At 61.3% G+C, this 57,063-nt stretch carries 51 protein-coding genes and 4 tRNA genes (2 of these 55 running past the window's edge); 12 read left to right on the forward strand and 43 right to left on the reverse strand.

The window, feature by feature from the left end; translation table 11 throughout:
• Positions 1-160, forward strand: partial view of a polyphosphate kinase 1 gene (ppk1, locus tag NCR40_RS09235; RefSeq protein ID WP_244825734.1) — the 3' portion only. 1,904 nt of this gene lie to the left of the window's left edge; the window shows 160 of its 2,064 coding nt (coding positions 1,905-2,064); the start codon falls outside the window, past its left edge; the stop codon is at positions 158-160.
• Positions 161-1,517: 1,357 nt separating this feature from the next.
• Here ppk1 and phoR read toward each other — a convergent pair.
• The 11 genes from phoR to NCR40_RS09290 all read right to left on the reverse strand — a co-directional run bounded on the left by phoR (position 1,518) and on the right by NCR40_RS09290 (position 13,724).
• Positions 1,518-2,831: a phosphate regulon sensor histidine kinase PhoR gene (gene phoR / locus NCR40_RS09240; RefSeq protein ID WP_244825736.1), complete on the reverse strand. Its 1,314-nt coding sequence runs from the start codon at positions 2,829-2,831 to the stop codon at positions 1,518-1,520.
• A gap of 70 nt (positions 2,832-2,901) precedes the next feature.
• Positions 2,902-3,603, reverse strand: coding sequence for a phosphate regulon transcriptional regulator PhoB (gene phoB, locus NCR40_RS09245; protein WP_244825738.1), 702 nt, complete (start codon positions 3,601-3,603; stop codon positions 2,902-2,904).
• A gap of 33 nt (positions 3,604-3,636) precedes the next feature.
• On the reverse strand, positions 3,637-4,341 hold the full coding sequence (phoU, locus tag NCR40_RS09250; RefSeq protein WP_244825740.1) for a phosphate signaling complex protein PhoU: 705 nt from the start codon (positions 4,339-4,341) through the stop codon (positions 3,637-3,639).
• Positions 4,342-4,390: 49 nt separating this feature from the next.
• Complete coding sequence (gene pstB / locus NCR40_RS09255; protein ID WP_370652025.1) at positions 4,391-5,266, reverse strand: phosphate ABC transporter ATP-binding protein PstB; 876 nt, start codon at positions 5,264-5,266, stop codon at positions 4,391-4,393.
• 15 nt (positions 5,267-5,281) lie between these two features.
• Positions 5,282-6,169 (reverse strand): phosphate ABC transporter permease PstA, encoded by an 888-nt coding sequence (gene pstA, locus NCR40_RS09260; RefSeq protein ID WP_244825742.1) that lies wholly within the window; start codon positions 6,167-6,169, stop codon positions 5,282-5,284.
• Positions 6,166-7,149, reverse strand: a complete 984-nt coding sequence (pstC, locus tag NCR40_RS09265) for a phosphate ABC transporter permease PstC (RefSeq protein WP_244825744.1) — start codon at positions 7,147-7,149, stop codon at positions 6,166-6,168. Before pstC ends, pstA begins: the two co-directional genes overlap by 4 nt.
• 126 nt (positions 7,150-7,275) lie before the next feature.
• Positions 7,276-8,307: a phosphate ABC transporter substrate-binding protein PstS gene (gene pstS / locus NCR40_RS09270; RefSeq protein WP_250509283.1), complete on the reverse strand. Its 1,032-nt coding sequence runs from the start codon at positions 8,305-8,307 to the stop codon at positions 7,276-7,278.
• A 204-nt stretch (positions 8,308-8,511) separates the two neighbouring features.
• The gene (glmM, locus tag NCR40_RS09275; protein ID WP_250509284.1) at positions 8,512-9,870 is read right to left on the reverse strand and encodes a phosphoglucosamine mutase; all 1,359 of its coding nucleotides are present in this window, start codon (positions 9,868-9,870) and stop codon (positions 8,512-8,514) included.
• A 93-nt stretch (positions 9,871-9,963) separates the two neighbouring features.
• A complete protein-coding gene (gene folP / locus NCR40_RS09280; RefSeq protein ID WP_250509344.1) occupies positions 9,964-10,764 on the reverse strand; it encodes a dihydropteroate synthase in 801 nt (266 codons plus the stop codon).
• A 225-nt stretch (positions 10,765-10,989) separates the two neighbouring features.
• Positions 10,990-12,876: an ATP-dependent zinc metalloprotease FtsH gene (gene ftsH / locus NCR40_RS09285; protein ID WP_244825747.1), complete on the reverse strand. Its 1,887-nt coding sequence runs from the start codon at positions 12,874-12,876 to the stop codon at positions 10,990-10,992.
• Between the two features lie 173 nt (positions 12,877-13,049).
• Entirely contained in the window at positions 13,050-13,724 is a 675-nt protein-coding gene (locus NCR40_RS09290; RefSeq protein WP_244825748.1) for an RlmE family RNA methyltransferase, read from the reverse strand.
• 323 nt (positions 13,725-14,047) lie between these two features.
• On the opposite strand from NCR40_RS09290, the gene NCR40_RS09295 reads away from it, so the two are divergent.
• Complete coding sequence (locus NCR40_RS09295; protein WP_244825750.1) at positions 14,048-14,590, forward strand: YhbY family RNA-binding protein; 543 nt, start codon at positions 14,048-14,050, stop codon at positions 14,588-14,590.
• A 56-nt stretch (positions 14,591-14,646) separates the two neighbouring features.
• Here NCR40_RS09295 and NCR40_RS09300 read toward each other — a convergent pair whose 3' ends face one another.
• The 7 genes from NCR40_RS09300 to gloB all read right to left on the reverse strand — a co-directional run bounded on the left by NCR40_RS09300 (position 14,647) and on the right by gloB (position 24,542).
• Positions 14,647-15,162 carry a DUF4149 domain-containing protein gene (locus NCR40_RS09300; RefSeq protein WP_250509285.1) on the reverse strand — a complete coding sequence of 172 codons (516 nt, stop codon included), beginning with the start codon at positions 15,160-15,162 and terminating at the stop codon, positions 14,647-14,649.
• Complete coding sequence (gene greA, locus NCR40_RS09305; RefSeq protein ID WP_244825754.1) at positions 15,162-15,638, reverse strand: transcription elongation factor GreA; 477 nt, start codon at positions 15,636-15,638, stop codon at positions 15,162-15,164. The genes NCR40_RS09300 and greA overlap by 1 nt, the downstream gene beginning before the upstream one ends.
• Before the next feature lie 117 nt (positions 15,639-15,755).
• A complete protein-coding gene (carB, locus tag NCR40_RS09310; protein ID WP_250509286.1) occupies positions 15,756-19,010 on the reverse strand; it encodes a carbamoyl-phosphate synthase large subunit in 3,255 nt (1,084 codons plus the stop codon).
• 51 nt (positions 19,011-19,061) lie between these two features.
• Complete coding sequence (carA, locus tag NCR40_RS09315; protein ID WP_244825757.1) at positions 19,062-20,204, reverse strand: glutamine-hydrolyzing carbamoyl-phosphate synthase small subunit; 1,143 nt, start codon at positions 20,202-20,204, stop codon at positions 19,062-19,064.
• 363 nt (positions 20,205-20,567) lie between these two features.
• Positions 20,568-21,800 carry an MFS transporter gene (locus tag NCR40_RS09320; RefSeq protein WP_250509287.1) on the reverse strand — a complete coding sequence of 411 codons (1,233 nt, stop codon included), beginning with the start codon at positions 21,798-21,800 and terminating at the stop codon, positions 20,568-20,570.
• Positions 21,801-21,908: 108 nt separating this feature from the next.
• Positions 21,909-23,555 (reverse strand): transglycosylase SLT domain-containing protein, encoded by a 1,647-nt coding sequence (locus tag NCR40_RS09325; RefSeq protein ID WP_250509288.1) that lies wholly within the window; start codon positions 23,553-23,555, stop codon positions 21,909-21,911.
• Positions 23,556-23,714: 159 nt separating this feature from the next.
• Entirely contained in the window at positions 23,715-24,542 is an 828-nt protein-coding gene (gene gloB / locus NCR40_RS09330; RefSeq protein WP_250509289.1) for a hydroxyacylglutathione hydrolase, read from the reverse strand.
• A gap of 17 nt (positions 24,543-24,559) precedes the next feature.
• Between gloB and NCR40_RS09335 the strand changes: the two genes are divergently transcribed.
• The 4 genes from NCR40_RS09335 to NCR40_RS09350 all read left to right on the forward strand — a co-directional run bounded on the left by NCR40_RS09335 (position 24,560) and on the right by NCR40_RS09350 (position 26,764).
• Complete coding sequence (locus tag NCR40_RS09335) at positions 24,560-25,381, forward strand: class I SAM-dependent methyltransferase (RefSeq protein WP_250509290.1); 822 nt, start codon at positions 24,560-24,562, stop codon at positions 25,379-25,381.
• Complete coding sequence (gene rnhA, locus NCR40_RS09340; protein WP_244825767.1) at positions 25,381-25,854, forward strand: ribonuclease HI; 474 nt, start codon at positions 25,381-25,383, stop codon at positions 25,852-25,854. The genes NCR40_RS09335 and rnhA overlap by 1 nt, the downstream gene beginning before the upstream one ends.
• A gap of 29 nt (positions 25,855-25,883) precedes the next feature.
• Positions 25,884-26,621 (forward strand): DNA polymerase III subunit epsilon, encoded by a 738-nt coding sequence (gene dnaQ / locus NCR40_RS09345; RefSeq protein ID WP_250509291.1) that lies wholly within the window; start codon positions 25,884-25,886, stop codon positions 26,619-26,621.
• A gap of 68 nt (positions 26,622-26,689) precedes the next feature.
• Positions 26,690-26,764 (forward strand) — tRNA-Val (locus NCR40_RS09350).
• A gap of 96 nt (positions 26,765-26,860) precedes the next feature.
• Here the strand turns inward: NCR40_RS09350 and NCR40_RS09355 are convergent.
• The 3 genes from NCR40_RS09355 to NCR40_RS09365 form a co-directional block, all read right to left on the reverse strand.
• Positions 26,861-27,334 carry a DUF2214 family protein gene (locus NCR40_RS09355; protein WP_250509292.1) on the reverse strand — a complete coding sequence of 158 codons (474 nt, stop codon included), beginning with the start codon at positions 27,332-27,334 and terminating at the stop codon, positions 26,861-26,863.
• A gap of 51 nt (positions 27,335-27,385) precedes the next feature.
• Complete coding sequence (locus NCR40_RS09360) at positions 27,386-28,222, reverse strand: hypothetical protein (protein WP_244825772.1); 837 nt, start codon at positions 28,220-28,222, stop codon at positions 27,386-27,388.
• 241 nt (positions 28,223-28,463) lie between these two features.
• Positions 28,464-29,528 carry a glycosyltransferase family 4 protein gene (locus NCR40_RS09365; protein ID WP_250509293.1) on the reverse strand — a complete coding sequence of 355 codons (1,065 nt, stop codon included), beginning with the start codon at positions 29,526-29,528 and terminating at the stop codon, positions 28,464-28,466.
• Positions 29,529-30,394: 866 nt separating this feature from the next.
• Here NCR40_RS09365 and NCR40_RS09370 point away from each other — a divergent pair.
• On the forward strand, positions 30,395-32,218 hold the full coding sequence (locus tag NCR40_RS09370; protein WP_244825774.1) for an ABC transporter ATP-binding protein: 1,824 nt from the start codon (positions 30,395-30,397) through the stop codon (positions 32,216-32,218).
• 88 nt (positions 32,219-32,306) lie between these two features.
• On the opposite strand, the gene otsA is transcribed toward NCR40_RS09370, so the two are convergent.
• Both otsA and otsB read right to left on the reverse strand, forming a co-directional pair.
• Entirely contained in the window at positions 32,307-33,689 is a 1,383-nt protein-coding gene (otsA, locus tag NCR40_RS09375; RefSeq protein ID WP_250509294.1) for an alpha,alpha-trehalose-phosphate synthase (UDP-forming), read from the reverse strand.
• On the reverse strand, positions 33,686-34,438 hold the full coding sequence (otsB, locus tag NCR40_RS09380) for a trehalose-phosphatase (RefSeq protein ID WP_250509295.1): 753 nt from the start codon (positions 34,436-34,438) through the stop codon (positions 33,686-33,688). Before otsB ends, otsA begins: the two co-directional genes overlap by 4 nt.
• Before the next feature lie 241 nt (positions 34,439-34,679).
• Here otsB and NCR40_RS09385 point away from each other — a divergent pair, with 241 nt between their 5' ends.
• A complete protein-coding gene (locus tag NCR40_RS09385; RefSeq protein WP_250509296.1) occupies positions 34,680-35,279 on the forward strand; it encodes an SCO family protein in 600 nt (199 codons plus the stop codon).
• Between the two features lie 17 nt (positions 35,280-35,296).
• On the opposite strand, the gene NCR40_RS09390 is transcribed toward NCR40_RS09385, so the two are convergent.
• From NCR40_RS09390 to uvrC, 6 genes are all read right to left on the reverse strand, one after another.
• Positions 35,297-35,782 (reverse strand): GNAT family N-acetyltransferase, encoded by a 486-nt coding sequence (locus NCR40_RS09390; RefSeq protein WP_244825782.1) that lies wholly within the window; start codon positions 35,780-35,782, stop codon positions 35,297-35,299.
• A gap of 172 nt (positions 35,783-35,954) precedes the next feature.
• Positions 35,955-36,028: transfer RNA gene (locus tag NCR40_RS09395), tRNA-Cys, on the reverse strand.
• A 77-nt stretch (positions 36,029-36,105) separates the two neighbouring features.
• A tRNA-Gly gene (locus NCR40_RS09400) sits at positions 36,106-36,181 on the reverse strand.
• A gap of 102 nt (positions 36,182-36,283) precedes the next feature.
• A tRNA-Gly gene (locus NCR40_RS09405) sits at positions 36,284-36,359 on the reverse strand.
• A 188-nt stretch (positions 36,360-36,547) separates the two neighbouring features.
• Entirely contained in the window at positions 36,548-37,144 is a 597-nt protein-coding gene (gene pgsA / locus NCR40_RS09410) for a CDP-diacylglycerol--glycerol-3-phosphate 3-phosphatidyltransferase (protein ID WP_244828086.1), read from the reverse strand.
• A 119-nt stretch (positions 37,145-37,263) separates the two neighbouring features.
• Positions 37,264-39,519, reverse strand: a complete 2,256-nt coding sequence (uvrC, locus tag NCR40_RS09415; protein ID WP_250509297.1) for an excinuclease ABC subunit UvrC — start codon at positions 39,517-39,519, stop codon at positions 37,264-37,266.
• 133 nt (positions 39,520-39,652) lie between these two features.
• Here uvrC and earP point away from each other — a divergent pair, with 133 nt between their 5' ends.
• From earP to NCR40_RS09435, 4 genes are all read left to right on the forward strand, one after another.
• Complete coding sequence (gene earP / locus NCR40_RS09420) at positions 39,653-40,834, forward strand: elongation factor P maturation arginine rhamnosyltransferase EarP (protein WP_250509298.1); 1,182 nt, start codon at positions 39,653-39,655, stop codon at positions 40,832-40,834.
• A 313-nt stretch (positions 40,835-41,147) separates the two neighbouring features.
• Positions 41,148-41,705: an elongation factor P gene (gene efp / locus NCR40_RS09425; RefSeq protein WP_086966248.1), complete on the forward strand. Its 558-nt coding sequence runs from the start codon at positions 41,148-41,150 to the stop codon at positions 41,703-41,705.
• Between the two features lie 262 nt (positions 41,706-41,967).
• A complete protein-coding gene (locus tag NCR40_RS09430) occupies positions 41,968-42,312 on the forward strand; it encodes a BON domain-containing protein (protein ID WP_250465256.1) in 345 nt (114 codons plus the stop codon).
• A gap of 198 nt (positions 42,313-42,510) precedes the next feature.
• A complete protein-coding gene (locus NCR40_RS09435; protein WP_244825790.1) occupies positions 42,511-43,896 on the forward strand; it encodes a sigma-54-dependent transcriptional regulator in 1,386 nt (461 codons plus the stop codon).
• Between the two features lie 128 nt (positions 43,897-44,024).
• Here the strand turns inward: NCR40_RS09435 and nagZ are convergent, their stop codons facing one another.
• From nagZ to NCR40_RS09505, 14 genes are all read right to left on the reverse strand, one after another.
• On the reverse strand, positions 44,025-45,053 hold the full coding sequence (gene nagZ / locus NCR40_RS09440) for a beta-N-acetylhexosaminidase (protein WP_244825792.1): 1,029 nt from the start codon (positions 45,051-45,053) through the stop codon (positions 44,025-44,027).
• Between the two features lie 72 nt (positions 45,054-45,125).
• The gene (gene acpS, locus NCR40_RS09445) at positions 45,126-45,527 is read right to left on the reverse strand and encodes a holo-ACP synthase (protein WP_250465258.1); all 402 of its coding nucleotides are present in this window, start codon (positions 45,525-45,527) and stop codon (positions 45,126-45,128) included.
• A gap of 7 nt (positions 45,528-45,534) precedes the next feature.
• Complete coding sequence (gene pdxJ, locus NCR40_RS09450) at positions 45,535-46,308, reverse strand: pyridoxine 5'-phosphate synthase (RefSeq protein ID WP_250509299.1); 774 nt, start codon at positions 46,306-46,308, stop codon at positions 45,535-45,537.
• Complete coding sequence (gene recO, locus NCR40_RS09455) at positions 46,305-47,261, reverse strand: DNA repair protein RecO (RefSeq protein WP_244825799.1); 957 nt, start codon at positions 47,259-47,261, stop codon at positions 46,305-46,307. The genes pdxJ and recO overlap by 4 nt, the downstream gene beginning before the upstream one ends.
• 17 nt (positions 47,262-47,278) lie before the next feature.
• Positions 47,279-48,178, reverse strand: a complete 900-nt coding sequence (gene era / locus NCR40_RS09460) for a GTPase Era (RefSeq protein WP_244825801.1) — start codon at positions 48,176-48,178, stop codon at positions 47,279-47,281.
• 48 nt (positions 48,179-48,226) lie between these two features.
• The gene (gene rnc / locus NCR40_RS09465; RefSeq protein WP_250509300.1) at positions 48,227-49,345 is read right to left on the reverse strand and encodes a ribonuclease III; all 1,119 of its coding nucleotides are present in this window, start codon (positions 49,343-49,345) and stop codon (positions 48,227-48,229) included.
• 141 nt (positions 49,346-49,486) lie between these two features.
• On the reverse strand, positions 49,487-50,380 hold the full coding sequence (gene lepB, locus NCR40_RS09470; protein ID WP_244825803.1) for a signal peptidase I: 894 nt from the start codon (positions 50,378-50,380) through the stop codon (positions 49,487-49,489).
• 63 nt (positions 50,381-50,443) lie between these two features.
• On the reverse strand, positions 50,444-52,234 hold the full coding sequence (gene lepA, locus NCR40_RS09475; protein WP_244825804.1) for a translation elongation factor 4: 1,791 nt from the start codon (positions 52,232-52,234) through the stop codon (positions 50,444-50,446).
• A gap of 116 nt (positions 52,235-52,350) precedes the next feature.
• A complete protein-coding gene (locus NCR40_RS09480; RefSeq protein ID WP_244825806.1) occupies positions 52,351-52,605 on the reverse strand; it encodes a glutaredoxin family protein in 255 nt (84 codons plus the stop codon).
• A 5-nt stretch (positions 52,606-52,610) separates the two neighbouring features.
• Positions 52,611-54,176: a DegQ family serine endoprotease gene (locus tag NCR40_RS09485; protein ID WP_250509301.1), complete on the reverse strand. Its 1,566-nt coding sequence runs from the start codon at positions 54,174-54,176 to the stop codon at positions 52,611-52,613.
• Positions 54,177-54,194: 18 nt separating this feature from the next.
• A complete protein-coding gene (locus tag NCR40_RS09490; protein ID WP_250509302.1) occupies positions 54,195-55,238 on the reverse strand; it encodes a MucB/RseB C-terminal domain-containing protein in 1,044 nt (347 codons plus the stop codon).
• Between the two features lie 4 nt (positions 55,239-55,242).
• On the reverse strand, positions 55,243-55,866 hold the full coding sequence (locus NCR40_RS09495) for a sigma-E factor negative regulatory protein (RefSeq protein ID WP_250509303.1): 624 nt from the start codon (positions 55,864-55,866) through the stop codon (positions 55,243-55,245).
• Between the two features lie 82 nt (positions 55,867-55,948).
• Complete coding sequence (rpoE, locus tag NCR40_RS09500) at positions 55,949-56,548, reverse strand: RNA polymerase sigma factor RpoE (protein WP_244825810.1); 600 nt, start codon at positions 56,546-56,548, stop codon at positions 55,949-55,951.
• Between the two features lie 96 nt (positions 56,549-56,644).
• A protein-coding gene (locus NCR40_RS09505) for a protein YgfX (protein ID WP_250509304.1) crosses the window boundary here: on the reverse strand, positions 56,645-57,063 show its 3' portion. The gene runs 46 nt beyond the window's last position; the window shows 419 of its 465 coding nt (coding positions 47-465); the start codon falls outside the window, past its right edge; it ends in the stop codon at positions 56,645-56,647.

Below are 57,063 nucleotides of genomic sequence, written 5' to 3' on the forward strand. Positions count from 1 at the left end.
GCGGCTTAAGCGTCGGGTGATTGCTGAAGGGTTATCCGTCTGTCTTGGGGATAATCAGTCTGCCTGGGTCATGCAGAGCGATGGGCATTATCGTAAGCGGCGGTCGGGGAAGTCTATTCGCAATGCGCAGTTGGGGTTGCTGGCTAAGTTTTGTTCTTAGGGTGTTGGTTTTGTGGTCGGTTTTTTCCTGGGAACTTGAGCCGTTGTCGCGCGGTTTGTTTCAGTAGCCGCCTCCCCGGCGGAGGGGTGACTTTCTTTGCGGCTGCAAAGAAAGTCACCAAAGAAAGCAGCTTTAGAACCGGCTTCTGAAGCACAACTGGTTCCTCGCTATTTACCACGAGCCCTTTGGGCACTTCTCATTGCTCATGCTCGTGGTGAATGCTTTATCTAGCACCGGCGCCTTCTGGGAACTTGGGCCGTTGTCTCGCGGTTTGTTTCAGTAGCCGCCTCCCCGGCGGAGGGGTAACTTTCTTTGCGGCTGCAAAGAAAGTCACCAAAGAAAGCAGCTTTGGAACCGGCTTCTGAAGCACAACTGGTTCCTCGCTATTTACCACAAACCCTTTGGGCACTTCTCATTGCTCATGCTCGTGGTGAATTCTTTATCAAGCACCGGCGTCTTCTGGGAACTTGAGCCGTTGTCTGGCGGTTTGTTTCAGTAGCCGCCTCCCCGGCGGAGGGGTAACTTTCTTTGCGGCTGCAAAGAAAGTCACCAAAGAAAGCAGCTTTAGAACCGCCTTCTGAAGCACAACTGGTTCCCCGCTATTTACCACAAACCCCTTGACCACACCCCCTTGCTGATGCTGGCGGTAAATCTACGTTAAGCACAGACTTGTCAGTAGACAGCGTTAAGGAAGACTATTGTCTCGTTGTTCTTTGCTTGGGGTGCAGGTGAAAAGTTAACCAATAGGACGTCGTAATTTTTTTGCGTTTTGGTCGGCCACCGTATGTGTGTTCTACTCCTGGCACATGTAAAACACGCATGCGCATTTTCGTTAGGCGGCGCGAAGGCTCTACTCGCTTGTGCGTGCTAACGATTTACCACGAGCGTGAGCGACGGGGAGTGCCCAAAGGGCTTGTGGTAAATAGCGAGGAACCAGTTGTGCTTCAGAAGCCGGTCCCTAAGCTGCTTTCTTTGGTGACTTTCTTTGCAGCAGCAAAGAAAGTTATCCCTCCGCCGGGGAGGCGGCTACTGCAACAAACCGCGAGACAACGGCTCAACTTCCTAGCAAGCGCTAAACAAAGATCTCTAAGCGGCCAAAGGCTTCCTCGAAGCAGCCTAAAAGAGAAGCGTGCGCCTGGAAATTGACCTACGACGAACGTTAGCAATGGGAAGTGCCACAAAGGGTTTGTGGTAAATAGCGAGGAACCAGTTGTGCTCCAGAAGCCGGTTCCTAAGCTGCTTTCTTTGGTGACTTTCTTTGCAGCAGGAAAGAAAATTACCCCTCCGCCGGGAAGGCGGCTACTGAAACAAACCGCGAGACAACGGCTCAACTTCCCAGGAAGCTAAACAAAAACCCCTAAGCCGCCAAAGACTTCCTCAAAGCAGTCCTTGAAGAAGGAAACCGAACAACAAACGTACTTCCCTTCCCGACTTCACTTTTGACATCGAGCTCCGCATGATGCCGCTGCAGCACATGCTTGACGATAGCAAGCCCGAGCCCGGTGCCACCCGTATCCCGCGACCGACTCCGATCCACGCGATAAAACCGCTCGGTAAGCCGCGGAATATGCTCTGCGGGAATCCCATACCCGCTATCACGCACCGTGAAAACCGCCCGATCCGCCACACGTTGCCAAGAGACTTCAATCGCCCCGCCATCCGGCGTATAACGCACCGCATTGGTAACGAGATTCCCCAGCGCACTGACGACCTCGGTCTCCGCGCCTGCGATAGTCAACGAATCATCGATATGAAAGGCAATCCGATGACGCCCGCCAGAAAGATTCACCGCGTCGTCTTCGAGATGCCGCATCACCGCGCGCATATCCAGCAACTCGTCGCCAGGCGGACGCACATCGCCTTCCAGATTCGCAAGCACCAAAAGATCACGCACGATGTTCTGCATGCGCGAAGCCTGCTGTTCCATCATGTCCAGATAACGCATGCGGTCCGCCTCGCTGAGCGGCAACTCACGCATGGTCTCAAGAAAGCCCGATAACACCGTCAGCGGCGTCTTCAATTCATGCGAGACGTTGGCGACGAAATCGCGTCGCATCGAATCGGTACGCTCGAGTTCGGTGATGTCCTGCGTGAGTATCAGCTTGCGATGATCGCCATAAGGAAATACCTGCACCGATACCGTGTGCTGCCGGTTCACGCCCATGCCGCGCATCACGAGCATTTCCTCGTAATGATGCGAGTTCAGATAGCGAATGAAGTCCGGGTGCCGCACGAGATGCGTGATGTGCTGGCGCAAATCGCGTTTGGCATCGAGCCCGAAATGCTTCTCGGCGATAGCGTTGCACCACTCGATCTGATCGTGATCGTCGAGCATCGCCACGCCATTGGGCGAAGCCTGGATCGCCTGAATGAAGCGCGAATGCTGTTGCTCGACCTGCCGCACTTGCGCATGCCAGCGCTTCGCCAGCTTGTGCAAGCGGTAATAGATTTCGCCCCAGATGCCGAGCGCGCTAGGCACTTCGCCATACACCGGCGCTTCGAGCAGACGCCAAAGACGCTGCGTGTGATAGGTGGCGAAAAAGCCCTGCAGAACCAGCATGACGACGGCGACAGCCAGCGCCACGCGCACGCCGGCAAACGCGCCGATCGCCGCACAGAGCGCGGCGAGCAGTACGAGGGACACGACTGACCGCGTCCAGATGATATTCATGTTGTCGGCGAGTCCAAGCGACGAACGCGCGGTTCGTCATAAACATGCGGCAGAGACTAGAGCACGCTTATCAGGCGCTCTTCGCGAGCCGATATCCGCTGCCGCGCACCGTTTCGATCATAGCATCGCAGCCCGCGGGCTTGAGCGCGGCGCGCAGGCGCTTGATGTGAACATCGACCGTGCGCTCTTCGACGAATACGTGATCGCCCCACACCTGATCCAGCAACTGCGTGCGGCTATGCACGCGCTCCGGATGCGTCATGAAAAAATGCAGCAAGCGGAATTCGGTCGGGCCGAGATCGAGCTTGATGTCGTTGCCGGAATGGCTCGCCGCCACGCGATGCGTCGCCGGATCGAGCCGCAAACCATTGATGGCAACCACATCTTCCGTCAGCTGCGGGGCACGCCGGCGCAACACCGCCTTGATGCGCGCCATCAGTTCTTTCGGCGAAAACGGCTTGGTGACGTAGTCGTCCGCGCCGATCTCGAGCCCGAGCACCTTGTCCTGCTCGTCGCCGCGCGCGGTCAGCATGATGATCGGAATATGCTTCGTGCGCTCGTTGTTGCGCAAGTCGCGCGCGAACGCAATGCCGGACTTGCCGGGCAGCATCCAGTCGAGCAGCACGAGATCGGGCAGCACGTCGCTGATCAGGTTTTGCGCCTGCTCAGCGTTATACGCGCGAATCGGGCAATGTCCCGCGTGTTGCAGATTCACCGAGATCAGTTCGGAGATCGCGGGTTCGTCTTCGATGACGAGGATACTGCTGGGCATCGGCACCTCTTGACCTTTTGCTTTGAGAGAAGATTAACTGAGCGCTTCGCGTTCGAGCTGGTCGCGCGAGATATGCCGCACGTCCGTACCCTTCACGATGTAGATGATGAACTCGGCGATGTTCTTAGCGTGATCGCCGATACGCTCCACCGCCTTCGCAATGAACAGATAGTCGAGGCCGGCGGAAATGGTGCGCGGGTCTTCCATCATGTAGGTGACGAGCTTGCGCACGAAGGCGCGGAATTCGTCGTCGATGGCTTTGTCGTCGCGCACGATCTGCGCGGCGGCCACGGTGTCCAGACGCGCGAACGCGTCGAGCGCGCGGCGCAGAATCGACACGGCCATCTCGCCCGAGAGCTTGATCTCCGCGATATTCACCGCGCGGCCCGCGCCGTCTTCGTTGATGCGTTTCACGCGCTTCGCGATTTTTTCAGCTTCGTCGCCGGCGCGTTCGAGGTTCGTGATGGTCTTCGAGATCGCCATGAGCAGACGCAGGTCGCGCGCGGCCGGCTGGCGGCGCGCGATGATGTTGCTGCACTCTTCGTCGATCTCGACTTCCATCGTGTTCAGACGCACTTCGGCGGCAATCACCTGATCGGCGATCGCCATGTCGAATTCGTTGAGTGCCTGCATGGCCGCGATGATCTGCGACTCCACGAGACCGCCCATTTGCAGCACTTTCGACGACACCGCGTTGAGATCGGCGTCGAACTGGCTCGACAGATGTTTATCGGACATATGTGCTCCTTAAGTCCTTTTATGTTTCAGTTCGCCTGATCTGGCCGGATCAGCCGAAACGGCCCGTGATGTAGTCTTCCGTTTCCTTGCGCGTGGGCTTGATGAAGATCTTCTCCGTATCGCCGAATTCGATCAGCTCGCCAAGGTACATGTATGCAGTGTAGTCCGAGCAACGGGCTGCCTGCTGCATGTTGTGCGTGACGATCACAACCGTATAGTCACTTTTCAGTTCCGCGATCAGTTCCTCGATACGGCCCGTGGAAATCGGGTCGAGCGCCGAGCAGGGCTCGTCGAGCAACAGCACTTCCGGACGAATGGCGATGCCGCGCGCAATGCAAAGGCGCTGCTGCTGGCCGCCCGACAATCCGTAGCCGCTTTGCTGCAGCTTGTCCTTCACTTCGTTCCAGAGCGCGGCCTTGGTCAGCGCCCATTCGACGCGGTCGTCCATCTCCGAGCGCGACAGTTGTTCGAACATCTTCACGCCGAACGCGATGTTGTCGTAGATCGACATGGGAAACGGCGTAGGCTTCTGGAACACCATGCCCACGCGCGCGCGTAAAAGCGAGATGTCGCGCGTCGTGTCGAGCAGGTTGACGCCGTCCATCAGAATCTCGCCTTCGCCGCGCTGCTCGGGATAAAGGGCGTACATCTTGTTGAAGGTGCGCAGGAGCGTGGACTTGCCGCAGCCCGAAGGTCCGATGAACGCCGTCACCTTCTTCTCGGGAATGCGCAGGTTGATGTTCTTCAGCGCGTGATACTTGTTGTAGAAGAAGTTGAGGTTCTTCACTTCGATCTTCGGCTTGATCGAATCGGCGGCTTGCGAGCCGTGCTTCGGACGCACGCTGCCAGGAACGGGACCACGCTCGACGGGCGCCGCATCCGCTTTCGAATCAAGGTGGTTGACACCACTTTCGACCATGTTCATGGAATCACTCCGCCTTTATTTCTTCGAGATAATCGTGCGCGCGAGGATATTCAAACCCAGCACGCCGAGCGTAATAAGGAACACACCGGCCCACGCGAGCGTCTGCCATTGCGGGAACGGGCTCATCGCGAACTTGTAGATCGTGACCGGAAGGTTCGCCACCGGCTGATTCATGTCCCACGAGAAAAACTGATTCGACAGCGACGTGAAGAGCAGCGGCGCGGTTTCGCCGGCAATCCGCGCGACCGCCAGCAACACGCCCGTGACGATGCCGCCAATCGACGCCTTCAGCGTGATCGACATCACCATCTTCCACTTGGGCGTGCCGAGCGCGAAAGCCGCTTCGCGCAGCGCGTTCGGCACGAGCTTCAGCATGTTTTCAGTGGTGCGGATGACGATCGGAATCTGCAGCAAGGCGAGCGCGATCACGCCGGCCCATCCCGAGAAGCGACCCATCTTCGCGACGACGAGCGCATACACGAACAAGCCCACGACGATGGAAGGCGCCGACAACAGAATGTCGTTGATGAAGCGCGTGACGCTCGCAAGCCAACGCTTCTGGCCATATTCCGCGAGATAGACGCCCGCCAGAATGCCGAGCGGCGTGCCGATGAACGTGGCGATGATGACGAGCATCAGACTGCCGACGATAGCGTTGGCAAGACCGCCGCCATCGGTGTTCGGCGGCGGCGTCGACTGCGTGAAGAGTTCGAGCGACAGGCCAGCGACGCCGAGCTTAAGCGTCGTGAAGAGAATCCACACGAGCCACAGAAGGCCGAAAGCCATCGCGGCCAGCGAGAGCGTCAGCGCGATCGCATTGGTGCCGCGTCGACGGCTCTGCAGCTTCTTGCGCGTGGCGTCCACGCGGTCGGGGTCCTGATTGAAGGTGGCGGGACGGCTCACTTGACTCCCTCCCCGCGTTCCATGCGCAGCAGCATCAGCTTGGACAACGCGAGCACGACGAACGTGATCACGAACAGGATGAGCCCGAGTTCCATCAGCGCCGACGTATGCAGGCCGGGGCTTGCTTCGGCGAATTCGTTGGCGAGCGCCGAGGTGATGCTGTTGCCCGGCGAAAACAGCGACACGTTGTCGAGCAGATTGGTGTTGCCGATCACGAACGTCACCGCCATGGTCTCGCCGAGCGCGCGGCCGAGGCCGAGCATCACGCCGCCGATCACACCGGCGCGCGTGTACGGCAACACGATCTTCCACATCACTTCCCAGGTCGTGCAGCCGATGCCGTATGCCGATTCCTTGAGAAGCACGGGCGTGACTTCGAAGACGTCGCGCATCACCGAGGCAATGTACGGAATGATCATGATGGCGAGGATCACGCCCGCGCACAGAATGCCGATACCGATAGGCGCGCCCTTGAAGAACATGCCGATGACGGGCACGTCGCCGAGCAGATGGCCGAGCGGCTTTTCGAAGTATTCCGCGAAGATCGGCGCGAACACGAGCAGACCCCACATGCCGTAGACGATCGAGGGAATCGCCGCGAGCAATTCGATGGCGACACCGAGCGGCCGGCGCAGCCACGCGGGCGAGAGTTCCGTGAGGAAAAGCGCGATGCCGAAGCTCACCGGCACGGCGATGATGAGCGCGATGATCGACGTGGCAATGGTGCCGTAGATCGGCACGAGCGCGCCGAAGCTATCGGTCTGTGGGTCCCACTCCGCGCGCCAGAGAAAGCTGAGTCCGAACTTTTCGATGGTCGGCATCGACGCAATGACGAGCGAAACGATGATGCCGCCAAGCAGAAGCAACGTCACCACGGCCGCGAGCCGCGTGATGCCGCCGAATATGATGTCGCCGAAACGGCTCGGCGCGCGCTGCGTATGCGCGGCCGGCGGTGCCGACGCTAAGTTGATGTCCGACATGGGAGCCTTGGTTGTGCTGCTTGTCAGAGCGCGCGGCACGTCATTCGACGTGCCGCGCGGCATTGCCTGCACTGCATTTCCGTCCTGACTTCAAGAGCTTAGGACAGTTTCAGACCATGGTACCGCTTACTGCGCAACCGCCTTGCCCGACGCGTCCTTGACCTTCGCCTTCCATTGCATGCGGATTTCGGCGACTACCGAATCCGGCAGCGAGATGTAGTCGAGATCGTTCGCGGCTTGGTTGCCGTTCTTGAACGCCCAGTCGAAGAACTTCAGCGTTTCCGTGCCTTGCGGCGCCTTGTCCTGCGTGGCGTGCAGCAGAACGAACGTTGCACCGACGATCGGCCATGCGTTCTGGCCCGACTCGTTCGTGAGGATCTGGTAGAACGACTTCGACCAGTCCGCGCCGGCAGCCGCCGCCTTGAAGGTCTCCGTCTTCGGCTCGACGACCGTGCCAGCCGCGTTCTTGAGACCCACGTAGGTCATCTTGTTCTGCTTGGCATACGCCCACTCCACGTAGCCGATCGCGCCCGGCAGACGCTGCACGAACGCCGCGACGCCGTCGTTGCCCTTGCCGCCCGTGCCCGTCGGCCAGTTGACCGTCGAACCTTCGCCGACCTTCGACTTCCACTCGGGATTCACTTTCGACAGATAGTTCGTCCAGATGAAGCTCGTGCCCGATCCGTCGGCGCGGCGCACCACGGCGATGTCGGTATCCGGCAGCTTGACCTTCGGGTTCAGCGCGGCGATAGCCGGGTCGTTCCACTTCTTGATCTTGCCCAGGTAGATGTCGCCGAGCACTTCGCCCGACAGCGTCACTTCACCGGCCTTCACGCCCGGCACGTTGATGACCGGCACCACGCCGCCGACGACCGTCGGGAACTGGAACAGGCCTTCCTTCGTGAGTTCTTCATCTTTCAGCGGTGCGTCCGAGCCCGCGAAATCCACCGTCTTCGCGATGATCTGTTTGACGCCGCCCGACGAGCCGATGCCTTGATAGTTCACCTTGCCGCCGCCCGTTTTTTGGTAGGCGTCAGCCCACTTGGTGTAGATGGGAGCTGCGAAGGTGCTGCCCGCGCCGGTGATATCCGTGGCGAATGCGGAGACGGCGAACATTGCGCCGATGACGCCGGCCAGCGCGGATTGCATCAATTTCATGAGACCTCCAGAGTGTGTGAGCGTGTAGCGAGAGAACCGACACGGCGAAATATAGGCACTCTTCGTGACAGTACCGTGACGTTTGATGAACGCCGCGTGTCATTGCGCTTACGCACTGAAAGTCGAACGTGCGTTGGCTTGTAACCAAAGAAAAAGCGGACCGTAGTCCGCTTTTGGTGAGACGTGACGCGCTTTAGAGATCGTCTAGGAAGTCGCGTCCTTCACGACCTGAGCAATCGTTTCCGCGTGTTTAACCGCATCCTGATGCGCCGCCGCTTCCACCATGACGCGCAGTACCGGTTCGGTTCCCGAGGCGCGAATCAGTACCCGCCCGTGCGATTCGAGGGCCCGCTCGGCATCTTCGATCGCGCGGCGAATGGCCGCATTATTTTTCCAGTCCGCGTTCGGACTCATGCGCACGTTGATCAGTTTCTGCGGAAACAGGCTGACGCCGTCGAGCATGTCCGCGAGGGATTTGCCACCGCGCTTGATGGCGGCGAGCACAAGCAGCGCGGACACGATGCCGTCGCCCGTGGAATGCCGGTCGAGCGAAAGAATGTGGCCCGAGCCTTCCGCACCGAGTTGCCAGCCGTTTTCGCGCAGCTTTTCGAGCACGTAACGGTCGCCGACGGCCGCGCGCACGAACTTCACGCCCGCCTCTTTCAACGCCACTTCCACGGCCATGTTGGTCATCAGCGTGCCGACCGCGCCATCCACCTTGCCGTCCGTCGCGATGCGGTCCTTGACCAGCACGTAGAGCAGTTCGTCGCCGTTGAAAAGCCGGCCGGTGGAATCGACGACTTGAAGGCGGTCAGCGTCGCCATCGAGCGCGATGCCGATATCCGCCTTGTGTTCGAGCACCGTGCGCACGAGCGCATCGGGCGCGGTGGCGCCGACTTTATCGTTAATATTGAAGCCGTTCGGCGACACGCCAATAGGCACGACTTCCGCGCCCAGTTCGTGGAACACGTGCGGCGCGACGTCATAGGCGGCGCCGTGCGCGCAATCGAGCACGATCTTGAGGCCGCGCAGATCGAAGCTCGCCGGGAAAGTGCTCTTGCAGAACTCGATATAGCGCCCGCCCGCGTCGTCCAGACGCTTCGCCTTGCCGAGACGCTCGGAGGGCGCACAAGCCATCGGCTGGTCGAGCTGCGCTTCGATTTGCAGTTCGACTTCGTCCGGCAGCTTGTTGCCGTCGGCGGAGAAGAATTTGATGCCGTTGTCGTCGTACGGATTGTGCGATGCGCTGATCACCACGCCCGCCGAAAGCCGCAGCGCGCGCGTGAGATACGCGACGCCGGGCGTGGGCATCGGGCCGGCGAGCATTACGTCGACGCCCGCGGCGGAAAAGCCCGACTCCAGCGCGGCTTCGAGCATGTAGCCGGAAACCCGCGTGTCCTTGCCGATGAGCACCGTCGGACGGTTGCCCTTTTGCGGCGAACGGTCCGCTCCCGCGAGCACCTTGCCGGCCGCATACCCCAGCCTGAGAACAAAATCCGGTGTGATCGGCGCCTCGCCGACGCGCCCGCGAATTCCATCAGTTCCAAAATATCGACGTGCCATTGTTACTGACCCTCCTCGCGGACATATGGCGCTTGTTCTTGGCCCGCGACATGTGTTGATCGATTCGGCGCGTGCGCCTTCGCCGAAGTTCTTTCAATGCTTCTCGTGATGCGTGGCGTCTCTCGTGGCTCGCCAGACTTTCAGCGCATCCACGGTTTCCGCGACGTCGTGCACGCGGATGATCGCCGCACCGCGCTCCGCCGCGCAAACTGCCCCGCTCACGCTTGCCGCAAGCCGTTCGTTCGCCGCGCGCCCGGTGACTGCGCCGAGCATCGACTTGCGCGACATTCCCGCGAGCAGCGGATACCGCTTGCCTGCCGGCAGCGTCGCGGCGAGGTTCGCCAGCAGCGCGTAATTATGCTCGACGGTCTTGCCGAAGCCGAAGCCCGGATCGAGACTTACGCGCTCCAGCGCGATCCCCGCCTGCGCCAGCGCCGCGATTCGTTCGGCGAAAAACGCACGGACGTCCGCGATGACGTCGGCGTACACCGGCTCGCGAAGTTGCATCGTGCGCGGTTCGCCGAGCATATGCATCACGCACAAGCCGCAGTTACTGTCTTTAACGGCATCGAGCGCGCTTTCCTGACGTAAACCCCAAATGTCGTTGATCATGTCCGCGCCTGCATCGAGCGCGGCGCGCATCACGGCGGGCTTGTAGGTATCGACCGAAAGCGGGACGTTCATGTCCCGTAACGCTTCGACGATCGGCACCACGCGTTCGAGTTCCTCGGCCAGCGGAACCGGCGGCGCGCCCGGACGAGTCGATTCGCCGCCAATATCGATGATGTCCGCGCCGTCGGCAAGCATGCGCTCGGCGCGCGCCAGAGCGGCATCGCGCGGAAGGAAGCGGCCGCCATCGGAGAACGAGTCAGGCGTGACGTTGAGAATGCCCATCACGAGCGGACGTTCGAATGTCAGCGTGAACCGACCGCATTGCAGCGGCTGCGCTGAAAGCTGGGAGAGAGATGGAGTGATCAAGCGTGTCGGAAAAAAGCTGGATTGCTGCAAGGAGCGTAACGCACGCGCGAAGTGTGATCCGATGTGTGCGCCGTCGTGAGCCATAAAGCAAAAATGGGCCGGAGTGCGATGCACACCGGCCCATGATCGGACTAGAAGAGCTTAGGCCGGCGCGGTTGCGCTGCCCGGCTTGACTTCCGTGCCGCTGTTGCCGCCCGGAGGCGTATCACCCGAAGGCGGCGGCAGGTTCTTCGGCGGACGCGGCGGACGATCCTCCATGATGTCCGTGATCTGGTCTGCGTCTATGGTTTCCCATTCGAGCAGCGCCTTCGTCATGGCTTCCACGCGCGCGCGGTTGTCTTCCAGCAGCTTGCGGGCAAGCTGATACTGCTCGTCCAGGATGCGGCGGATTTCCGAATCGACCTTTTGCAGCGTGGCTTCCGAAACCGTCTTCGCGCCCAACTTGCCGAACATGCCTTCGGGTTCGGTGTCGACGTAGACCATCGTGCCAAGCGTGTCCGACATACCGTAGCGCGTCACCATGTCGCGGGCCATCTTGGTCGCGCGCTCGAAGTCGTTGGACGCGCCGGTGGACATGGAATTCAGGAACACTTCTTCCGCTGCACGGCCGCCAAACAGAATTGCGATTTCTTCCAGCATCTTGTCGCGATACAAATTCACGCGGTCGTGTTCAGGCAATTGCCAGGTGACACCCAATGCCCATCCGCGCGGCATGATCGTAACCTTGTGCACCGGATCGGCATGCGGCAACAACTTCGCTACCACGGCGTGACCGGATTCGTGGAAAGCCGTGTTGCGACGTTCTTCCTCGCGCATGACAGCCGACTTGCGCTCCGGACCCATGAAAATCTTGTCCTTCGCGTCTTCGAAGTCCTGCATCTCGACGATCCGCTTGCCGCGACGCGCCGCAAAAAGCGCAGCTTCATTGACGAGGTTTGCGAGATCGGCACCCGAGAAGCCCGGCGTACCCCGCGCGATGACCGAAGCGTCGACGTCGTTCGCAATCGGCACCTTGCGCAGATGCACCTTCATGATGTGTTCGCGACCGCGAATGTCCGGCAGACCGACATACACCTGACGGTCGAAACGACCCGGACGCAGGAGCGCCTTGTCGAGCACGTCGGAACGGTTCGTCGCAGCGATCACGATAACGCCGGAATTCGCTTCGAAGCCATCCATTTCCACGAGCATCTGATTGAGAGTCTGCTCGCGTTCGTCGTTACCGCCGCCCATGCCGGCGCCGCGATGACGACCGACCGCGTCGATTTCGTCGATGAACACGATGCAAGGCGCGTGCTTCTTTGCTTGCTCGAACATGTCGCGAACGCGAGCCGCGCCCACGCCGACGAACATTTCCACGAAGTCGGAACCCGAGATGCTGAAGAACGGCACCTTCGCTTCACCCGCGATAGCGCGAGCCAGCAGCGTCTTACCCGTGCCAGGAGGTCCGACCAGCAACACTCCTCGTGGAATGCGGCCGCCCAGCTTCTGGAATTTCTGCGGGTCGCGCAGGAAGTCGACGAGCTCGGACACTTCTTCTTTCGCTTCGTCGCAACCCGCGACATCGGTGAAATTGATAGCGTTATTGTTTTCGTCGATCAGCCGCGCTCGCGACTTGCCGAACGAGAAGGCCCCGCCTTTGCCGCCCCCCTGCATCTGCCGCATCATGTAGAACCAGAAACCGATGATGAGAATGGTCGGTCCAAGGTAGTACAGCGCGGAAACCAGCGCGTTGGGTTCATCGTCAGCCTTGCCGCTGACCTGAACGCCGTATTTCATCAGATCGCCGACCATCCAGATGTCGCCAGGCGACACGATTTGGTATTTCTGGCCGTCTGCCGGAGTGACCGTCAGATTCCGCCCTTGAACGGTGACATTCTTCACCTTGCCGTTCTTCGCGTCGTCCATGAACTGCGAATAGGACACACCTTCCTGGACGCGGGGCTTATCGAACTGCTTGAACACCGTAAACAGCACCAGTGCAATCACGAGCCACACTGCCGCTTTAGAGAACATATTGTTGTTCAAAGCACCACTCCTCACTCATAGACGGGCGCCTACATAAACCTTGCGGCGCCACCAAAGCATTCTAATCCAGACCGCAAACCCCTGCCATAAGGTTTATCTACCGCGCAAATAGCGGAAGACAAGGGTTTTTCGACATATTCGGCGAAAATATCGCTATTTTTCGCCGAAATGATTTACTCGTGTTCCACAGTCGGATGTTTGAGCCGCCGCCCGAGTACAAAAGTCTCCGACGATTTGTCGCGAGACGCCTTGGGCTTGCGCGGCGCCACCACTTTGAACTGGTGCTTGAACTTCTCGACGATTTGGCTGTAACCGCTGCCGTGAAAACATTTGACCAGCAACGCACCATCCGGTTTCAGATGGTTCTGCGAGAACTCCAGCGCCAGATCGCAAAGATGTTCGATACGCGCTGCATCCGCGCTCGCCACGCCAGACAGGTTTGGGGCCATGTCGGAAATAACAAGGTCTACCTGACGCTCGCCAACAATTTCCGCGAGTTGCGCAAGCACGGCGTCTTCGCGGAAGTCGCCCTGAATGAAGGTGACATCGGCAATGGGGTCCATCGGCAGAAGATCGAGCGCGATGATCGTGCCGTCTATACCGCCTTCGCGCTGCGCATCGCGCTTCGCACCCTGAGCGAGTTTGTTACGCGCGTACTGACTCCACGAGCCGGGCGTCGAGCCGAGGTCGACGATTACCTGCCCTGGCTTGATGAGCTTGTCCTGCTCGTCGATCTCCTTGAGCTTGTACGCCGCGCGCGCGCGATAGCCCTCGCGCTGCGCCATCTTCACGTAAGGGTCGTTGATGTGGTCATGCAACCACGAATGATTAAACCGGTTCTTTGCCATTCAAACTGAGCCCATGCTGCGCGCCGGGGACTAACCTCTTGCGCGCGTGCTTATTCTTGCTGTATCGCGCAATGCTTTTAGCGGATAATACGCGTCTTGTCGGCCGGACCGGTTCCCGTGCGCTGCAAAGCGCTCGAAATTTGCGTTTCCGGCCTATTTGTTTATTCGGGCGGCTTGCCCAGCACTTCAGGTGCTTTTCATCTGATCGGTCCATGACGGCGCCGCGTGTCCATACCGCCCGCGCTTCGTGCGTCCGACAGCGCTGCAACGCCCAGCCGACGCCAAACCCGCCGCCCACATTTTAGTCGAGTCCCTTATTCCACATGCCAGCTCTTAAACTTTCCCCGGCCCAGCGCGCCGATCTGCGCTCCCAGGCTCACGCCCTCAATCCGGTCGTGCTCGTCGGCGCCGAAGGCCTGACCGAGGCCGTGCTGAAAGAAATCGGCGTGCACCTCGAAGCGCATCAGCTCATCAAGATTCGCGTGTTCGGCGACGAGCGTGAAGCACGCGTTGGCATCTACGACGAAATCTGCGATCGCCTGGATGCCGCACCTGTTCAGCATATCGGCAAGCTGCTCGTGATCTGGAGACCGGAAGGCGCCGCGCCCGCCAAGACCCGCACCGCCCGCACCCGCAGCACCATGCCGCCGAGCGCCGGTGAAATTGCCGAGGAGCGTTCGACCAAGGGTCGCGCGCCGCGCATCGTCAAGGCCGTCAAGATCACGCGCGATGCACCCGCCGTCAAGAAGCCGCGCAAACAAACGCTCAAAGTGCTAGGTAACGAACGCGTCACCGCGGGCGGCAACGTCAAGCGCGCGAAGAAGCGTCAGGCTGGCTCGAAGCGTCAACATCAGGCCGTCAAATGATGAAACGGCGCGGACGATGATTCAAAACGTCCGCGCCGTCTCTCGCAGCATAATTTTCAGCTACGCGCGCGCTTGGCCGCGACCTTCGCGGACTTGCCCTTCGGCACGATCTTGACAGGCGCCGCACCGGGCAAACGCCACACGAGCGCAATACCGCACAGGCATTCGATCAAATAAATCGCGCTCGAAATGCCATGCAGAACGCCGAACTCCTTCGCAAAAGGCGAATTCGCGAGTTCCATCCCTGCTTCCTGCGCCGAGATGCGCAGCGAATTCATGAACGGCTGCAACGCGAAGTATCCGACGAGCACGCACACCAGCATGACCGCGACGAGCCACCGCACGCGCTTGTAGTCGACGATGCCGCTCTTCACGAAGCGATTGCCGATCAAGATCAGAATCAGCGCGCTGACCACGCCGATATACGCCTCGATGCGAAAGAGCTGCGCCGCCACCGATCCCGCCGACGTACGGTCGAGCACCGAAAAGAGCACGGGCGCGGCGACGAGACCGAGGGTCAGCAAGCTGCCGACCCAGATCATCGTTACCGTGCGAAAGAGTCGATGCTCCATCAGACGTATCGAACAGCGATGATTTCGTACTCCCGCGCGCCGCTCGGGGCCTGCACCGAGGCGACGTCGCCCTCCGTCTTGCCGATCAGCGCGCGCGCAATGGGCGAGCTGACGGAGATGAGACCGTGGTCGATGTCGGCTTCGTCGTCGCCGACGATCTGATACGTCACCTTATGACTCGACTCGAGATCTTCCAGTTCGACGGTCGCGCCGAACACCACGCGGCCTTCCGCCTCGACCGTTTTCGGGTCGATCACTTGCGCGGCGGCAAGCTTCGATTCGAGATCCGCAATGCGGCCCTCGATAAAGCCCTGCTTTTCTTTCGCGGCATCGTACTCCGCGTTTTCCGACAGATCGCCCTGCGCGCGTGCTTCCGCGATCGAGTTGATGACCGCGGGACGCTCGACAGCCTTCAGGCGTTGCAATTCGTCGCGCAGCAACTCCGCGCCGCGCTTCGTCAAGGGAATCGTGCTCATAGACAATCCACAAACAAAAACAGCCGTAAAAAAATTACCGCGGTTAAGCGCATCTCCCCAGAACGAGAAGACGCCGCTTAACCGCGGCTCGTGATACTTGGACCGGTAATCGAAGCCTTAGTTTAGGCGAGCGTGGAGGCCTTGTAAATCATAGACTTCCAAATCGCGCAGATAACGCAGACCTTCGACCGCCGCGCGCGCGCCGGACATCGTCGTGTAGTACGTGACCTTGTTGGCCTGCGCGCTCATACGGATGGAACGCGAATCGGCGATGGCCGCGCGCGTTTCATCGACGGTGGTGAAGACCAGCGCGATTTCGCCGTTCTTGATCATGTCGACGATATGCGGACGCCCGTCCTTCACCTTGTTCACGACCTTCACGGGCACACCCGCCGCCGCGATGGCCGCGGCCGTCCCCTTGGTCGCGACGATCGGGTAGCCGAGTTCATGCAGCATGCGCGCGACTTCGACGGCCTTCGGCTTGTCGGCATCCATCACGGTGAGAAGCACGGTGCCGGATTCCGGCAGACGCGAACCCGCCGCGAGTTGCGACTTGAAAAGCGCTTCGCCGAAGGTGCGGCCCACGCCCATCACCTCGCCCGTCGAACGCATCTCGGGCCCGAGCACGGGATCGACCGCCGGGAACTTGACGAACGGAAACACCGCTTCCTTCACGCTGAAGTACGGCGGAATCACTTCCTTCGTCACGCCTTGTTGCTTGAGCTTCTGCCCGACCATTGCGCGCGCCGCGATTTTCGCGAGCGGCAGGCCCGTCGCCTTCGACACATACGGCACCGTGCGCGATGCACGCGGGTTCACTTCCAGCACGTAAATGACATCCTTCTTCGAGCCATCGTCTTGCGGAACCTGCTGGATGGCGAACTGCACGTTCATCAGGCCGACCACGTTCAGCGCCTTCGCCATGGCGGCGGTTTGCCGCTTCAGTTCGTCGATGGTGTCTTGCGCGAGCGAATAAGGCGGCAGCGAGCAAGCCGAGTCGCCGGAATGCACGCCCGCTTGTTCGATATGCTCCATCACGCCGCCAATGAAGACGTCGTCGCCATCGGAGATACAGTCCACATCGCATTCGATCGCGTCGTTCAGGAAGCGGTCGAGCAACACCGGCGAGTCGTTCGATACCTTCACGGCCTCGCGCATGTAGCGTTCGAGATCGCGCGGCTCGTGGACGATTTCCATTGCGCGGCCACCCAGCACATAAGACGGACGCACGACCAGCGGGTAACCGATTTCTTCCGCGAGCCTGAGTGCTTCGTCTTCGGCGCGCGCGGTGCGATTCGGCGGCTGGCGCAGATTCAGATCTTTCAGCAATTGCTGGAACCGCTCGCGATCCTCGGCGGCATCGATCATGTCCGGCGACGTACCGATGATCGGCACGCCGTTCGCTTCGAGGTCGAGCGCGAGTTTGAGCGGCGTCTGGCCGCCATACTGCACGATCACGCCGACCGGCTTTTCCAGCTCGACGATTTCAAGCACGTCTTCGAGCGTCAGCGATTCGAAGTACAGACGATCCGACGTGTCGTAGTCGGTCGAAACCGTTTCAGGATTGCAGTTGACCATGATGGTTTCGTAACCATCTTCGCGCATGGCGAGCGCGGCGTGCACGCAGCAATAGTCGAATTCGATGCCCTGCCCGATCCGGTTCGGGCCGCCGCCGAGAACCATGATCTTCTTCTTGTCGGTCGGATTCGCTTCGCACTCGTCCTCGTAGGTCGAATACATGTACGCCGTCTTGGTCGCGAACTCGGCCGCGCAAGTATCGACGCGCTTATAAACCGGCCGCACCTTCAACTCGTGACGACGGCGGCGCACGTCTTCCTGCTTCGAACCGGTGAGCTTCGCAAGACGCCGGTCGGAAAAACCGCTCTTCTTCAGATACAGCAATTCGTCCTTGCTGAGGCTTTCGATCGTGCGGCCTTCGAGCGCCTTCTCCTTCAAGATGATCTGCTCGATCTGCGCGAGGAACCACGGGTCGATCGACGTTTCCTCGAAGATTTCCCGAGCCGTCAGACCAAGGCGGAACGCGTCGCCGAGGTACCAGATACGGTCCGGTCCCGGCTCGCCGATTTCGCGGATGGCTTCGTCGCGGCTCGTGGTCTTTTCGTCCAGACCGTCGACGCCCACTTCGAGACCGCGCAGCGCTTTCTGGAACGATTCCTGAAACGTGCGGCCCATTGCCATGACTTCGCCGACGGACTTCATCTGCGTGGTCAGGCGCGAGTCGGCTTCGCGGAATTTCTCGAACGCGAAACGCGGCACCTTCGTCACGACATAGTCGATGGTCGGCTCGAACGACGCCGGCGTCTGACCGCCTGTGATCTCGTTCTTCAACTCGTCGAGCGTATAGCCGCACGCGAGCTTGGCCGCGACCTTGGCGATAGGAAAGCCCGTTGCCTTCGATGCCAGCGCGGACGAGCGCGACACGCGCGGGTTCATCTCGATCACGACCATGCGGCCGTCGTCGGGGTTGATCGCGAACTGCACGTTCGAGCCGCCTGTGTCGACGCCGATTTCGCGCAACACGGCAAGCGACGCGTTACGCAGAACCTGATACTCCTTGTCGGTCAGCGTCTGCGCGGGCGCGACGGTGATCGAGTCGCCGGTATGCACGCCCATGGGATCGAGGTTTTCGATCGAACACACGATGATGCAGTTGTCCTTCTTGTCGCGGACAACTTCCATCTCGTACTCTTTCCAGCCGAGAAGCGATTCTTCTATCAGCAGTTCGCGCGTCGGCGAGAGATCGAGACCGCGCCGGCAAATTTCCTCGAACTCTTCCTTGTTATACGCGATGCCGCCGCCCGAACCGCCCAGCGTGAACGACGGGCGAATCACGGTCGGATAGCCGCCGCTGCCAGTGGCCTCGGCGATTTGCGCCTGCACGGTCAGCGCTTCTTCCATGGAATGCGCAATTCCAGACTTGGCTGAACCGAGACCGATCTTGGTCATCGCGTCCTTGAACTTCTGGCGGTCTTCGGCCTTGTCGATGGCTTCCGGCGATGCGCCGATCAGCTCGACGTCGTACTTTTCCAGCACGCCGTGATGGAACAGATCGAGCGCGCAATTGAGCGCGGTCTGTCCGCCCATGGTCGGCAAGATCGCGTCCGGCCGCTCCTTCGCGATGATGCGCTCGACCACTTCCCACGAGATCGGCTCGATGTAAGTGACGTCGGCCGTGTTCGGGTCGGTCATGATCGTCGCGGGATTGCTGTTGACGAGGATGACCTTGTAGCCTTCCTCACGCAACGCCTTGCAAGCCTGCGCGCCCGAATAATCGAACTCGCACGCCTGGCCGATGATGATCGGACCCGCGCCGATGATGAGGATGCTCTTGATGTCTGTGCGCTTCGGCATAACTGCTCTCGATGTTTTGTGTTGCGGTGTTCCGTTCTGTGCTCTCGACTGTCAGGCAGTGACCTTCTGCGTCTCCATCAGCTTGATGAAGCGGTCGAACAGATATGCAATGTCGTGCGGGCCAGGCGACGCTTCTGGATGACCCTGGAAGCAGAACGCGGGCTTGTCGGTGAGCGCGAAGCCCTGCAGCGTGCCGTCGAAAAGCGATACGTGCGTGACCTTTGCGTTGGCGGGCAGCGTGTCGGCATCGACCGCGAAACCGTGGTTCTGCGACGTGATGACCACGCGGCCGTCTTCCAGGTCTTTCACCGGATGATTTGCGCCGTGGTGGCCGGTCTTCATCTTCATGGTTTTCGCGCCGACCGCGAGGCCCATGATCTGGTGTCCTAGACAGATGCCGAAGGTCGGAATGCCGCGCGCGATGAACTCACGCGTGGCCGCGATGGCGTAGTCGCACGGTTCCGGGTCGCCGGGGCCGTTCGAGAGGAAGACGCCATCCGGATTGAGCGCGAGTGCGTCAGCCGCGCTCGCTTGGGCCGGCAGCACGGTGACCTGGCAACCGCGCTCGGCGAGCATGCGCAGAATGTTGTACTTCACGCCGTAATCGAACGCCACGACGCGAAACTTCGGGGCTTCCTGCGTGCCGTAGCCGCTGCCGAGGCGCCATTCGGTCTGCGTCCAGTCATAGGACTTGTCGGTCGACACGACTTTTGCCAGATCCATGCCCGCGAGGCCGGGAAACGAGCGCGCGAGTTCGAGCGCCTTTGCTTCGTCGTCGCTGCCCGCGAGAATGCAGCCGTTCTGCGCACCTTTGTCGCGCAGAATTCGCGTGAGCTTGCGCGTGTCGATGTCCGAAATCGCGACGACGCCTTGGGCCTTCAAATAGTCGGAAAGCGACTGCTCGGAACGGAAGTTGGATGCGAGCACCGGCAGGTCGCGAATGATGAGACCGGCGGCATGGACTTTGGTGGCTTCGACATCTTCGGCGTTCACGCCGACGTTGCCGATGTGCGGATAGGTCAGCGTGACGATCTGGCGGGCGTAGCTCGGATCGGTCAGGATTTCCTGATAACCGGTGATGGCGGTGTTGAATACGACTTCGCCGATCGTCGAGCCGGTTGCACCGATCGATTGACCACGAAAGACCGTGCCGTCGGCAAGTGCGAGTAGTGCTGGGGAGAATGACGGCAACACGGAAGGCTCCTTGGGGGACACCCTGTTACCGACCTGTCTGTCCGAAATTCAGGCTTGGTTCCCGGCGTTCATTGCGATGAACGGGGATATCCTTTGCGCTTTTGTCAGCGGCGGCTCGTCAGCCGCGCGTCGCGGCTTGGATCAACGCGCTGGGTGGACCCAACGGGATAACGAAGCAGGCGATCGGCGGCGTGCGGCGCGCACTGCAAGGCGCAGCGAACGACGGTGAATGGGGGTAGGCGCTAGGGTGCGGGTTGATATGCTCAAACCTTCGAATTATAGCTTGAAAGCGGTCTTTTAGCCAAATTTGGGAATGGTCTGCTTGTTGTCACGCGCCTTTCGCACGACGCGGCGCGCCCGACTTCAGTGCACGGCCTGCTTGCCCTTATCGAGCGCGGCGCTCGGCCACGCATACCAGACGGCGCTTGCCACCTGCAGCGCGATGAGCGAAATCCATACGGTGAGATGCGCCGACACGGGATAACGCCCGCCCACGGACGGCCAAAACGACAGCGCGGCGCCGACCCCGACCTGAAAACCAAAGATGAGCAAGAAAATGACGAGCGTGAGAGTCGTATTGGTGCGGCCAATCATGTGCGACGGGAAGTATTCCGCCATGATCGCGTAGCTCAGAATGCCTGTGCCGCCGAAAATGCCATACGCCGCGAGCAGCACCGCCGGCGGCAGCGGCGCGCGCAGCACAATGAGGATTTGCGTGATGACGAACAGCACCATGCCGCCGCCGCAGAACGCATAGACCGATATCCCGCAGCGCTCGATACCGCGCGCCGCCGCGCCGAAGCCGACGCTGCCGAACATCATCGCGAGGCCGAGCACCGAGACGAGCGCGGAGGCGTGGGCAGGCGTGAGGTCCATCACGTCGAGGAGATAGGGCTTGATCCACAGGGATTGCATCGCGTAAAACACGCCCTGCGTGACGACGGAAAACGACGCGATCTTCCAGAACGCGCCGCTCTTCAAGATGTGCCAGGTGCCTTTGAACTGTGTGACGATGTCGGCCTGATGGCGCGCGTCGCTCTTGCGCGGTGCAAATAGCAGGATGGCCGCGGACACGATCAGCGTGAACACGCCGAGTCCGACGCAAACTTGCCGCCAGTTGGCAACCTGCAGAAGCGATGCGAGCGGCGAGCCGACCGCGACGCCGCCGAGACCGCCAATGGCCATCGTGAAGCCATTGACGAGCGGCAGTCGCGCGACAGGGAAATGCTGCGCCGACGCCTTGAACGCTGCGCTCAGACAGACCGAAACACCGACGCCGATCAAAAGCCGCCCCACCATCAGCCCGGCCGATCCTTGCGACGCCCCGAAAACCCAGATTCCAACCGCCGCGAAAACCAGCATGCCGGCCGTCACCGTGCGCGGCCCGAAGTGATCGAGCAGCACGCCGACCGGAATCTGCGCGAGCGCAAAGCCTATGAAGTAAAGCGAAGTCAGCAGACCCAAGTCTGCCGCCGACAAACCGAGGTCGTGCGTGATCAGCGGCGCGAAGCCGAGATTCACGCCCCGGAACAAGTACGAGACGAAATACCCGGCGGCGAACAGGAAAAAGACGCGAAGACGAACTGAGGACGACATGCGATACGAGCGCTTCATTGTTTTTTTGAAATGCCAGTTTAACTGGCGCACCAAAAGAAAACGCCGTCACCTTGGTGACGGCGTGGAATAAACCAAGAAGCGCGATGCTTAGTGTTTCGTGGTCTTCTTCGTGGTAGCCCGTTTGGCGGGTGTGGCTGTTTTGGCGACGGCCGGCTTCGCTGCGTAGGACTTGCTGGAACTCGAAACCTTCGTGTATTTCGTCGCCGAATGCGCCGTGGCCTTCGCCGATGCGTTCTTGGCAACCGGAGCGCGCGTACCGATCTTCGTCACGCCGCCCGACGAACGGCTCGACGCCGAAACGGTTTCCAGACGAACCGGACCCGGCTCGGCCGGCACTGCCTTGCCGTACGGCACGTGTAGAACAACGACTTGCCCCGGCATGAAGACTTCGCGATGCGTGCGGTTCCAGGCCCTGATCTGCCCGACCGACACGTTGTAGCGATCCGCCAGCGTCTCGATGGACTGTTTGCGGCGCACGCGGATGGCCATCTTGCGCGTGTCGGGCACGTCGCGTTCGACGGCCAGCATGGCGTTCGAGGCGACATCGGCGCTGATGTCCTCGTCGTCGTCATCATTACGCGGCACGACGATGGTCGAGCCCGGCTTCAGACGCATGCCAGCCGGAATATGGTTCACCGACATGAGCGTGTCCGCATCCACGCCGATCTTCTCGGCAATAGCGGCCGGACGCGCACGCTCGGACACCGTGTAGGTCGTCCAGGACGACAGCGCGCCCGTGTACGAACTCAGATTGCGCTGGAACGTCGCTGCGTTGTCGAACGGCAGCAAGATCTGCGGATTGGTCGCGCCGAGAATGACCGGCTTCGAGAACGACGGATTCAGCGAGCGGAATTCCTCGACACTCATGCTGGCCAACTTCGCGGCCATGGTCACGTCGATGTCGCGCGCGGTCGTGACCGTCACGAAATACGGGTGATTCGGAATGTCGGGCAGCGCAAGGCCATATTGCTGCGGGTTGCTGACGATATTCTTGACCGCCTGCAGCTTCGGCACGTAATTGCGCGTCTCGTTGGGCATGCGCAGGCTTTCGTAGTCCGTCGGTAAACCTGCGGCTTCGTTGCGCGCGATGGCGCGCTGTACATTGCCCTCACCCCAGTTGTATGCGGCGAGCGCGAGATGCCAGTCGCCGAACATGTCATGCAGACGCGAGAGATAGTCGAGCGCGGCGCTCGTTGATGCCAGCACATCACGGCGCTCGTCCTGCCACATGTTTTGCTTGAGGTTGTAGTCGCGGCCAGTACCCGGCACGAACTGCCACATGCCAGCGGCCTTCGCGACCGACAGCGCCTGCGGGTTATACGCCGACTCGATGAACGGCAGAAGCGCCAGTTCCGTCGGCATATGACGTGCTTCGAGTTCTTCGACGATGTGATACAGGTACTTCTGCGAGCGCGCAGTCATGCGCTCCACATACTCTGGGCGCTGCGCGTACCAGTTGACCTGCATGTCGACTAGGTCCGTTTGCAGATCCGGAATCTGGAAGCCCGCGCGAATGCGGTTCCACAGGTCCGACGACCCGACGAGCGAAGTGACAGGCGTCTTGTCGACGTCAATGGTTTCCTTGGCTGCGGCAGTGCGGCGAATGGTGTCCGCGACCTTTTGCTGCGAGGCTTCGGTGGGTGTTGCTGTGGTATTGGAGGTGAGCGCTGTCGGACCTTGACTGGCACACGCGGCCAGTGTCAGGACGGATAGCGCACTAAGTGTTAGTCGCATGAACGTTCCGGCTTCCAAAGAAGACGCTTGGAAATTTGAAGCCGATGGTACGGAACCGCACTTGCAACGTCAATAAGAATGCACGTAATTCCCCTGCAAAATCCTGCATCTATCGGCGTTTCCAAAGTTTCGGATTAAGTTCGCCCTAATTATGAGACATCAGCGGAACTTATCTTTCCAGCCGCGCATCACGCGAAACGCGTCGAGGCGGTCGGAAATCGGCTGTCCGAACTGAGTGGAAAGTGTTGCCTGAATGGCCTCGTCGTCCACGCGCAGAAAGGGGTTGACGCACTTCTCGTGGCCGATGGTCGTCGGCAGCGTGGGCTTGCCGGCCGCTCGCAACGCGATGGCGTCGTCGTTCCAGCGCGCGAGCGCCGCGTTATCTGGTTCGCATGCGCGCGCAAAGCGGATGTTCGAAAGCGTGTATTCGTGGGCGCAGTGCACTAACGTATCGTCAGGCAGCGAGGCGAGCGAATCGAGCGAGGCAAGCATCTGCTGCGGCGTGCCCTCGAAAAGCCGGCCACAGCCGCTTGCAAAAAGCGTGTCGCCGCAAAAGAGATGCGGTGTGCCACGCGGGTCATGTGCCTGAAAGTACGCGATGTGACCGGCCGTATGGCCAGGTACATCGAGGACGCGAAACTCCAGGGCAGGCTGGTCCACGCGCACGATATCGCCTTCGGATAGGCGCGCAGTCAAATGCTCGATGCGCTCGCCGGCCGGTCCGTAGACCGGCACGCCACCCTCTGCCGTTCGGCTATCGAGCAGTGCTTTGACGCCGCCGACGTGGTCTTGATGATGGTGCGTGAGTAAAATAGCGGTCAGCCGCCAACCGCGTTCGGCGAGATACGCCTCGACGGGCGCGGCGTCGCCCGGATCGATCACGACCGCGTCGCGCGAGTCCGACACGAGCCAGATGTAGTTGTCCTCGAACGCCGGAACCGGAACGTATTCAAGCGAACCCTTAGCATGCGAATCCATAGCGATCATCTAGCGGCAACCCGAACATGTCAGACCGAGTGATTATAGACTGGCCCGCCTGGACAAGCTCCGCACCCGGACGCTATGTGCTCGAGTGGGAACAAGCGCAGCTCGATCGCGTGGTATCCGACATCTTCGGCTATCACGCGCTTCAGCTTGGCATGCCGCAACTCGACGCTCTGCGCGAAAATCGCATGACCGGCCGCGGGCTCGTGCTCGACGCGGAAAGCGGCGCGAGCGCGCCCTACACGATGCCACAAGCGGCCTCGCGCAGCGTGAGTCCGTTGCCTGCCGCGAGCGCGCCGGAAGGCCGCGCCACGGTCTGGTGCGATTTGCTCGACTTGCCTTTCGAAGCGCAGAGCGTCGATTTGCTCGTGCTGCCGCATACGCTCGAATTTTCGCGCGATCCGCACAGGCTTCTGCGTGAAGCCGAGCGCGTGCTCGTGCCTGAAGGCCAGCTCATCATCCTTGGCTTCAACTCCTTGAGTCTGTGGGGCGCGCGCCAGTCGTTCGGCAAGGTCACGGGACGGCCGTTCGTGCCGGCGGCGCACGAGATGATCGCGTTCACGCGCATCAAGGACTGGATCAAATTGCTTGGATTCGACCTTGAACGCGGACGCTTCGGCTGCTATCGTCCCCCGCTCGTCACGGACAAGTGGCTGCAACGCTATCAATTCCTGGAACCCGCCGGCGACCGCTGGTGGCCCATCTTCGGCGCGGCGTACATGATCACGGCGGTGAAGCGCGTGCGGGGCATGCGGCTCATCGGCCCGCGCAAATTGAAGAAACCCGCGCTCGCGCCTGGCCTTGCACCAGTCGCCGCACCGCACACTCGCAACGAGCATTGATGACTGACGAATCCGCATCGACGAACGCATCGAACAAAATCATCGACATTTACACGGACGGCGCGTGCAAGGGCAATCCGGGCCCCGGCGGCTGGGGCGCCCTGCTCCGCTTCGGCTCGCTCGAAAAGGAACTGTTCGGCGGCGAAGCCGCGACCACCAACAACCGCATGGAACTGATGGCGGTGATCGCCGCGCTCGAAGCCTTGAAGCGGCCCTGTCAGGCCGTGATCCATACCGACTCGCAATACGTGCAGAAAGGCATCAGCGAATGGATTCACGGCTGGAAGAAGAAGAACTGGATGACGGCAGCGAAGACGCCCGTCAAGAACGCCGATTTGTGGAAGCGGCTGGATGCCCTCGTCGCGCAACATCAGATCGAATGGCGCTGGGTCAAGGGGCACGCCGGGCATCCCGAAAACGAACGCGCCGATGCGCTCGCCAATCGCGGCGTTAGCTCGCTCGCCGATAGCTGAAACATGCACGAACCAACGACACACATCTCATGCGCCAACTGATACTGGACACCGAAACCACCGGCCTGAACGCTCGCACGGGCGACCGGATCATCGAAATCGGCTGCGTCGAACTGGTCAATCGCAGGCTTACGGGCAACAACCTGCATTTGTACGTGAACCCCGAACGTGACAGCGACCCGGGCGCGCTCGCGGTGCACGGCCTGACGACGGAGTTCCTGCGCGACAAACCGAAGTTCACTGAGATTGCCGCGCAGTTGCGCGACTTCATCAGCGGCGCGGAGTTGATCATTCATAACGCGCCGTTCGACGTCGGCTTTCTCGACATGGAGTTCGCGCTACTCGGCTTGCCAAAAGTGTCGACGATGTGCGCCGGCGTGATCGACTCGCTCGCGCAAGCCAAGCAGATGTTCCCCGGCAAACGGAACTCGCTCGATGCGCTCTGCGACCGCTTCGGCATCAGCAACGCGCACCGCACGCTGCATGGCGCATTGCTCGACTCCGAGTTGCTCGCCGAAGTCTATTTGGCGATGACGCGCGGTCAGGAAAGCCTCGTCATCGACATGCTCGGCGATCAGCCCGCGCAAGGCACGACAGGCACGCCGCGTATCGCGCTCGACGACCTCGATCTCACGGTCATCGCGGCAAGCGCGGACGAGCTCGCGGCGCATGAAGCCGTGCTCTCCGATCTCGACCGAGCGATCAAAGGCACGAGCGTGTGGCGCACGGAACCCGCGCCCGCGGTTAGCGATACGCTCGCCGCGTGATTTTTTCGAATTTGTTCAAAGAAGAGCTTTACGAATCGAGAACGTCCTGACATAATCTCAATCTCTTCGGGTGGTTAGCTCAGCGGTAGAGCACTGCCTTCACACGGCAGGGGTCACTGGTTCGATCCCAGTACTACCCACCACGACAGAGGCAAGCAGTTGAAGTCTGGACTGAATGCCATAAAAAACGGCGCCTTCGGGCGCCGTTTTTTTTCGTCCACGCGCTTCGCCAGCCGAAGCTAAGACGCCCACACGCCGCGCGCCATTCCGCTTGCGGCAATCATCATCACGATCACCAGCGCCGCTTCCAGATCGCTCATCCACGCAAAGCGCCGGGCGCGCGTGAGATCGATCGGTCCGCCCTGCGCGAGCGTCACGCGCCAGCGAATCAACGCGAGCATCGGTGAAACTTCGATCAGCAAGATCAGCACGAGCGCGGTCATCTTCAGATGAAAAAGCGGCTCGTGCAAATAGTACGAGCCGCCTTTCTCGAAGCCGCCAAACGCGCGCATCAGCCCGGTGAAGATCAGCACGATTGCAGTGATGCCCCACACGGAATCGGAGCGGAACACATCGCGCAGACGCACATCGTTCGCCTGCACCGACTGCGCGACATCAAGCCGCCGCAAGGCGCGCGCTCGCGCGAGCACGGCGCCCAAGGCGAAACCGAAACCAAGCAAGTGAAGCGCAGCGAGCAACCAGCGTATCAGCATCCTTTCCTCCATCGAAAACGAGAAGCAAATTCTGCGTTGCCGGCGACCTCGTCAGACTTGCCGCAAGGTCGTGTCGAGTGCGCGCGCCGCGTTGCGGTCGCCGACGCTCGCCAACGGCGCGCGAAATACCGTCTTGCGATTGTGCCCCGCCGCTGCCGGCGAATCCCACAACAACTCGACCTTCGGACGGCGCGCGAACCAACTCTTCCTGAGTGTGCCATTGCGATGGATCGTCGATGCCGGCGCGGCCGGTTCCGTCGATGGCGCAAGAATCGAGATTTGCGCGGCTTCGTCGGCGACGGGCGCGGGCCACTTCACCGACAACTCCCGCGCATCGTACTGACCGAGCTTGCGGCTTTCCGCCCAGACCATCGCGGTGCGCGTGACGGGATCGAGTGAGATTGCAAAGCGGCCGATGGCAAAGCGCCGCGCCGCGATATTGGTACGCCAGAGCGCACGCGGACGGCATATCCACATCACGACTGCGTAGAGCGCCGGGCCGACCGCTAGCCAGCCGTTGGTCTCGGCGAGCGTGTGTACGAAACGGCGCCAGCCCGAAGCCCAGACGAACGCGCCCACGGAGAACATCGCGAAGGCAAACGCGAGGAGCGCAAGGAAGCGCAGCGCCTGCCGCAGCCATTGTGGCAACGGATGCAGCGGCCGCTCGATGCGCGCCTTCGCACCCGGCAGCGCGATCAGCAAAAAGATCAGCACGAGATTCAGACACGCCCATGGCGACGATGTCATGGCGCGCAGCGAGGACAGATAGCCCATTTGCGACATCGACAACGCCCAGCGCGCCGCGAGTATCAGTCCGATGGCCCGCAGCGCGAATACCGTGCCGGCGCCGGGCGCCGGGCTCGCGCTGATTTGCTTGGGTATCGCCAAAAGTTGCGCTCCTGTCTTTCATTCGATGCACGCCGTCGCGCACTATCCACGCTAACGGCAATTTCGCTTCGCACTTGACGAAGCCCGGACATTATAGGGAGATTACGATTTTCCTCAGAGGTTTCGCGGACGAAAGCGGCTTAGCGCTCAGATGCGCCATTCAAGTGTGCCATTGCGACAACGCCCCGCGAGCCTTGCGGCGCGCGGGGCGTTGTTCGATACGAAAACAGCGTGCGAAAACTTAGCCTGCGTTCACTTCGCGAAGCACCGTGCGACGCTTTTGACGCAGCAGTTCCTCGTAGTTTTCGACATAGCGCGCGGCCATGACCTTCGACGAGAAGCGCGTTTCGAACGCCTCACGCACCTTCGCGCGCGACAGCGTGTCGAGACGCTTCACTGCGGCGATCGCCGAGAGTTCGTCTTCGACAACGAAGCCCGACACACCGTTCTCAATCACTTCCGGCACCGAACCGCGGTTAAACGCGATCACCGGCGTGCCACACGCCATGGCCTCGATCATGACGAGACCGAAGGGCTCCGGCCAGTCGATCGGGAACAGCAGCGCGTGCGCGTTGCCGAGAAACTCGGTCTTTTCCGCTTCGCTGATTTCACCGATGTATTCGACATGCGGCAGCGCGAAGAGCGGCTTGATCTCTTCCTCGTAGTATGCGCGGTCGGCCTTGTCCAGCTTCGCGGCGATCTTGATCTTCATGCCGGCGGCCTGTGCGATACGGATTGCACGGTCCACACGCTTTTCCGGCGAGATGCGGCCAAGAAACGCCAGGTAGCCGGGCTTGACGTTCGGGATCGGCGTGAGCAGATTTTCCGGCAGGCCGTGATACACCGTCGACAGCCAGTTCGCTTGCGGCAGCGGCTGACGCTGATTGTCGGAAATCGAGACAACCGGCACGTCGTTGAACGTCGAGAAGATCGGCTGCAGTTCCGGCAGATCGAGTCGACCGTGCATGGTCGTCACGAACGGCACCGGCTGACGTGCGAACAGCGAGAACGGGTAATAATCGATATGGAAATGCAGCACGTCGAATTCTTCAGCGCGGCGGCGGACTTCTTCGAGCAGCAGCATGTGCGGCGCCATCGTGTCGCGAATGGTCGGATCCAGACGCAGCGCTTGCGGCCAGAACGCTTCGAGCTTTGCGGACGTTTGCGAATCACCGCTCGCGAAGAGCGTGACGTCGTGTCCGGCCTCGACGAGAGCCTCGGTCAGATAAGACACCACGCGTTCCGTGCCACCGTAGAGCTTCGGCGGAACAGCCTCGTGGAGGGGCGCGATTTGGGCGATTCGCATGTCGGAAACTCCAAATAAAAAATCAGGCTAAGTACTTCAGTCGTGGACAAGGGGCGAATCGCTCGGCTCGGGCGGGAGCTGCTGCGGTGGATTCACCGCGTTGCAAAGCTGATGCACGAGAAAGAAAAGCGTGGTCGCCGGTCACTTGGGTTTTGCGCGAGACCTTCGAACGGATCGCATTAAAGCAAAAGCGATTCCATGTCTCAAAATAATCCGCACACCAGCAATAAACGCGTAACGGCTTTCGAGGTTGACGACATCCTACAAAAAGCTGTCAAAAAAACTTAGTGAAAACCCGGAGCGAATTATGGAGCTTTTTACAGAGCACGCAGGCAGGCATTTCAACTTATTTACCTTGTTACACCGGGGAAACATTTTGCAAACCCCTGTTTATTAAGGCTGTTCTACATTGGACCCACGCGCTTGAACGATGCACGGGCGACGCCACGCTCTCGATGCTGCGAAGTCCATTTCGACGACCCATCAACCTACGCTGGCGCGACACGTGCTTTGGCTTGGCGGTGCCACCGGTCTGAAATCGAACCCGTATAACGTGGCTGCGGCAGGCGAGCTTAATTTGAGCGCTTGCTCCATCGCAAAAAGTTTCGCAAAGTGCTTACAATGCGCGCCGATGCCGCAAGGCGCTCGAATCGCGGTGGCGCTCGGCCTAGGGTTCGGTCCACTGCGGACGATGTCGAGGCGGCAAAATTGCCGCCCAGCATTAAACGCCCGATTGACGCCTGAGGCTTGAGCGATAGTGGCTACAATTCAGGCAATGGAGACGGCGCCGCGTCGCCGAAACGCTTTTCGCCCGGAAATCCGAAAGCGCAACACACGCTCAACCGCTCTACGACGAAAAAAGACCATTGGACCAACTTACCGTCTCTCAACGTAACGCACACAACGCCAAGCTCGCGAGCTATGCACATCGCCCGCTGGCGTTCCTTCTGCGTTACATACGCCGGCATCCGGTAGCGCATGCCATCGTCCTCTTCAGCGTGTTTGCCGCAGTTGGCTGCGCGCTCGCTTCCCAGTACGCGATCAAACATCTGATCGATGTGCTCGGTCAGGGCCGGGGTCATCCCGGTCCGCTCTGGGGCGCGTTCATGATCCTGGTGGGACTGATCGCCGCCGACAACCTGCTTTGGCGGGTCGGCGGCTGGGTCGGCGCGCACGTGTTCGTGATCGTGACGGGCGACCTGCGCAAGGACTTGTTCTCGTACTTGAGCGGCCATTCGCCGACTTACTTTTCCGAGAAACAGCCCGGCATGCTCGCGAGCCGGATCACGGCGACCTCGAACGCGATCTACACCTCCGAAAACGTGATGGCCTGGAACGTCTTGCCGCCGTGCATCGCGGTGCTGGGCGCGATCATCATGATCGTCGCGGTGAATCCGTTGATGGCGTGCTGCCTCATGGGCGCGTCGCTGATCCTCGCGTTCATTTTGTATCGGCTGGCCAAGCGCGGTTCGGCGCGGCATCACAGCTTCGCGTCGAAGGCCGCTTCGGTGGATGGCGAACTGGTCGACGTGATCGGCAACATGGCGCTCGTGCGCGCGTTCGGCATGACCTTCAACGAGCAGAAGCGTTTCGGCTCGACGGTGAAGGCCGAGATGGTCGCGCGTCAGCAAAGCCTCTTGTACCTGGAAAAGCTGCGCCTCTTCCACGCGGTCGTGACGGCGATTCTCTCCGCCGGGCTGCTCGGCTGGGCACTGTGGCTTTGGTCGAAAGGCCAGGCGACCTCGGGCGATATCGTGCTGGTCAGCTCGCTCGGCTTCACGATCCTGCACGGCACGCGCGACCTCGCCGTGGCGCTCGTGGATGTCACGCAGCACGTCGCGCGTCTTGCCGAAGCCGTGCAGACGCTGCTCGAACCGCATGGCATGCCCGACCGTTCCGACGCCACCGAACTTGTGCCACAGGGCGGCCGCGTCGATTTCGATGGCGTCACGTTCGCGTATCCGCGCCGTCGTCCGATTCTCGACAACTTCCATCTGCATATCGAACCGGGCCAGCGAGTCGGTCTGATCGGCAAGTCGGGCGCGGGCAAGTCAACCGTGCTCGCGCTTCTGCAGCGCTTCTACGAGACGCAGAAGGGCAGCATCAAGGTCGATGGCCAGGATATCAACGGCATCACGCAGGACAGCCTGCGACATTCGATTGCGCTCGTGCCGCAGGATATTTCGCTGTTCCATCGCACGGTGTTCGAGAACATTGCGTATGGCCGGCCCGAAGCGACGCGTGAGGAAGTCATGGCCGCCGCACGCGAAGCCCGCTGCACGGACTTTATCGAAGCGATGCCAGAAGGCTTCGATACCATCGTCGGCGATCGCGGCGTGAAGCTGTCGGGCGGTCAGCGTCAACGCATCGCGATCGCGCGCGCGATCCTTAAAAACGCGCCAATTCTCTTGCTCGATGAGGCGACGTCCGCGCTCGACAGTTCATCGGAAGAAGCCATTCAGCAGGCGCTCGACCGGTTGATGGTCGGCCGCACGGTGGTTGCCATTGCGCACCGTTTGTCGACGTTGCAGAACTTCGACCGCATCATCGTGATGAGCGCCGGCAAGGTGATCGACGATGGCTCGCCGCAAGAACTGCGCGACCGGCCGGGGTTGTATCGCGAGTTGCTGTCGAAGCAGCACGGCAAGTTGCCATCCATCGTTGCCACGCCGCATAAGCAGCCGGCCTAAGTTTCGACGACGACGTTAAAAAGCCGCGCTTCCCGGAAGGGAACGCGGCTTATTCATCTGCGTTGCTTTGGCGTAATCGGTCGCCGCTCTACCCCGCCTTCAAATCCCGCAAAAAGTTATCCCGCCACACGGAAACGTTGTTGTCGCGCAGTTGCGCCATCATCTCCGTATAACGCGCCCGGCGCTCGTCGAGCGGCATTGCAAGCGCGGTGGCGAGTGAATCGGCCATATCGTCGATATCGAGCGGATTCACGATTAGCGCGGCAGTCAGCTCACGCGCAGCGCCAGCGAATTGCGACAACACAAGCACGCCGGGATCGTCCGGGTCTTGCGCCGATACATATTCCTTTGCCACCAGATTCATGCCGTCGCGCAATGGCGTGACGAGGCCGACATGCGCCTCGCGGAACAGCGCCGCGAGCACCGGCCGTTCGTATTGCCGATGGATATAGCGAATGGGCGTCCAGTCCAGCTCGGCGTAACGCCCGTTGATGCGCCCCGACTCCGCTTCGAGTTGCAGGCGAATGTCGCGATAAGCATCGACGTCCGAGCGCGTCGGCGGCGCGATCTGCAAAAACGAAACGTTGTTTCGCTGCTGCGGCCGATGCTCGATCAGACGCTCGAAAGCCCGAAATCGCTCGACCAGACCCTTCGAATAATCGAGCCGATCCACGCTCATCACGAGCTTGCGCTGATGCAGCGTCGCCTTGACGATCTGCACGTCGCGGCCGCTCTCGCCGTGTTTCGCGAGCGCCGCGACTTCGTCGGGATAGACGCCAATCGGATAAGCCGCCGCGCGCGCCGTCTTGCCAAACGCGCTGACCACGACCGGCTTCGCGCCGTCTTTCGCGAGCGTGCCGCCCGCCTCGGTTTCGATGTAATCGCAAAACGCGCGCAGATCGGGCTCAGTTTGGAAACCCAGCAGATCGAAGTCGCACAACGCTTCCACCAGGTTCCGATGACGCGGCACGCTCAATAGAATCTGCGACGCTGGAAACGGTATATGCAGAAAGAACCCGATGCGATTTCGAACGCCCTGCCCCCGCAACGCCTGCGCAAACGGAATGAGGTGATAGTCGTGCACCCAGATCACGTCGTCGGGCTTGAGCAGCGGCGCGAGTTGCGTGGCCAGCCAGCGATTGACGCGGCAATAGCCTTCGTATTCGTTGCGGTCGAACTCGATCAGATCCGGCCGATAGTGAAACGCCGGCCACAACGTCGCGTTGGAAAAGCCGCGATAGTACTGATCGTAGTCTTGCCGCGAAAGTCCGATGGTCGCGAACGTCACCGGCCCGTGCTCTTCCAGCTTGATGCTTTCCGGCGGCGCGTCCAGCACGTCGCCGCTCCAGCCGAACCACATGCCGCCGGTTTCCTTGAGTGCGTCGTAGACGCCGACCGCGAGGCCACCCGCGGCCGGGCCGCCTTCGGAGATCGGCGCCACCCGGTTCGAAACGATGATCAGCCGGCTCACGCGTGCTTCCCCGCCGTGCCCGCGATCACTTGCAGCCAGTCGAGCAGCAGTTCGACGGATTCGATTCGCGCGCGCGCCACGGTGTCGCCGAAACCGACTTTGATCGACAGACCGTCGAATTCGTTGACGACCGCGAAGCCTTTCTCGTCCGTAAGATCGTCGCCGATGAAGACGGGCTTGCGTCCCGTGAACGGCGGCTCGCCCATGTACGCGCGCACCGCGCGGCCCTTGTCGACGTCCTTCGGCTTGATCTCGTAGACCATCTTGCCAGGCTGAAGCACGTAGGCATCGGCGTATTGTGCGACGAGCCGCTCGGTGGCCGCACGCGCAGCCGGTTCGCGATCCGGCGCATTGCGATAATGCAGCGCGAGCGCGGCGCCCTTGATTTCGAGCAGCATGCCGGGATTCGCGCTGACGACGCCTTCGAGCGCGTGCTCCATGCGCAAAAGCCGCTCGTCGTTGAAACCAATGCGCTGCACGTCGCCATTCGAATCGCGCCGCTCGGCGCCGTGCATGCCGGCGACGGGCAGATCGGGCATCTGCAAGAACGAATCGATGTTGTCGATACCGCGCCCCGACACGACCGCGACCGCGTTATTGGTGGCGCGTCGCAAGGCGGCGAGAATGTCGGGCACCGAACGCGGCACGAAAATGCCATCCGGCGTGGAGGCGAGTTCGACCAGCGTGCCGTCGAAGTCGAAGAAGAAAGCGGTCTCGGCAAGAGACAGGGAATCGGGAAGAATTTGCATCGATCGTTGACCTGTGGTTTGCCTGTGATGGGCGCGTGCGTATCGCATGTTACTGCCGCAGGCTTTCCGTCTGGAAAGGAGCAGATTGACGATCGCATGGCGTCTTGCTTACGGAAGAGCAGGCGCGCGTGGCAAATTGTCTCAAAAATGTGCTTAAAGCTAAATCATGCGCCTCACGCCGATGAAAAGGCGTGTATTTTGCGGGCTTGATACAGCCGTTACAGTCCAAAGCAACCTTTCGATGCCCGCACCCTTCCGCCGCCTGCTTGTGTCCGTTCTGCTCACCGCGCTTGCTGCCTGCTCGCGTCCCGCCGAGCCGTGGCATCTGACCGATGTTTCCGGCCATCTGCCCGATCTCGATTTTTCACTCGTCGATGACAGCGGCGCGCATGTGTCGGGCCAATCGTTGAAAGGCCGCGCGACGCTCGTCTATTTCGGCTATACGCATTGTCCGGATGTGTGCCCGGAAACCATGGCGCGTCTCATGCAGGTTCTGGCGCGCGTGGGGCCTGACGCGGATAAGACGCGCATCGTATTCGTTTCGGTCGATCCCGCGCGCGACACGCCCGCGTTGCTGCGGACTTACGTGCGCGCTTTCGACGGCAAACACGCCGTGGGCATGACGGGCTCGGATCGGCAAATCGAAGCCATCGCGCAGCGGTACCGCGTGGCGTATCAGATGGAGAAGCGCGATCCGAGCGGCGCTTACGAGGTCACGCACAGCTCGGCCGTGTACATCTTCGATCGCGATGGTCACGCGCGCCTGCTTGCCACCGACCGCGATTCCATCGACGCCATTGCAGCCGATCTCGAACGCGTGATCCACGGGAAGAGTACGTAGGAACGCGCTCTCAGGCGTTATGCGCCGAAGCCGGGACGGCGCATCCACACGTGCGGAATGCCGTCTTCGTCATGTACGCCCGACGACGCGACGAAACCGAACGCGCCATAAAACTTCTGCAGATGGGCTTGCGCGTGCAGACTGATCGGCTGATCCGGCCATTGCGCGATGATGTGATCGAGCGCGCGTTCGAGCATCGCGTTACCGAGTTTGAAGCCGCGAAATTTGACGGTCGTCAGCACGCGGCCAATGCGGACATCGGTTTCGCTTTCTTTCGGGAACCCTGGCAGCAACACACGTAGATAGCCTGCGAGTTGCTCGTCTTCGCCGTAGGCGAGCAAATGCCAGGCATCGACATCGTAGCCGTCGATATCGCCATAAACGCAGTTTTGCTCGACAACGAAGACCGCGCTGCGTGCCGCGAGCATGTCGTAGACCTCGGTTGTCGTGAGATCGTCGAAGCGCTTCCAGCGCCACTGAATGTCGGAGAGTCTGTCGGTCATGGATTTGGCATGCGGCGCGGCGGATGCTGCGCCAATGGAAAGTGCCGCAATTATGCCGCGCCGGCGCCACGCGGCGTATCGGGAGCTTCCTTGCAGCAATCGAGAATCGGCAGACGCGCCGAAGATCCGACGTTGTAAAAAGAAAAAGCCCTGACGAATCAGGGCTTTTTTTTGGAGGCGCGAACCGGAGTCGAACCGGTCTAAACGGCTTTGCAGGCCGCTGCATAACCGCTTTGCTATCGCGCCATAAGCGGTGTGGTGGTCCCGGCCGAAACGCCGGCAAGTCCACCAAACAAAAAGGGAAGCGTTGCTTCCCCTTTGATTGGAGCGGGAGACGAGGCTCGAACTCGCGACCTCAACCTTGGCAAGGTTGCGCTCTACCAACTGAGCTACTCCCGCATTGATCTTTCCGTGCTGCGTTACTGCTTACACTTGCTTGCTGCTGTTTTCGTCGCCGCTTCGCTTGATACCGCTGCGCTGCATGCCTCGAAAACTTGAATCTGGAGCGGGAGACGAGGCTCGAACTCGCGACCTCAACCTTGGCAAGGTTGCGCTCTACCAACTGAGCTACTCCCGCGTTGCTGATGCTTTCTGCCGTCTTCGCGGTGCCTTTAGCTCTTTACTTCCTTGCTGCTGGCGCTGCGTGTTCGACAGAAACGAGATTATGTAGAAGCGAAGAAAAGGTGTCAACTGTTTTTGCGCGCCCTTTTCGTGTTTCGACGCAATTTTTAGCAAACTGAAGAACGGCTGCAAGGAAGGCTCAACTCACAGCATGCCGCCCCGCTCACGAATCTGCGGCCACGCGAGTTTCATGTAGTACAGCATCGACCAAACGGTGAGGAACGCGGCGACATCGATGAGCCACAAGCCCCACACGCGCGTATCGATCACCCATTGCACGCCGGGGATGCGCAACTGCCCATAAAACAGCAGCATAGGAATGGCGACCATCTGACATACGGTCTTGAACTTGCCCAGCGAATTCACCGCGACGCTCTTCGATGCGCCGATCTGCGCCATCCATTCGCGCAGCGCCGAGATCGTGATCTCCCGCCCGACGATCACGAGCGCGATCACCGCGTTCAAGCGCATGAGCTGCACGAGCACGAGCAAAGCGGCCGTCACCATGAGTTTGTCCGCGACCGGGTCGAGAAACGCGCCGAACGCGGACGTCTGATTAAGCTTGCGCGCAAGAAAGCCGTCGAACCAGTCGGTGAGCGCGGCTAGAACGAAGATGACCATGGCGAGCAGATTGCGATGCTCGAGGCTCAACATCATGTCCGGCAAATAGAACACGCCCACGACGAGCGGAATCAGCACGATTCGCAGCCACGTCAGGAAAATCGGTAAGTTGAACGGCATGGACGAGAGCGAGAGCCACATGAAAGGGAGGTGCCATTGTGCCGCGTCGACCCGTCGCTCACAAGGCGGCGGGCCACGCGGCGCGGCCATTGCGAGCCGCGCCGCGCCATGCGTCCGGCTCAATGCAACTGTCGATAAATCTGCTGCGCGAGTGCCAGCGAAATGCCTTCGACGCTCGCCAGATCTTCCACGCTCGCCGCCTGCACGCCGCGCAAACCGCCGAAACGCGACAAGAGCCGCTGACGCCGTTTTGCGCCGACGCCTTCGAGTTCTTCCAGGCGCGACGTTTGCCGCGTCTTGGCGCGCTTGGCGCGCATGCCGGTGATCGCAAAGCGATGCGCTTCGTCGCGAATCTGCGCGACGAGCATCAGCGCGGCGCTTTCCTTGCCGAGTTCGAGCGCGGAACGGCCATCGGCGAAGATCAGCGTTTCGAGCCCGACCTTGCGCCCTTCGCCCTTCGCGACACCCACCAGCATGCCATGATCGAGCCCGAGCTCCGAAAACACCTGGCGCGCGATCTCGACTTGTCCCTTGCCGCCATCGATCAGCACGATATTCGGCAGCGTCCCGCCAGCGGATACGGGCGATGCGGCATCCGGCGTGACGTTGGGATCGGCGGCGTCTTCGGTTTGCAGCGTCGCGGCTTCGTCGCTGGCGTTGGCGGCGGCAAGCGCGACCATTTTCTCGTAGCGGCGCGTGAGCACTTGACGCATGGCGGCGTAATCGTCGCCGGGCGTGATGCCGGTGATGTTGTAGCGCCGATACTCGCCCGACTGCATCTTGTGATGGTGATACACCACGCACGATGCCTGCGTCGCCTCGCCCATGGTGTGACTGATGTCGAAGCACTCGATGCGCAGTTGCGCCAGGTCTTCCATGTCGAGGCTGAGCGTCTCGGCGAGCGAGCGCGTGCGCGCTTGCTGCGAGCCTTGTTCCGATAGCAGACGCGCGAGCGCGAGCTTCGCGTTTTGCTCGGCCATGGAGAGCCACACGCGTTTCTGACCTTGCGGCTGACGCAGTAGCGTGACCTTGTGTCCCGCCTGTTCGTTGAGCAGATCGATGAGCTCGCGGCTCGCGGGCGCGTGGCTCACGACCAGCACCGGCGGGATGCGATTGCCGATGTAGTGCTGTGCCATGAACGCTTCGAGCACTTCGGCTTCGAGGGCGCCTTCGCGGGATGTTGCGGTGGCTTCGATGGCGTCTTGCGAGTCGAGCTCTTCGTTGGCATCGATTGCGTCGTTGGCTTGCGTTTCGTCGTTGGCCTGGGTTGCATCGGCGGCGGGCGTCATGTTGTCGGCTGTGCGCGCGTCGTTGGCTTCGAGCACACCGCCGCCGTCCATTGCATCGTCCGCTCCGGCGACACGCGCAAGCACCGCGACACTCGCACGAGCGGCACCCGATTCGCTCAATGCTTCCGTCGCTCCGACCGCGTCCGGCGCCTGCTCTTCCAGGTCATCCCCAAGCGCATCCTCATCGCCCAGCGCGATCGCGCTTTCGACATGCGCCGGAAAATACGCCTTGTCGCCGAGATGCCGGCCGCCGCGCACCATCGCCAGATTCACGCACACCTTGCCGCCGAGCGCCACGACCGCGAGGATATCGACGTCGCTCTCGCCGCCGACTTCGATCGCCTGCTGATGCAGCACCGTCGACAGCGAACTCATCTGATTGCGCACGGCCGCCGCCTGCTCGAAGCGCAGATCGGCGGCGAAGGCGTGCATCTTCTGCTCGAGTTCCTTCATCACTTCGCCCTGCCGGCCGAGCAGAAAACGCGACGCGTTCGATACATCGCGCGCGTAGTCCTCTTCGTTGATGAGTCCCGTGCACGGCGCCGTGCAGCGCCCGATCTGATGCAACAGACACGGCCGCGTGCGATTGCTGAAGACCGAGTCTTCGCACGTGCGCAGCTGAAAGACGCGCTGCAGAATCTGGATACTCTCGCGCACGGCCCAAGCGCTCGGGAACGGCCCGAAGTACTGGTTCTTCTTGTCAACCGAGCCGCGGTAGTACGCCATGCGCGGAAACTTGTGCCCGGTCAGCTTGAGGAACGGATAGGACTTGTCGTCGCGAAAAAGAATGTTGTAGCGCGGCGCCAGCGCCTTGATCAGATTGTTTTCGAGCAGCAACGCTTCCGCTTCCGAGCGCGTCACGGTCGTCTCGATCTTGCGGATGCGCGTCACCATCATCGCGATGCGCGGCGAGTGCAGCGTCTTCGTGAAGTAGCTCGACACGCGCTTCTTCAGATTGCGCGCCTTGCCGACGTAGAGCACCTTGCCGTCGCCGTCGTAATAGCGGTAGACGCCCGGCAGATTCGGCAATTGCCTGAGCGTTTTCTTCGGGTCGAAATCCGGTGCGGGAGCGTCGTTGTCAGTCATGCAGCGAGTAAGCGTGGAGCGCGAGGAGGCATCGGCACGGCGCGAGGACGCTTTACGTCCGGGCGCGACCGGTATCTTAGAATCGCCAGTTTAGAACATTACGCCGCCGTCCCGCCGGCCGCCTTCGACGCCCATGTCAACGACACATCATCGGCAGCCAGCCGGCCACGAGCCCCACGGCCAGCTCGCTTGCGACATCTTCTGCGCGGTCGTCGACAATTTCGGCGACGTCGGCGTGTGCTGGCGGCTCGCGCGCCAGTTGCGCCGCGAGCACGGCTGGCGTGTGCGGCTGCTGGTCGATGATCTCAAGGTTTTCCACGCACTGTGCCCGGAAATCGATGTCGCGCTCGCGCGGCAGGAGGCGGCGGGCGTCGTCGTCGAACACTGGCGCGATCCGGCGCACGCGGGCGATACGCTTCAGATCGCCGATGTCGTGATCGAAGCGTTCGCCTGCGAAATCCCGCACGCGTATATCGCCGCGATGGCGCGTCGCGCGCGCAAACCCGTGTGGATCAACCTCGAATACCTGAGCGGCGAAGACTGGGTCGCGGACTTTCATATGCGGCCGTCGCCTCATCCGCGCTATCCGCTCGACAAGAGCTTCTTCTTTCCCGGACTCGGCGCGGGAACCGGCGGCGTCATCAAGGAACGCGATCTGGACCAAGCGCGCCAGCGTTTCGACGCGTCCGCCTGGTGGCGCGAGCGCGTGGGCATCGAAAAGCTCGCGCCCGATCGGACGGTCGTCTCGCTCTTCGCCTACGAAAATCCCGCCGTCGATACCCTCCTCGCTCAATGGCGCGACGGCAACGCGCCCGTCACCTTGCTCGTGCCCGAGGGCCGCATCTCCGGCGCGCTTGCGCGTTTTTTTGGACTGACGGGCTTTGCGGCGGGCGCATCGGCGCGGGCGGGCGCGCTGGAAGCACACGCGCTCGGCTTCGTCGAACAACCGCGCTTCGACGAGCTTTTATGGGCCGCCGACATCAACTTCGTGCGCGGCGAAGACTCGTTCGTGCGCGCGCAATGGGCCCAAAAGCCTTTCGTATGGCACATCTATCCGCAATCCGACGACGCCCATCTGCCCAAACTCGACGCGGCGCTCGACCATTACACGCAGCAGCTTTGCGCCGACGCGCGCGGCGCGGCGCATCGCTTTTGGCATGCCTGGAACGGCGTTGGCACGGTGGACTGGGCGGACTTCTGGGCGCATCGGCGCGAATTCGAGGCACGCGGGCGGCAATGGGCGGCCGAACTCGCTCAAGTCGGCGATCTCGCCAGCAATCTCGTCGCGCACGCCACTGAGCGGATGGCGAAATAACGTCTACCGAAGGCGTCGCGCTGCCTCCAATCCAGTGGCCAAATCGGCAAAAACTCAGTTAAAATAAGCGGTTATCCGAGGGACGACATTGTTCAGCCAAAAGATTTCGCACCCTACGCCTTACGCTTGGGTTCGGAAACCGAAGCCCTGAACGCCGATCAGAAAAAAGCCGGAACCTCGTAGCACAGAATTCTCGCGCGGTGGACCGCGTTCGGACCTTACGGTCGAACACGCGACGCAACACAAAGACACCGCTGCCGATTTATTCATTCCGCAGCAATTCAAGCCAAACATTCGTACAGGACTAGTTTTTATGAAGACCGCACAAGAACTCCGCGTCGGCAACGTCGTCATGATCGGCAGCGATGCCATGGTCGTTCAACGCGCCGAGTACAACAAATCGGGCCGTAACTCCGCGGTCGTCAAGATGAAGTTCAAGAACCTGCTGACGGCCGCAGGCATGGAAACCGTCTACAAGGCGGACGACAAGTTCGACGTCGTCGTGCTGGATCGCAAGGAAGTGACGTACTCGTACTTCGCTGATCCCATGTACGTTTTCATGGACGCCGACTACAACCAGTTCGAAGTCGAAGCCGAAATGATGGGCGACGCGCTCAACTACCTCGAAGACGGCATGACTTGCGAAGTCGTGTTCTACAACGAGAAGGCCATCTCGGTTGAACTGCCGACCACGCTGGTTCGTGAAATCATCTACACGGAACCGGCCGTCAAGGGCGACACGTCGTCGGGCAAGGTGCTCAAGACCGCCAAGCTCAACACCGGATTCGAACTGCAAGTGCCGCTCTTCTGCAACATCGGCGACAAGATCGAAATCGACACCCGCACCAACGAATATCGCAGCCGCGCGTAAGCCACGCCCGGAACTGCTCGCGGCAATGACGTTTTAAGCGTCGTTTTACACCGCACAAGAAAGCGCCCCTTCGCGGGCGCTTTTTCTTTTGCGTGAAGTTTTTGACAAATTCAGGCAAACTTTACCGGTCTCGACCTAATTAAGCGATTAGCGACCGGCCGCAGAGGCTCATCGGCGCTTGATTCGTAAGGATGTAGTCCAAAACTTACGTGGTGGCACGCTTTCTGCTCTGTCCGCTTAATACGGACTTAACAATAACGACATGCGTAAAAAGCCCATCATCGGCAGTCATCTGCTGCTCGCCGCGATGCTCGCGCTGCCCGTTTTCGCACTCACGGCGGGTTGCCAGTCGACACCGTCGCGCGAAGCGGCAGGCGACTATGCATCCGACGCTTCGGTGACGGCTCGCGTGAAGGCCGCATTGATCGCGGAGCCGGGGTTCAGATCGCTCGTGGTAAGCGTGGCGACGTATCGCGGCGTCGTGCTGTTGTCCGGGTATGTCAATTCGGAGGATCAGATCCAGAAGGCAATCTCGATCACCCGCAGCGTGTCGGGCGTGCAATCCGTCAATAACGATCTGCGCGTCAAGACGCAACAGTCGCAATAGCCGCAATAGCCGCAACAGTCGCAATAACGAGAACCAAGAAGAAAGCGCAGGACGAACAAACGCAGCGGGACCTGTACGCAGCACGCCGGAAAAGGGCGCGCATATCCCGCCCATGACGTGCCGGAGCCCTCGCATCGCTTCGAAGGCCATGCTTGCGGCGACGGCGAATCACAGTCCATTTAATACGTTGTGTCCGCCATGCCACACGCACTGATTGTCGAAGACGATCCCAATAGCTTGTCCGGCCTGTCCGCGATCCTGACGGCCGACGACTTCACCGTCGACACCGCGACGACGCTTGCAGAAGCGCGCGCTGCCTTGTCGCGTTCCATTCCCGATGTCGTGCTCATCGACTTGAATCTGCCGGACGGAAGCGGTCTCGACCTGCTGCCAAGCCTGCCTTCTCATGCGCCCGACGGCGCGCTGCCCGTGATCGTGATGACCGGCAACGCAACCGTCGAAAGCGCGATCGAAGGCCTGCGCCACGGCATCTGGGACTATCTGCTCAAGCCGGTCAACATTCCACGCTTGCGCAGCCTTCTCGCGCGCATTCCGCGTCCATACGAGCTGACCGAGGAAGTGCAGGCCCTGCGTTCGACACTGCGCGAACTCGGCCACTTCGGCGAGATGCTCGGGCGCAGCGCGGCCATGCAGCATGTCTACGATCTCATCGAACATACCGCGCCAACCGAAGCCGCCGTGCTGATTTGCGGCGAAGCAGGCACGGGCAAGAAGATCGCGGCGCGCACGATTCACGAACTGAGCCGCCGTCGCAAGGGGCCGTTCGTCACGTTCGATTGCTCGGCGGCGCGCGATGGCGCGCATCGTTCGATGGAAAGCGTGCTGTTCGGCCATGAGCGCAACGCGTTCGCGGGCGCGGAAAATCGCGAGCCGGGGCTGCTCGAGCAATCGGGTGGCGGCACGCTGTTCCTCGATCAGATCGATTCGCTTCCCGCCGCCCAACAAGAAGCCCTGTTACGCGCGCTCGACTCGCAGACCTTCATGCGCGTGGGCGGCAGCAACCGCATCATGACGGACTTCCGCTTGATCGCGGCGTCGCGCACGCCGATCCGCGATGCCGTTGCAAACGGCGCGTTGCGCGAAGATCTGTTCCAGCGTCTTGCGGGTTCGTCGATCAATCTGCCGCCGCTGCGCGAACGCGACGACGACATCGCGCTGGTCGCCGAGCAATTCGTCGACGAGCTGAATCGCGAGAACCATATCGCGGGCATCACGAGCGGGTCGCCTAAACGCATCAGCCCTGCGTTCCTGCGGGAATGTATCGCGAACGAATGGCCGGGCAACGTGCGCGAGTTGCGCGAACGCGTGCGCCGGGCATATCACGCGTCGGGCGAAACGATCGAAACCTTGCGCGCCGACGAACAAGGCGGCAGCGGTCGCGGTCTGAACGGCAGCAGCGTGCAGGTCACGGTTGGCACCGCGCTCGCCGATGTCGAAGACATGCTGATTCGCGCGACGCTCGAAGCGGTTGGTGGCACGCGGCATCGGGCAGCGACGCTGCTTGGCATCAGCCCGAAGACGCTTTACAACAAGTTGCAAAGGATGAAGCTGGAATCGTCCTAATGGTGGGCGCCGCCGGGCAACGCTCGGCGCGCTCCAATCACACAACCAAAAGGCCACGGTTTGTCTGCCGTGGCCTTTTGCTTGGCGCTCCGCCGTGGCGGACGTTGATCTTGCTTTCGCTGATCGCCTCAACCCAACGCGCTCTTCACGAGCTCCCGTGCCGCCCGATATTCCGCCTGCCCCTGCAACTTGCTCCAGCGCGGCGCCTTGCCACGCGGACGCATCTGCTTGAGACGCTGCTCGGATGCCTTCGTAGGCGTATAGCGCAACTGGTTCAGCACCTTGCCCGCCTCTTTTGGCTGATTGCAGATGAGCACCATGTCGCAGCCCGCGGTGAGCGCGGCGCTCGCCGCTTCGGTGAGCGTGCCGCCGGCGCGCGCGGCTTCCATCGAAAGATCGTCGCTGAAGATCGCGCCATTGAAGCCCAGCTTGCCGCGCAAAATGTCCTGCAGCCAGATACGCGAGAAGCCCGCGGGTTTGTCGTCGACTTGCGTGTAGATCACGTGCGCCGGAATGACAGACGCCAGCGACAAGCCGAGCCAGTCGTAAGGACGGATATCGGCGGCAAGGATCTCTTCGAGCGAGCGATCGTCCGTGGGCAACGCGACGTGAGAATCCGCCGAGGCGAACCCGTGTCCCGGAAAGTGCTTGCCGCAATTGGCCATGCCGGCAAGCGCAAGCCCATGATTCAGGCTCTTGGCAAGCAGCGTCACCACACGCGGATCGCCATGCAACGCACGGTCGCCAATGACCTGCGACTGACCGTAGTTCAGGTCGAGCACCGGCGTAAAACTCATGTCGATGCCGCACGCGCGCAATTCCGAAGCGAGCACGTAACCGAACGCCGTCGCCACCTTGGTGGCCGCGAGCACGTCCTTGTCCCACAGCGCGCCGAGCTTTCCAGGCGCGGGCAGCACCGTGAAGCCATCGGTGCGAAAGCGCTGCACGCGTCCGCCTTCGTGATCGACTGCGATAAGAATGTCTTCGCGTACCGCGCGAATCGCATCGGTCAATGCGACGAGTTGCGCGCGATCCTTGAAGTGCCGCGCGAAGAGAATGATGCCGCCCGTCATCGGATTCGAGATGCGCTCGATATCCGCGTCGTTGAGCGTCGTGCCCTCGACATCGAGCATGACTGGGCCGGGAGTGCGTTTCATCGAATTCAATTGGATCGTTACCGTCGTTGTTGGAGTGATGCCCTGCCCTGAAGCGCGCATGTCGCCGCGCTATCACGCATCCGGCGTTTCGGCGATGACGAACGACACCGCGTAATCGCGCTCGTCGCTGACCGTCACCTGCGCCGTGATATTGCGCTCGGCAAGCCATGTGGCCAGTTCGCCCGATGCCTTGACGACCGGCTTGCCGCTCGCCTCGTTGAGCGTCTGAAGCGCGCGCCAGGTCATCGGCCAGCGCATGCCGAGGCCGATCGCCTTCGAGAACGCTTCCTTGGCGGAAAAGCGCGTCGCGAGAAACGCGAGGCCGCGCACTTCGGACCGCGCGCGCCGCGCATGATAGATGCGCAACTCGTCCGGCCCGAGCACTTTTTCGGCAAAGCGCCCCTTGGTGCGCTCCATCACCGCCGCCACGCGGCTCACCTGCACGATGTCCGTGCCGATTCCGTAGATCGCCATGATGTGCTCAGCGCTTCGTCTGCGCGGCGAGGCGCGATGCGACCATGATCGCTTTCATCTCGCGCACCGCGTTGTCCCAGCCCGCGAAGATCGCGTGCGCGACGATCGCGTGGCCAATGTTCAATTCGACGATGCCATCGAGCGCGGCGATTGGCTGGACGTTGGTGTAATGCAGACCGTGGCCCGCGTTCACCTTGAGCCCGAGCGAGTTGCCGAAATCGACGCTCGTCGCGACGCGCTCGAATTCGCGGCGCTGTGCGGCTTCATCGTGCGCTTCGGCATAGCTGCCCGTATGGAGTTCGATGACTGGCGCGAGCGCTTCCTTGGCCGCGCGAATCTGTGTCTCGTCAGGATCGATGAATAGCGATACGCGGATGCCCGCATCGGCCAACTGCCTGCACGCGGTCTTCACCGCTTCGAACTGGCCGGCGACATCGAGACCGCCTTCGGTCGTCAGTTCCGAGCGCTTTTCGGGCACGAGGCAGACGTCTTGCGGCTTGATCTCGCACGCGATGTCGAGCATCTCGCGCGTCACGGCGCATTCGAGATTCATGCGCGTTCCGAGCAGCGGTCGTAGCGTGCGCACGTCGGCATCGACGATATGACGGCGATCTTCGCGCAGATGCAGCGTAATGCCGTCCGCGCCCGCTTCTTCGGCGGCGAGCGCGGCGCGGATAGGATCGGGATAGGTCGTGCCGCGCGCCTGGCGCAGCGTGGCCACGTGATCGATGTTCACGCCGAGGTCGATCACACTGGCAGGCGATGTGAGAAAGAAGCTCATAGATTTTGCAGGTCTAACAGGATCTGACGAGTGGCGAGCGGCGTGCCGCCCAGATAGACGTTGAGCAAAAAGCGCATCAGCGTCTTGCTTTGCGCGGCGGTTTGCGCGCTGGTGTAATCGTCGCGCTCCATGTCGATGAGTGTCTGACCGAAGATGACCGGCCATTGCGCGGGCAAGTCGTCGGAGGCTTCGCGTACGCCACGCTCGGGATCGAACATATAGCGGCCTTCGGGCACGACGCTCTGACGCGTCACGGTGCGCGTGAGCGCCATGGCGTAGCCGGTTTCCTTGAGCAAGACGCGCTCGAAGGAACGCAGTACCTGCACGGCGGGTTCGTCGTGCGCGAGGCGCGAAAGCGTGAGCACGTAATGATTGAAAAGCGCCGGATGCGCGTCTTCACGCGCGCAAAATTTGACCAGCAACTCGTTGACGTAGAAGCCGCAGAGAAGCGCGTCGCCGGTCAGGGGCAGCATGCCGCCGACCCATTCCGCCGTGGTCAGCGTGCGGACTTCGCCCTTGCCCGTCCATGAAAGACCAAGCGGCTGGAAGGTTTGCAGCACACCGCGCAGCGCGGAATGCGGACGCTTTGCGCCCTTCGCGACCAGCGCGATACGGCCATGATCGCGCGAGAAGACATCGATGATGAGACTGGTTTCGCGATACGGATAGCTATGCAGCACGAAGCCCGGCTGCTCACTGACGCGAAAGTCGGAACGCGGACGCGGCGACGGCTTGTCTTGCGAGGAGTTAGACGAAGAAGAAGCGGGCGCGCGTTTGCGTTTGGGCGCGGCGCGCGTCGGGCGTTCGGTTGCGTCGAAATCATCCTCGCGTGCCGGACGGCTGCTTGCTTCGGATTGGCTCGCGCGCGCGGGACGCTCGCTCGCCTCGAACTCGTCCCTGGCGGGATCATCGGCGGGCGCGGATATCCGGGCGTCGTTCGTGCCGTCGTCCATGGATCATTCGCAAAAGGTCATTCGTAGCCGTAAGCGCGCAGGCCCGCTTCGTTGTCGGCCCAGCCGCTCTTGACCTTGACGAAGGTTTCCAGATACACGGGTCCGTCGAAGAGCTTTTCCATGTCGAGCCGCGCCTCGGTGCTGATCGTTTTGAGCTTCGCGCCCTTCTGGCCGATGATCATTGCCTTGTGGCCGTCGCGATCGACGAGAATGGTCGCGAAGATACGGCGCAGGCGCCCTTCCGTCTCGAACTTGTCGATCAGCACCGTGCTCGTGTAGGGCAACTCGTCGCCGGTCCAGCGGAACACTTTCTCGCGCAGGATTTCGGCCGCAAGAAAGCGCTCGCTGCGATCCGTCAGATCGTCTTCGCCGTAGATAGGCTCGCCTTCAGGCAGATACGGCTTGATGACCGCCATGAGTCGCGTGATGTCGTCGGTATTCTTCGCCGACAACGGCACGATCTCGCGGAAGTCGCGCAACGCGGACATCTGCTGCATGAACGGGAACAACGACGCCTTGTCGCCCACGCGGTCGAGCTTGTTCGCAATCAGAATGGTGGGCGTGCCGGTCGGGATAAGGTCGAGCACGCGCTGGTCGTCCGGGCCGAAGCGGCCTGCCTCGATCACGAAGAGAATGGCATCGACCGAGGAAAGCGTGGACGTCACCGCGCGATTCAGCGAGCGGTTGAGCGCGCCGCTATGGCGCGTCTGGAAGCCGGGGGTATCGACGAAAATATACTGCGCGTCGTCGAGCGTGTGAATGCCGGTGATTCGGTGCCGCGTCGTCTGCGCCTTGCGCGAGGTGATGCTCACCTTCTGGCCGACGAGCGCGTTCATCAGCGTGGATTTGCCGACGTTGGGGCGGCCGACGATCGCGACCATGCCGCAGCGGAAACCGGAAGATGTGGGAGCGTTCATAAGATGTGTTCGTTATGCGCAGATGCGCGTGGCGCCTGGTGATGCGCTTTAGTGACCGGCGTCGGCGGCGCGCACGACGCGGGGCGCGGGCGCTTCCGGGCTCGCGCTGCTACGGCTTTCGTTGCTGCTTTTGTCCGCGGGCGAATCTGCCTCGCTCGTGACCGCGTGACTGCCCTCGACAACCGGCGGCGCTTCGCTCTTGCTCGAACGTTCCGGCCGATGGATCACCACGCGCTCCGGCTTGTCCGACGCCGCGAACGACGCCGCCGATGGCTCGACATGCGTTGCGCGGATCACGGCGAGTGGCGCGGTGGACGGCTTGTCTTCAGCGTGTGCATGCGAGCCGTGATGTACTCGGTCGCGATCCCGCTCGCGCCGGTCCGGCGAGCGCAGATCGAGCGCAGCCTGCACGCCTGTCACGCCCGGAACGACTTCGGCTTCCGCCAGCTTCGCGGCCCGCGCGCCCTTGCGTTTGGGCTTGACGGCGAGCGTCGGAGCGGCGGCCATGACGTCGTCGAGCGCTTTCTTCGCCGCGGCCTGCTCCGCCGCACGACGGCTCGCGCCCGAACCGGACACTTTCACGTCCAGTTTCGGCACCGAGCATTCCACTTCGAATTGCTGATTGTGGGCCGCGCCGTGCGTGGCGACGACGGTGTAAGTCGGCAGCGCGATCTTGCGGCCCTGAAGATATTCCTGCAGCAGCGTTTTTGCGTCCTTGCCGATGGTGCGCGGATCGATGTGATCCAGCACCGCCGTATAAAGCCGCTTGATGACGGTGTACGCGGCGTCGAAACCGCCGTCGAGGAAGATCGCCCCGAAGATGGCTTCGAGCGTATCCGCGAGAATCGACGGCCGGCGAAAACCGCCGCTGCGCAATTCGCCTTCGCCGAGACGAAGACATTCGGACACGTTCAGCGCCTGCGCAATTTCATACAACGACTGCTGTTTGACGAGATTCGCTCGCACGCGCGAAAGATCGCCTTCGTCGAGCTTGCCGAATCGCTGGAACAAAAGCGCGGCCACCACGCAATTTAGAACGGAATCGCCGAGAAATTCGAGCCGTTCATTGTGCGTGGCGCTGTGACTACGGTGTGTCATCGCCTGGCGCAGCAATTCCGCATTGCGAAATTCGTACCGCAACCGGCTTTCCAACGGAGAAGAGGGCATGGACAGAGTATAACGCGCCCGCGCGGACGGTCGATTCCGCCCGGCGGGCCAGGAAAACACGTGGCGAGACGGTGTTAGCCGCGCTTCTTCACGCCGTTTCGAAGCATTGTCGGGGCGCGTTACGCGCGAACTCGCGCCCGATCAATCGAACGAACCGATACGCTTCAGATTGCTGAAGTTCATCCAGATGAAAAACGCGCGACCGACGATATTCGCGTCCGGCACGAAGCCCCAGTAGCGGCTGTCGGCACTGTTGTCGCGGTTGTCGCCCATCATGAAGTAATGGCCCGGCGGCACCTTGCACGTCACGCCTTGCGCGTTGTAGTTGCAGTTGTCGCGAAACGGGTAGTCGTCTGCGCCCATGACGAACGGCGGCACTTGCGGATTGTTCAGGATGGCGTTCTTGCGGCCGTCGAGGTCTTCGACGAACTGCTTCGCGTAACCAACCCGCTCTTCGTCGAAGTAATCGGGCAGCGGCGTTTCGGGCACCGGTTTGCCGTTGATCGTGAGCTTCTTGTCTTCGTACGCGATGGTGTCGCCCGGCAGGCCGATCACGCGCTTGATGTAGTCGACCGACTCGTCCTTCGGATAGCGGAACACGACCACATCGCCGCGCGACAGCGGCTTGCCGCTGGTCAGCTTGGTATTGCTGATCGGCAGACGCAGGCCGTATTCGTACTTGTTCACGAGGATGAAGTCGCCGACGAGCAAGGTTGGCACCATGGAGCCCGACGGAATCTTGAACGGCTCGACGACGAACGAGCGCACCACGAACACCGCGAGGATCACGGGGAAAAAGCTCGCCGTGTATTCGAGCCACCACGGCTGACGCAGCTTGTCGTCATGCAGACGGGCGCGCGTCTGCGCGGCATTTTCATCGGCGAAACGCTCGCCCACGCGTTCCTGTTGACGGTCGAACTCGGCGACCGCGGCATCCGCCGAACGGCGGCGCTGCGGCTGGAACACCAGCTTGTCCAGCACCCATGCAATGCCCGTCAACACGACGAGAATCAGGAGAATCAGTGCGAAATTCATTCAATCGCTTCCGGTGGTTATCTTCAGTTCTTGTTATTGGCGTTCAGGCGCACCAGGCGGGACTTAGTCGTCCACACGCAGGATTGCGAGGAAAGCCTCCTGCGGGATTTCGACCGAGCCGACCTGCTTCATGCGCTTCTTGCCCGCCTTCTGCTTTTCAAGCAGCTTCTTCTTACGTGAAATGTCGCCGCCGTAACACTTGGCGAGCACGTTCTTGCGCAAGGCCTTGATGTTCTCGCGCGCGATGATGTTCGAGCCGATGGTCGCTTGAATTGCCACGTCATACATCTGGCGCGGGATGAGCTCGCGCATCTTCGACGCCACTTCGCGCCCGCGATGCTGGCTTTGCGAACGATGCACGATGACCGAGAGCGCATCGACCTTGTCGCCGTTGATGAGCATGTCGACCTTCACGACATCCGCCGCGCGATATTCCTTGAACTCGTAATCCATCGACGCATAGCCGCGCGAAGTGGACTTCAGCCGGTCGAAAAAGTCGAGCACGATTTCGGCCATGGGAATTTCATAGGTGAGCTGCACCTGCCGGCCGTGATACTGCATGTTGGTTTGCTGGCCGCGCTTGTTCGTACAGAGCGTGATGACCGAGCCGACATATTCCTGCGGCATATAGAGGTTCACGGTGACGATAGGCTCGCGCACTTCCTCGATCTTCGGCGGCTCAGGCATCTTCGCCGGATTCTCGACCGAGATGGTGGTGCCGTCGCGTTGCAGGACCTGATAGATCACCGTGGGCGCGGTGGTGATGAGGTCCATGTCGAATTCGCGCTCGAGCCGCTCCTGCACGATTTCCATGTGCAGAAGGCCGAGAAAGCCGCAACGAAAACCGAAGCCCAGCGCTTGCGAGACTTCCGGCTCGTACTGCAGCGACGCGTCGTTCAGCTTCAGCTTTTCGAGCGATTCGCGCAACGCGTCGTACTGGTTCGCTTCGACCGGATAGAGACCCGCGAACACCTGCGGCTTCACTTCCTTGAAGCCCGGCAGCGGCTCGGCGGCGGGACGGTTGGTAAGCGTGACGGTATCGCCCACTTTTGCCGCCGTCAGTTCCTTGATGCCCGCGATGACGAAGCCCACCTGCCCCGCCGACAACTGCGAGAGGTTGGTCGACTTCGGCGCGAACACGCCGAGATGCTCGACCGGATACTGCGCGCCGGTCGCCATCATCTTGATCTTGTCTCGCGGACGCAGCGTGCCGTTGACGATACGCACCAGCATGACCACGCCGACGTAATTGTCGAACCACGAGTCGATGATGAGCGCCTGCAACGGTGCTTCCGTGTCGCCCTTCGGCGGCGGCACTTTGAGAATGAGCGATTCGAGCACGTCTTCCACGCCCAGACCGGTCTTCGCGCTGCAATGCACGGCGTCCGTCGCGTCGATACCGATCACGTCTTCGATCTCGGTGATTGCGTTCTCGGGGTTGGCGGCCGGCAAGTCGATCTTGTTCAGCACCGGCACGACTTCGACGCCGAGCTCGATGGCGGTGTAGCAGTTCGCGACTGTCTGCGCCTCGACGCCCTGGCTGGCATCGACGACGAGGAGCGCGCCTTCGCATGCGGAAAGCGAGCGGCTGACTTCATAGGAGAAGTCGACGTGTCCGGGGGTATCGATCAGATTAAGGTTGTAGACCTTACCGTCGCGCGCCTTGTAGGTCAGCGCGGCCGTCTGCGCCTTGATGGTAATGCCACGCTCGCGTTCCAGGTCCATTGAATCGAGCACCTGCGCTTCCATCTCCCGGTCAGACAGACCGCCGCACAACTGGATGATGCGGTCAGCGAGCGTGGACTTACCGTGATCGATGTGCGCAATGATCGAAAAGTTACGAATATGATTCATTCAGTGCCGATCAAGCGAAAAAGGCGCGCCCTCGAATAACGCGGAGCACGCCTTGAAAATTTGGGGAAAACTTCAGCATTTTAGCCGAAATAGGGATGGGCCGGCGCTTTTCGCCTTTAGCCCTGATCGAGCGCCGCCCTGACCGCGTTTGCGTCGAGCCGATACTGGCATAGTTCGACGCCTGCCAGCATCAGCACCGGCACGCGCTCGTCGTAACGCGCTTCGAGCGCCGGGTCTTCGTCGATATCGATCCAAAGAATTGCTCGGCCAAACTGCTCTGCGATGGGTTCGAGCTCGGCGCGCATGTCCTCGCAGAGATGACACCAGGCGCGACCATACAGGATAAATGGCCCGCCCGGTGACTGGCTCATGTCGATTACTTTTGCGCCGGCACGCGCGGGCGCAACGGCACGAACTGTGTGTTGTCGCCGCGCCGCACGAGCACCGCGATCATCTTGCTGGCGTCGAGATTCTGCGCCACGGCCTCGAACTGCTTGGAGCTCGTGATGTCGGTATCGCCGACGCGCAGGATGATGTCGCCCTTCTGGAAGCCCGCGCGCGCGGCCGGACCTTCCACTGCATCGACCTGCACGCCGCTCGTCAGCTTGAGCGACTTCTTCTGATCAGCCGTGAGGTCGCTGACCGCGAGTCCCAGGGAATTGCTGGCGCGTTCCTTCGGCTGCGTCGGCTTCTTCTGCTCGGTCTTCGCGACCTTGTCCGGCTGCATCTCGGCAATCGTAATAGGCAGATCGCGCGACTGGCCTTTGCGCCAGACCGTGATGGTGGCCTTGGCGCCCGGCTTCGTGTCGCCCACCATGCGCGGCAGATCGGTGGCCGTCTCCACGTTCACGCCATTGAACTTGAGAATGATGTCGCCCGGCTGCACGCCCGCCTTGTCCGCGGGACCGCCCGATTCCACGCTCGACACGAGCGCACCCTGCGCCTTCGGCAGACCGAGCGAGTCGGCGACGTCCTTCGTCACTTCGCCGATCGCCACCGCGATACGTCCGCGCGTGACCTTGCCCGTCGTCTTCAACTGGTCCGCGACGCGGATGGCTTCGTCGATCGGAATGGCGAACGAGATGCCCATGAAGCCGCCGGTGCGGCTGTAGATCTGCGAATTGATGCCGATCACCTCGCCCGCCATGTTGATGAGCGGACCGCCCGAGTTGCCCGGATTGACCGCCACATCGGTCTGGATGAACGGCAGATAGTCGCCGGTGTCGCGACCCTTCGCGCTGACGATGCCCGCCGTCACCGTGTTGTCGAGGCCGAACGGCGAGCCGATGGCGAGTACCCATTCGCCTACGCGCACCTTGTTCGAGTCGCCGATGGTGATCGCCGGCAGATTCGCCGCGCTGATCTTCACGACGGCCACATCCGTGCGCTCGTCCACGCCCACGAGACGCGCCTTGAACTCGCGCTTGTCGGTGAGCGTGACGTAGATGGTGTCCGCGTCGTCCACGACGTGGGCATTGGTCATCACATAGCCGTCCGTGGACAGGATGAAGCCCGAGCCTACGCCGCTGCTTTGTTCCGAGTTGTCCTGGCTGTCGTCGGGGGTGCGGCTGCCGCCCTTGCCCTGATCGCCGCCGCTGCCGCCCCCGCCTTGTCCGCCGCCACCCTGGCCACCGCCACCGCCGCCACCGCCGTTTCCGCGCGGCGAGCCGGGCTGACCGGGCATCGGAATACCGAAAAAGCGCCGGAAGAATTCGGACATGTCGCCTTCATCGAGGCCAGGCGGCAAACCGCGCAGGTCGCTGCTCGACCCGACACGCGACGTCGTGCGGATATTGACGACCGAAGGCCCCACCTTGTCGACCAGCGTGGTGAAGTCGGGCAGATTCACCGTTGGCACTGCCGCTGCTGTCTGCGAGAGGAACGGCAGGCACACGGCGAGCGCCGCGGCCGCGAAGAACTTGCGCAGCGAGTAGTTGCTCATATGTCTAAGGCCGAGGGATTACTTGGAAGGCTTGTATTCTATGGCAGAAGCAAATTGCTGCAACGTGGATTGCGGCACCTCACCTAGCAAGGTAATCCAGAAATCGCCGCGGCGCTTGACGAGTACATGAGTCGCGCCGCTATTACCGGCGCCTTCCTTGCGCGCGCTTTTCTCCACCGGTTCGATAAAAACCGAGATGGCGGCGAGGCCGTCGGAGAACACGGCCTGATCGACCGGGATGGCCGGCTGGCCTGGCTGGCTCGACGCCATCGGACGGCGCAACTCGCGAATCTTGCGAAAGCCCGCGATATTCGGCGTGAGTTGCCAGCCTTGCGCTTCGATATCCACCGGCTGCACGGGAGGCCGCACCGTGGTCCAGCCCGCCGTGCTGCGCATGCCGCTTGCAATCGACGCCTTGTCGATCGCCCCGCCTATACGCACCTGAGAGAACGAAAGCTGTTCCAGCACCTGGCCGTCCGGATCGAGCGTCTGGGCGCGCAATAGCAAGCCAGTCTTGGCATCTGCCCAAAGCTTGTACGCGAACCGGTAAGAATCTTTTGGATCGAGTTCGAGCACTTGGCTTTCGAGCCCCGCCACGCGGTCGGTGCCCAAGAGCTTCGGTTCGTAGACGGACAGAACCTGATCGCCGCTCGTCGATAACAAAGCGGGAAAAGAATCCTTGCTCTGCCGATGTTCGACCACGAGCAGATGGCGCTCCGGGACGAACGTGTACATGTCGTCGTCGTGACGAAGCATGCGGCGCGGGGCGCCGTCGAGACTTTCGAGCGATTCGTATTCGCCGTCGCCGCGCGTGGCGACATGCGTGATGCGCGACGACTGCACCGTCGCACCGCGCTGATAAACGAAAGTACCCTCGTAATTCTGCTGCTGGGCCGCTTCGTGAATGCGGTTGAGCAGAGTGGCGGCTGTCTTGCGCTGGGCGGCGGGGTTGTCCCCCTGAGCGAAACTGCTCGATGCCGCCGCGAACAACGCGGCTGCGCAAAGCATCAACGCCGGCAGCCGCCCCCAATATCTAGTTTTATTCAACCGCACACTCGCCATCAGGTTATTGGCCCTGCGTCGTCACCGCCGCGCGAATCAAAGGCATGGAGCCGGGCATGGCCGGCTGCTGAGAGAACTGTTGATGCGCTTCGAGGTATTGATCGAGGCTCGCGTCGCGGATGATGTTCGCCTCCACCACCGGCGCGCGCGCGCTGACGGCCGGCACGGACGCCATGGCGACGCGCTGAACCGAGTCGCCCTGCGTGCTTGCCACTGGCGCGCCCAGACGGCTGTCGACGCCCTGCAACTGCGGCACGACGATCCACGTGAGCGTGGCAGCCGCCGCGGCAACGGCGAAAGCCGGCACGACACGACGGCGCAACATGCCGCCACGCGCCTTCTGTGTCTGTGCCACCGCAGCCGGCGCCAGCACATGCGCCTCGGCCTCGAAACGCGCTGCAAACGCTGTCATGAACGCGCTGCTCTTCGCCGGGCTTTCTGCCAGATCGTCGGAACGCAGCGCGTCGCCGATCAGGTGATAGTCCGACCATGACGCGCGGTCACGGTTATTGAGTTCAGCAAGAAACTGGCTGATATTTCCGAGTTCGTCGAGCGACTCGCCGTCCACGAACGCGGAAAGGCGCTCACCGCGCGAACTGTTATTCGATTGCACCGGAACCGACCCCATGATGCTCCCCATCTCTGACACCACCCCGTAGTGACACCACCTAACCCAGATATTGCGTCCCTGCCCAGGGGCGACGCGCTGCCTACCAGCGCTTGCCTTCAGGAGTGTCCAACAACGGACGCAATTTTGCCGCAATGGCTTCGCGAGCACGGAAAATTCTTGATCTGACGGTGCCGATAGGGCATGCCATCATTTCGGCGATTTCTTCGTAACTTAAACCCTCGATTTCCCGGAGCGTGATGGCGGTGCGTAATTCCTCGGGCAGCAGCGCCATCGCAGCATTGACCGTCTGGGCAATCTGCTTGCTCATCAACATCGACTCGGGCGTGTTGATATCCCTTAGTTGGTCTGCATCGGAGAAAGTTTCCGCTTCTTCTGCATCGGCTTCGGTAGAAGTTGGAGCGCGGCGTCCTTGAGTGGCAAGGTAATTCTTTGCCGTGTTGACCGCAATCCGGTAGAGCCAGGTGTAGAAGGCCGATTCGCCGCGAAACTGCGGCAGCGCGCGATAAGCCTTGATAAAGGCGTCCTGGGCGACGTCCTCGACCTCGGCGGGGTCGCGCACGAGGCGCGAGATCAGTCGAATGATCTTGCGGTGGTATTTGGCGACCAGCAGTTCGAACGCGGCCTTGTCACCTTTTTGGACACGCTCGACCAGCAATTGGTCGATTTCTTTTTCGCTCACCTGGGAAATCCGTTTCACTTTGGGGAGTTGCGCGGACGGCTATTGTAGCCTCCCGGCCTTCGCGTTATCCCGGATGCTCATCGACCGTTACAGTCTTTACAGGAAAGAGCTGGCCGCGCGGCGGGCGCTGACTGAAAGCTGGCGGAAAGTATCGGCGTCGAGGGAATCGGCGGCGATGAGCAGTGCTTCGCGGCGTTTTTCTTCCGTCGACACGTCGAGCGCGAGTAAGCGCCCGCTCCACTGCGCGCAGCCGATGATGCGCCAGTAGCGCGCGTTCCCGGCACGGTCCCAGACGGTCAAGCCATCTGCATGCAGACCGACGGCCGCCGGTTGCCGACGCGCCCAGCGCCGCGCAGTCAAACCGAGCGTAGCGACGCATGTTGCAGACGCGGCGAAGGCATCGAACGCGCCGGCGTGCCCGTGTACGCACTGGAACACCGCGAAACCGGCGACGACGATGAACCCGAGCAGCGCGGCCTGCAGAAAACGCGACGGCTGCAGCGCGATGCGCGGCG

Origin of the sequence: Caballeronia sp. GACF4, assembly GCF_023631025.1 — a bacterium.
Taxonomy (GTDB): domain Bacteria; phylum Pseudomonadota; class Gammaproteobacteria; order Burkholderiales; family Burkholderiaceae; genus Caballeronia.

What these genes read in the sequence shown, in the direction of transcription:
- phoR (WP_244825736.1), bottom strand. Translation starts at nt 2,831, where the DNA reads ATGAATATCATCTGGACGCGGTCAGTCGTGTCCCTCGTACTGCTCGCC.
- phoB (WP_244825738.1), bottom strand. Translation starts at nt 3,603, where the DNA reads ATGCCCAGCAGTATCCTCGTCATCGAAGACGAACCCGCGATCTCCGAA.
- phoU (WP_244825740.1), bottom strand. Translation starts at nt 4,341, where the DNA reads ATGTCCGATAAACATCTGTCGAGCCAGTTCGACGCCGATCTCAACGCG.
- pstB (WP_370652025.1), bottom strand. Translation starts at nt 5,266, where the DNA reads ATGAACATGGTCGAAAGTGGTGTCAACCACCTTGATTCGAAAGCGGAT.
- pstC (WP_244825744.1), bottom strand. Translation starts at nt 7,149, where the DNA reads ATGTCGGACATCAACTTAGCGTCGGCACCGCCGGCCGCGCATACGCAG.
- pstS (WP_250509283.1), bottom strand. Translation starts at nt 8,307, where the DNA reads ATGAAATTGATGCAATCCGCGCTGGCCGGCGTCATCGGCGCAATGTTC.
- glmM (WP_250509284.1), bottom strand. Translation starts at nt 9,870, where the DNA reads ATGGCACGTCGATATTTTGGAACTGATGGAATTCGCGGGCGCGTCGGC.
- folP (WP_250509344.1), bottom strand. Translation starts at nt 10,764, where the DNA reads ATGGGCATTCTCAACGTCACGCCTGACTCGTTCTCCGATGGCGGCCGC.
- NCR40_RS09290 (WP_244825748.1), bottom strand. Translation starts at nt 13,724, where the DNA reads ATGGCAAAGAACCGGTTTAATCATTCGTGGTTGCATGACCACATCAAC.
- NCR40_RS09295 (WP_244825750.1), top strand. Translation starts at nt 14,048, where the DNA reads ATGCCAGCTCTTAAACTTTCCCCGGCCCAGCGCGCCGATCTGCGCTCC.
- NCR40_RS09300 (WP_250509285.1), bottom strand. Translation starts at nt 15,162, where the DNA reads ATGGAGCATCGACTCTTTCGCACGGTAACGATGATCTGGGTCGGCAGC.
- greA (WP_244825754.1), bottom strand. Translation starts at nt 15,638, where the DNA reads ATGAGCACGATTCCCTTGACGAAGCGCGGCGCGGAGTTGCTGCGCGAC.
- carB (WP_250509286.1), bottom strand. Translation starts at nt 19,010, where the DNA reads ATGCCGAAGCGCACAGACATCAAGAGCATCCTCATCATCGGCGCGGGT.
- NCR40_RS09320 (WP_250509287.1), bottom strand. Translation starts at nt 21,800, where the DNA reads ATGTCGTCCTCAGTTCGTCTTCGCGTCTTTTTCCTGTTCGCCGCCGGG.
- NCR40_RS09325 (WP_250509288.1), bottom strand. Translation starts at nt 23,555, where the DNA reads ATGCGACTAACACTTAGTGCGCTATCCGTCCTGACACTGGCCGCGTGT.
- gloB (WP_250509289.1), bottom strand. Translation starts at nt 24,542, where the DNA reads ATGATCGCTATGGATTCGCATGCTAAGGGTTCGCTTGAATACGTTCCG.
- NCR40_RS09335 (WP_250509290.1), top strand. Translation starts at nt 24,560, where the DNA reads ATGTCAGACCGAGTGATTATAGACTGGCCCGCCTGGACAAGCTCCGCA.
- rnhA (WP_244825767.1), top strand. Translation starts at nt 25,381, where the DNA reads ATGACTGACGAATCCGCATCGACGAACGCATCGAACAAAATCATCGAC.
- dnaQ (WP_250509291.1), top strand. Translation starts at nt 25,884, where the DNA reads ATGCGCCAACTGATACTGGACACCGAAACCACCGGCCTGAACGCTCGC.
- NCR40_RS09355 (WP_250509292.1), bottom strand. Translation starts at nt 27,334, where the DNA reads ATGCTGATACGCTGGTTGCTCGCTGCGCTTCACTTGCTTGGTTTCGGT.
- NCR40_RS09365 (WP_250509293.1), bottom strand. Translation starts at nt 29,528, where the DNA reads ATGCGAATCGCCCAAATCGCGCCCCTCCACGAGGCTGTTCCGCCGAAG.
- otsB (WP_250509295.1), bottom strand. Translation starts at nt 34,438, where the DNA reads ATGCAAATTCTTCCCGATTCCCTGTCTCTTGCCGAGACCGCTTTCTTC.
- NCR40_RS09385 (WP_250509296.1), top strand. Translation starts at nt 34,680, where the DNA reads ATGCCCGCACCCTTCCGCCGCCTGCTTGTGTCCGTTCTGCTCACCGCG.
- NCR40_RS09390 (WP_244825782.1), bottom strand. Translation starts at nt 35,782, where the DNA reads ATGACCGACAGACTCTCCGACATTCAGTGGCGCTGGAAGCGCTTCGAC.
- pgsA (WP_244828086.1), bottom strand. Translation starts at nt 37,144, where the DNA reads ATGCCGTTCAACTTACCGATTTTCCTGACGTGGCTGCGAATCGTGCTG.
- uvrC (WP_250509297.1), bottom strand. Translation starts at nt 39,519, where the DNA reads ATGACTGACAACGACGCTCCCGCACCGGATTTCGACCCGAAGAAAACG.
- earP (WP_250509298.1), top strand. Translation starts at nt 39,653, where the DNA reads ATGTCAACGACACATCATCGGCAGCCAGCCGGCCACGAGCCCCACGGC.
- efp (WP_086966248.1), top strand. Translation starts at nt 41,148, where the DNA reads ATGAAGACCGCACAAGAACTCCGCGTCGGCAACGTCGTCATGATCGGC.
- NCR40_RS09430 (WP_250465256.1), top strand. Translation starts at nt 41,968, where the DNA reads ATGCGTAAAAAGCCCATCATCGGCAGTCATCTGCTGCTCGCCGCGATG.
- NCR40_RS09435 (WP_244825790.1), top strand. Translation starts at nt 42,511, where the DNA reads ATGCCACACGCACTGATTGTCGAAGACGATCCCAATAGCTTGTCCGGC.
- nagZ (WP_244825792.1), bottom strand. Translation starts at nt 45,053, where the DNA reads ATGAAACGCACTCCCGGCCCAGTCATGCTCGATGTCGAGGGCACGACG.
- acpS (WP_250465258.1), bottom strand. Translation starts at nt 45,527, where the DNA reads ATGGCGATCTACGGAATCGGCACGGACATCGTGCAGGTGAGCCGCGTG.
- pdxJ (WP_250509299.1), bottom strand. Translation starts at nt 46,308, where the DNA reads ATGAGCTTCTTTCTCACATCGCCTGCCAGTGTGATCGACCTCGGCGTG.
- recO (WP_244825799.1), bottom strand. Translation starts at nt 47,261, where the DNA reads ATGGACGACGGCACGAACGACGCCCGGATATCCGCGCCCGCCGATGAT.
- era (WP_244825801.1), bottom strand. Translation starts at nt 48,178, where the DNA reads ATGAACGCTCCCACATCTTCCGGTTTCCGCTGCGGCATGGTCGCGATC.
- rnc (WP_250509300.1), bottom strand. Translation starts at nt 49,345, where the DNA reads ATGCCCTCTTCTCCGTTGGAAAGCCGGTTGCGGTACGAATTTCGCAAT.
- lepB (WP_244825803.1), bottom strand. Translation starts at nt 50,380, where the DNA reads ATGAATTTCGCACTGATTCTCCTGATTCTCGTCGTGTTGACGGGCATT.
- lepA (WP_244825804.1), bottom strand. Translation starts at nt 52,234, where the DNA reads ATGAATCATATTCGTAACTTTTCGATCATTGCGCACATCGATCACGGT.
- NCR40_RS09480 (WP_244825806.1), bottom strand. Translation starts at nt 52,605, where the DNA reads ATGAGCCAGTCACCGGGCGGGCCATTTATCCTGTATGGTCGCGCCTGG.
- NCR40_RS09485 (WP_250509301.1), bottom strand. Translation starts at nt 54,176, where the DNA reads ATGAGCAACTACTCGCTGCGCAAGTTCTTCGCGGCCGCGGCGCTCGCC.
- NCR40_RS09490 (WP_250509302.1), bottom strand. Translation starts at nt 55,238, where the DNA reads ATGGCGAGTGTGCGGTTGAATAAAACTAGATATTGGGGGCGGCTGCCG.
- NCR40_RS09495 (WP_250509303.1), bottom strand. Translation starts at nt 55,866, where the DNA reads ATGGGGTCGGTTCCGGTGCAATCGAATAACAGTTCGCGCGGTGAGCGC.